Origin of the sequence: Janthinobacterium sp. SUN211, assembly GCF_030587315.1 — a bacterium.
Lineage (GTDB): Bacteria > Pseudomonadota > Gammaproteobacteria > Burkholderiales > Burkholderiaceae_D > Janthinobacterium > Janthinobacterium kumbetense.
This window is the reverse complement of record NZ_JAPWIC010000004.1, coordinates 517743-575413: the sequence shown is the minus strand read 5'-3', so window position 1 is coordinate 575413 and position 57671 is coordinate 517743. Positions and strand designations below refer to the sequence as shown.

Genomic DNA, 57671 nt, shown 5'->3' with positions numbered 1-57671 from the left:
AGGCTGGACACACCCATGAAGTACAGGTCGGCGCGGATGCGGCCGATGGCTTCCACGGTGGCCGCGCCGACACCCACGATCGAGTGCTTGTACAGGCGCCCACCCAGCATCAGCACCTCGACGCCGGGGTGATTCACCAGTTCGACGGCAATCGAAGGGCTGTGCGTGACGATGGTGGCGCGCAACTCCCGCGGCAGCTGGCGCGCCAGTTGCACGGCAGTCGTGCCTCCATCGAGAAACACCACTTGTCCCGTTTGTATCATGGCGCCCGCCGCGCGACCGATGGCGGGCTTGGCTTCCAGCGAAAGCTGTTCGCGCCCCACGAACGGCGCTAATGCGGGCGAACGGGGCAGCAAGGGCAGGGCGCCGCCGTGCACGCGCTCCAATAGACCCTCTTTCGCCAGTTCGCGCAGGTCGCGGCGTATCGTGTCTTCCGACAAGCCCAGGCTATCGCTGACGGCCTTGGCGACGATCTGGCCTTCGCGCTGGAGCAAGTCCAGCAGGTATTGTTTGCGTTGATGTGTCAGCATGATTTTTCTTGTATTTTCTTGATATTGCACGAGTTTGCATGATAAAGTCGGCAAAGGCAAGCATATACAAGCACAAGGAGACACTATGCGTGAAGAAAATAGCAAGCAGGAACGGGTCCGCATCCACGGCGTGCAGACCCTGTCGCACGACTGGTATTTATTGCAGAAAACCACGTTCGACTATCTGCGCCGCGATGGACAGTGGCAGACGCAGACGCGGGAAACCTATGACCGGGGCGATGGGGCCACCATCTTGCTCTACAACAAAGTCAAACGCACGGTGATTTTGATCCGCCAGTTCCGCTTTCCCACCTACCGCGAAGGCCACGACGGTTTCCTCATCGAATCGGCGGCCGGCTTGCTGGAAGAGGCCAGCGCGGAACAGCGCATCCGCGCCGAAGTGGAAGAAGAAACGGGCTATACGGTGGGCGCCGTGCATAAAGTGTTCGAGGCTTTCATGAGCCCCGGTTCCGTGACGGAGCGCCTGCATTTTTTTGTGGCCGAATACGATCCGGCCAGCCGCATCGGCGATGGCGGCGGCCTGGCGCACGAGGGCGAGGATATCGAAGTGCTGGAACTGCCCCTGGCGCAAGCGCTGCAGATGGTGGCCGATGGCCGCATCTGCGACGGCAAGACCATCATGCTGATGCAGCATGCGCAGTTGCACTTGATGCCGCGCAAAAGAGGACTGCAGATTTTAGTAGCTGGCCCGTATCGTTCCGGCACGGGCGACGACCCCGTCTTGATGCAGCGCAATGTGGACGCCATGCAAGCTGTCTGCCTGCCGCTGTATGCCAAGGGACACATGCCCGTGCTCGGTGAATGGCTGGCCTTGCCCATGCTGGCGCTGGCCGGTTCCACCCGGGTGGGCGACGCCGTGTATGAAGAGTTGTTCCACGCGCATGCGACGCGTTTATTGAGCCATTGCGATGCCGTGCTGCGCATCGGTGGCGCTTCCCAGGGAGCCGACCAGATGGTGGCGGTGGCGCTAGAGCTTGGCTTGTCCGTGTATTTCTCGCTGGACGAGATTGCGCAGGCGTAAAAAAAGCGAAGCCCGCGGGCTTCGCTTTTTTTATGATGTGATAGCCTCTTAACGGGACTTCACAAAGGGGATACCGATGGCCTTCGGCGCGATGGATTTCGCCATCAAGCCCGCCAGCACGATCACGGTGACCACGTACGGCACCATCTGGATCAGCGAGCCGGGGATGCGGCCCACGACGGGCAAGTCCACGCCTTCAATCTGGATCTGGATGGCGGCAAAGAAGCCGAACATCAAACAGCCGAGGAAGGTGTAGACGGGACGCCAGTTGCCGAACACCATGGCCGTCAGGGCCAAGTAGCCGGCGCCGGCCGACATGTCGCGCAGGAAGAAGCCGCTTTGCACGATGGCAAGATATGCGCCCGAGAACGAGCACAGGATGCCGGCCACCAGCATGGCCAGGTAGCGCGTCGCTTCCACGCTCACGCCGGCCGAGTCGGCCGCGTGCGGGTTTTCGCCGCAGGCGCGCAGGCGCAGACCGAAGCGCGTGTGGTACAGCAGCCAGTGCACGAGCGGAATCAGCAGGAACGCCACGTAGACGAGGATGGAATGGCCGCCGATCAGGTGGGCGTACACCCAGCCGATGAAGGGGATGTGTTCCACGTATTGCGTACCCGGCAAGACCACGTCGAACAGCCGCGCCGAACCGAGGTCGGGCGTGCGGCCGCCTTGCTGGAAGAAGAATTGCGCCAGAACAAACGTCAGTCCGCTCATGGCGATGTTGATCGCCATGCCGGCCACCAACTGGTTGCCCTTTTGCGTGATGCTGACATAGGCTTGCAGCAGGGCCAGGGCGACGCAGACGAGCATGCCGGCAGCCATGCCGTAATACGGGTTTTGCGTCGTGTAGGCCACGGCGGCGGACGCGAAGGCGCTGGCCAGGATCTTGCCTTCCAGGCCGATGTCGATCATGCCGCTGCGTTCGGCAAACAGGCCGGCCATGGCGGCAAAGATCAGGACGGGCGCATTGCGCACGGTCGATACCAGGATGCTGGCGAATTGAAAGTCGTCGAGTGTCATGGTGTTAGCCTTTGGTGCGCTTGAGCAGGGCGGAAATGGCCGGTGCGTAGAAGTTTTCCATGGCGCCGCAGAACAGGATGATCAAGCCCTGGATGAAAATGAAAGTTTCCGTCGGGATATTCGGTTTTTCCAGCGACAAGTCGAAACCACCCTGTATCAGCGCGCCGAACAGCACGGCCGACAGGAAGATGCCGACCGGATGCTGGCGGCCCATCAGGGCGATGGCGATGCCGATAAAGCCGGCGCCGCCGACGAAATTGAGCGACAGATAGTGCGTCGAACCCATGATGGAATTGACGGAACCCAGGCCCGCCAGCGCGCCGGAGATCAGCATGACGATGATGATCATCTTGCTGATCGACACGCCCGCATAGTGGGCCGCGTGCTTGTTGAGGCCCGTGGCGCGCAGCTTGAAGCCCCACGACGAGCGCCAGACCATCACGCCGTAAATCACCAGCGCGGCAATCGCAAGGATAAAGCTGATGTTCAGCGGGGTGTCGCCCAGCGACGGGAACCAGGTGGACAGGCGCGGCATTTCGCCGCTTTCCGCAAACACGCGGCTGGCCGTGTTCTGTTCGCCTGGCGGGATCAGGTATTTCACGATCACGAAGTTCATCAGGCTGGCGGCGATGAAGTTGAACATGATGGTGGTGACGACGATATGGCTGCCGCGCTTCGCTTGCAGGTAGCCGGGCAGGAAACCCCACAGCGCGCCGAACAGGGCCGCGCCGATCATGGCGGCCGGAATCAGCAGCCAGGCGGGCAGGGTCTGGTCGAAGGCCAGCATGGCGACAGTGAGGCCCAGGCCGCCGATATACATCTGGCCTTCGGAACCGATATTGAACAGGCCAGCCTGCATCGCCACGGAGACCGACAGGCCCGTGAAGATGAAGGTGCTGGCGTAGAACAGGGTATAGCTCAAGCCTTCCGGATTGAGGATGGCGCTGTGGACGAGGATCGACAGCGATTCGGCCGGGTCCTCGCCCAGCATATAAATCACCAGGGCTGCGACCAGCAAGGCCGACAGCAGGTTTAACATGGGCATGACAAAGGCTGTCGCCCAGCGTGGCAAGTCGTTATTCATGATTTATGCATTCCCCCCATCAACAGACCGATGCGGGTGGTATCGAATTCTTCAATTTTCAGTTCGCCGGTGATGCGTCCGCCGCACATGACGAGGATGCGGTCGGCCAGCGCCCGCACTTCTTCCAGTTCGACGGACACCAGCAGGATCGCCACGCCCGCGTCGCGCAGGGCCAGCAATTGCGTATGGATGCTTTCGATGGTGCCGATGTCGACGCCGCGCGTGGGCTGGCCCACCAGCATCAGTTTCGGCTTGGCCAGCACTTCGCGCGCGATCACCACCTTTTGCTGGTTACCGCCGGACAACAAACCGATGCGCAAGTCCGGATTGGCCGGGCGCACGTCGAAAGTCTTCAGCAATTGCGCGCAGCGGGCGCCGATGGCCTTGAAGTTGAACAAGCCCCAGCGGTTTTTCAGGTGGTCCTGGTAACCGAGGATGGTGTTTTGCATGACGGAAAAATTTTTCACCACGCCATCGCGCAAGCGGTCTTCCGGAATGTGGGCGATGCCCAGTTCGCGGAAGGTCAGCGGCAAGCCGTCGGCATCGTGGCGCTTGGCAAACGGCAAGTCCTTGTCCAGGAAGCGCAGCTTGCCCGACGTCGGCAAACGCATGCCGGACAGAATTTCCAGCAGTTCGCTCTGGCCATTGCCCGAAACCCCCGCGATGGCGACGATTTCGCCGGCGCGCAGATTGAAACCTATGTCGGCCAGCAATTTGACTTGCTGGTCGTCAGCCAGTTGCAAACCGTCAACTTCCAGCACCGTGGCGCCCGGATTGTAGGGCGCGCGCGGCAAGTGGCTCTGGATGGGGCGGCCGACCATCATGTTAGCCAGTTCCTCTTTCGAAGTGCCGGCGGTCGCCACGGCGCCCACCACCGTGCCGCCGCGCATGACGGTGACGTTGTCGGTGATTTCCAGGATCTCTTGCAGCTTGTGCGTGATCAAGATGATGGTCTTGCCTTGTTCCTTGAACAGGCGCAAGATTTCAAACAGCGAAGCTGTTTCCTGGGCCGTCAGCACGGCTGTCGGCTCGTCGAGGATCAGGATATTGGCGCTGCGGTAAATCTGCTTGAGGATTTCCACGCGCTGCTGCGCACCGACGGAGAGGTCTTCGATCTTCGCCAGCGGGTCGACATCGAGGCGGTAGCGGGCGCAAATCTCGCGCAACTTCGCTTCCGCTTCCGTGCGGTGGCTGGCCAGGCGAAAACCGCCTTCCGTGCCCAGCATGATATTGTCGAGGACGGTGAAGTTCTCGACCAGCATGAAGTGCTGGTGCACCATGCCGATGCCGAGGTTGATCGCTTCCTGGCTGTTGCGGATCGGTTGTACTTTTCCGTCGAGCAGGATTTCCCCGCCGTCGGCACGGTAATACCCGTACAGGATGCTCATCAAGGTCGATTTGCCGGCGCCATTCTCCCCCACCAGGCCGTGGATACTGCCCTTGGCGATGGAGAAGTTGACGTCGGCGTTCGCCTTCACATGTCCAAACTGCTTGGAAATGCTGCGAAATTCTACTGCTGGCTGCATAGGTTCATAACTGGATAGTTTCATGGAAACGCGCCGCGCGGAGACTGGCCCCGGCGGCGCGCTAAAAGATACGGAGAAAAATTAAACCGGGCAGCTGCTGCCGACGCGGTAATCGATCACTTTGATCTTGCCATCGATGATGTCCTTACGCGCACCCAACACGCGCTTTTCGATTTCCGGCGTAATCAGCTTGCGGTTGTTCGCATCGAGCGCCCAGTCCACGCCGCCTTCTTTCAAGCCTTTATAGCTGACGCCGCCCTTCCAGGTGCCGTTCTTGACTTCCATGAAGCTGTCATAGACGGTGTTGTCGACGCGCTTGACCATCGAGGTCAGGATGCTGCCTGGATACAAATGGTTCTGGTTCGAATCGACGCCGATGGCCAGCTTGCCTTTTTCCTTGGCCATTTGCAGGGTACCCATGCCGCTGCCGCCTGCGACGGCGAAGACGACATCGACGCCGCGCTCGAATTGCGAGCGGGCCAGTTCGCCGCCCTTGGCCGGGTCATTCCAGGCGCCGGACGTGGTGCCGACCATGTTTTGCGTGATTTCCGCTTTCGCATTCACTGCCTTGACGCCTTGCGCGTAGCCGCAGGCGAAGTTGCGGATCAGGGGAATATCGATGCCGCCGATGAAGCCGACCTTCTTGCTCTTGCTGGCCATGGCCGCAGCCACGCCCACCAGGTAGGAGCCTTCTTCTTCCTTGAAGACGACGGAATTGACGTTGCTGCCGGCGGCCTGGCCGTCGATCAGCACGAATTTTACGTTCGGGAATTCCTTGGCGACCTTTTGCACGGCTTGCGTTTGCGCAAAGCCGATGGCGGCGATCATGTCGAGTTTCTTGCGGGCCAGGCCACGCATGACTTGCTCGGCTTGCGTATCGCTGGAGGCTTGCACTTCGATGAAGGAAATGCCCGTGTCTTTTTTGAAGCGCGAGGCGCCTTCGAAAGCGGATTGGTTGAACGACTTGTCGAACTTGCCGCCCGCGTCATACACGACACCCAGTTTTGGGGTAGCCGCGGACGCTTGAGCCGTCAGAAATACGGCTGCGATCGTCAAACTAAATTGTGTAAGTTTCATGAATTGGCTCCTGGAAGATCGATATTGTATATTTTTTATAGGTGAAACATATAATTTGGGGCCGATTTAGCCTGTTTTTGATGCACGAGGTGATAATTCCTTATCAACATTGCACTGTATTGCACAAGATCATTGCTGACCTCGACTGCTTTTATGTCGACAATGTGATGCTCATGCAACAGTCGCGCCCCGTCTATAGGTACAACATCGAAGGGGGCTGCCGGAGCGGGCTGGGATGCGCCGTCAGTTGACGGGCAGGGCAAGCACGGGACCGGCGCCGCGATGGGCGTCCGAATCACTATGCATCATGCCAGATATGTATGACAAATACGTTTTTGTTTAGTTATTTATATGAAAGCCATATAAATTGCGGCTTCAAGCGGCGGGGGGATTCAGGATATTCAAGAAGGCCCGCACGACGGGCGCGTCGTCCAGCGTGGTGTAGCTGATATACAGGTTGGCCGACGGCGGATTGGTCTTGATCGGCAGAAACACCACGCCGGGCCAGCCGATGCGGCTCGTCGTTTCCGGCACCAGGGTCACGCCCAGGCCCGCGCCCACCATGGCCAGCAGGGTTTGCGGCTCGCTCGCTTCCTGGAAGATCACGGGTTCGAAGCCGGCATTGATGCAACATTGCACCAGGTAGCGGGGAAACGCGGATTTGTCGAGGTTCAGGGTCAGCATCGGTTCGTGGGCGATGTCGATCAGTTCGATGGACGTGTTTTTTGCCAGCGGGTGGTGTTCATTGACGGCCACGCAGACGTTTTCGCGGAAACACAGTTCCTGGCGTAAATTGTCGTGACGCAAGTCGTCGTCGTTGAGCTTGGGTTCGCGCCAGAAGCCCACGTCGATTTGCTTGGCGCGCAAGGCTTCGTATTGCACCGTGGGACCAAATTCATGGATGGTCCAGCTGACGCGGGGAAATTTGGTCTGGAATTCTTCCAGCAGGCTGGGGATGGGGCCCCACATGGCCGAGCCGACGATGCCCACGCGCAAGCGGCCCACCTCGCCGCGGTCGATCTGGCGGATGGTGTCGATGGTCATGCGCATCTTGGCCAGCAGGTCGGCCGCCTCGTTCATCAGCGCCTTGCCCGCCACGGTCAGCTCGAACGTGCGCGTGGTGCGCGCAAACAGGCGTACGCCCAGTTCGCTTTCCAGTTTCATGATCTGCTGGCTCAGCGGCGGCTGCGAGATATGCAGGCGCTCGGCGGCGCGGCTGAAGCTTTTCTCCTCGGCAACGGCAAGAAAATACTTTAACTGTTTCAGATCGATGGACATGCTTTCCTTGGCGTTGCGTGGTGCTAGGCGATGGAACGGCGCGCAGGCCTGGATGCCGGCATGCGCGCTTTCTTTACAGCAGTCCTATTATCGTGCCACGACTGCCTGCATGGCAATGGCCAGCGCCGTGCCGACCTGGGCATTGTGCTTGACCAGGGCGATATTCGTCGCCAGGCTGCGTCCATCCGTCAGCTGCTTGATGCGCGACAAGAGGAATGGCGTGACTTGCTTGCCCTTCACGCCACCCGCGTCCGCTTCCTGCAGCGCCTGCGTGGTGATCGCATCGATTTCTTCCTTGGGCATGGCTTGCGCGGCCGGCACGGGGTTGCTGACGATCACGCCGCCTTTCAAGCCCAGTTGCCACTTGGTGCCGATGAAGGCAGCCTGTTCGGCGGCCGTATCGAGGCGGAAATCGGCCTTGAAGCCGCTTTCGCGCGTGAAGAAGGCGGGGAAGCCTTCCTGGCCCACGCTGATGACGGGCACGCCATGGGTTTCCAGGTATTCTAGGGTCAGGCCGATGTCGAGGATGGATTTCACGCCCGCGCAGACGACGGCGACGGACGTTTGCGCCAGTTCCTGCAAGTCGGCGGAAATGTCGAAGCTCGTTTCGGCGCCGCGGTGCACGCCGCCGATGCCGCCCGTGACGAACACGGAAATACCCGCCAGTTCCGCGCAGATCATGGTGGCGGCCACGGTGGTGGCGCCCAATTTACCCTGCGACAGGACGAACGGCAGGTCGCGGCGGCTGACTTTCATGGCGTCGGGCGAGGTGCCCAGCAATTCCAGTTGCTCGGGCGACAAGCCCACGCAGATCTTGCCGCCGATGATGGCGATGGTGGCCGGCACGGCGCCGCCGTCACGGATGATCTGCTCCACTTCGCGCGCCATTTCCACGTTTTGCGGATACGGCATGCCGTGCGAAATGATGGTTGATTCCAGCGCCACGATGGCCTTGCCGGCGGCGCGCGCGTCGAGCACTTCTTGCGAGAACAAGAGGAAATTCTGTAATTGAGTCATATTATTAATCCTGTTGAAAGAGGGTAGGTGGGGGCGGCGCCAGGTCGGCGTCGTCAATGTTGTCGAGCGCGCCGGCGGAAATCTGGGGGGAGACGGTGGCCGCGGATTCCAGGGTCATGGCGGCCAGTTTCAGGCCGCGCCGGCACGCCAGTTTCAAATTGCCGCTGTCGTGGTACAGCGACCAGCAGACGGCGGCGGAGAACGCGTCGCCGGCGCCCGTCACGTCGACGGCGTCCACTTCGCGCGCGGCCAGGTGCACGACAGGCGCGTCCAGGCTGTCGCCATCCGTGAAGTACACGCCTTCGCCGCCGCAGGTGACGATCACCTGGCGCGCGCCCTGGCGCTGCACTTCGCGGCAGGCGGCGCGCACTTCGAACGCCGTGGGCAAGGCCCGCGCCACGCGCGTTTCCAGTTCGCCACGGTTGAGGATCAGCAAATGCAAGCCTGTCAGGTCTTGCGGCAGGTGCGCCATCTTCGGCTGCGAGACGGCGACGATGACCAGCGGCGTCGCATGGGCGGCGTCCTGGCGCGCATCGGCCAGCAGCGCCTGCACGCTGTCGTGGCCCAGGTTCAGGTCGCAGACGGTGAGGGCGGCGGCCGCGCGCTGCGGCTGGCGGCTGTGCAAAAAGGCGGGTGTCAGCTGTTCGTAGAGTTGCATGTTGGCCATCGCCAGCAGCATTTCGCCATGTTCGTCGAGCACGGCCGTATAGGTGCCGCTGCTGGTGTTGCTCAAATGCAAGCTGCCGCGCATGTCGATGCCTGCGTCTTCCGCGTGCGTCTGCAGCGCGTGGCCGGCCGCATCGTCGCCCAGCGCCGTCAGCAGGGCGACGGGAATGGACAGGCGGGCCAGGTTTTCCGCGATGTTGCGGCCGACGCCGCCAAACACTTCTTCCGAGCGCACGGGGTTCGAGGTGCCCATCTGCAAGGTCGCCAGCGTGCGCATCTTGCGGTCGAGGTTGGCGGCGCCTATGCACAGCACGGGGCGGCTGTCGGGCAGCACGTAGGCGCGTCCCAGCAGGCGTCGTTCGCGGATCAAACCGGCGATGTGGCCGGCGACGGCCGAGCGCGACAAGCCCAGTTCGCTCGCCAGGTCTTGCTGCGAGATGAAGGGGTTGTTGCGGATCAGCGTGTACAGCTGGTCTTTTTTATTGGTGTCGGTCACAAGGTTTTCGCTGAAGGTTTAAACATTTGTCTGCGACTGTAAACATTTGTCTTTCATGTGTCAAGCCCATGTCAAGCCCGTGTCAGGCGTGCGCGAAAAGCGGTCGTATGGAGCTTGTATGCATGCATTTTCGGGGCATGGCAGGTCAGGGCTTGCCTGGACTATAATGTCGGCCATTTATATTTGAATTGTATAAATGGGCAAGAAAAATGGTATTTGCCATACATATTCCGTTTGATGCATAGTGGCGGCAAATAGTGGCAATACGCATTTCGATATACCTGTAACACCATACTTAGCCGATACCTGGGCCGCAGTCCTTCACCGGGCACGGCCGCGCAGGCAGCAACCCATCATCATTAGTCAATCAGAGGATAACCATGTCGAACAACAGCCCTTTCCACGCCGCCGAAATCATCCGTGCCCGCGCTCCTGCAAATTTCAAGCCGCGCGTGGCGATGATCCTCGGCTCCGGCCTGGGTGTGTTGGCCGAGCAGATGACGGATGCCGTCAGCATCAGCTTTGACGAATTGCCAGGCTTCCCGATCAGCACCGTGCACGGCCACGCCGGCGAACTGGTGGTCGGCACCCTGTCGGGCGTCGCCGTCGTCTGCATGAAGGGCCGTGGCCACTTCTACGAAGGCTATGGCATGGGCGTCATGACGAGCGCCATCCGCACCCTGAAACTGCTGGGCTGCGAAATGCTGTTCGTCACCAACGCCGCCGGTTCCCTGCGCCCTGAAGTGGACGCGGGCAGCCTGGTGGCCATCAGCGACCACATCAACCTGTTGCCAGGCACGCCGATGGTCGGCCCGAACGACGACCGCTTCGGCCCGCGCTTCTTCAGCATGGCCAACGCCTACGATGCGGACCTGCGCAACCTGGTCAAGGACACGGCCGCCACGAACGGCATCACCCTGCATGAAGGCGTGTTCGTCGCCTACCCAGGCCCGAACTTCGAGACGGCTGCGGAAATCCGCATGATGGCCCGCCTGGGCGCCGACACGGTCGGCATGTCGGTGGTGCCGGAAGTGGTGTCGGCCCGTCATTGCGACCTGAAAGTGGTGGGCGTGTCCGTCATCACCAACCTGGCCGAAGGCATGTCGCCATTCGCCCTGTCGCACGAACAAACCCTGAAATACGCGGCCATCGGCGCCAAAGACCTGGTCAAGCTGATCCTGGCTTTCCTCTCCAAAGTCGCTGAAAAACCGCAAGCCTAAGCACTTTTTTATGCAGTAGCGGCGCGCCGGCCAACGGCGCTGCCGCGCGGCAGGCCGGGAAAATCCGGCCTACACTGTTCGCATCATCTTCGCATCACTCCTAAAGCGAGCCTTATCATGTCACGCGCATTTATCCTCCTGCTTGATTCCTTCGGCCTTGGCGCGACGCCAGACGCCGCCAAGTATGGCGACGCAGGTGCCAATACCTTTGGCCATATTGCCAGCACTGTCGCCAAAAGCGGCAAGACCTTGAAACTCCCGAACATGGAACGCCTGGGCCTGGGCGCCGCGGCGCACCTGGCCAGCGGCGAATGGGCCACGGGCTTCGACCAGCGCGACGGTTTCACCGGCGCCTACGGCGCGGCGCGCGAGCGTTCCACCGGCAAGGACACGCAGAGCGGCCACTGGGAAATCGCCGGTGTGCCTGTCGAATTCGACTGGGGCTACTTCCCCCGCACGACGCCGTCGTTCCCGGCCGACCTGACCGATAAGCTGAAAGCCATGTCCGGCGTGCCGGGCTTCCTCGGCGACTGCCATGCCTCGGGCACGGACATCATCAACAAGCATGGCGATGAACACGTCGCCACCGGCAAGCTGATTATCTATACCTCGGGCGACTCGGTGATGCAGATCGCCGCGCACGAAGAGTCGTTCGGCCTCGAGCGCCTGTATGAAGTGTGCGAAATGGCCTTCAAGCTGGTCGAACCGTACAACATCGGCCGCGTGATCGCCCGCCCGTTCACCGGCAGCAATGGCAACTACACGCGCACTTCCAACCGCCACGATTACGCCGTTGCGCCGCCAAGCAAGACCCTGCTCGACCACGTCAAGGATGCGGGCGGCGAAGTCGTCGGCCTGGGCAAGATCAGCGACATTTTCGCCACCCAGGGCATCTCGCGCGTCGTGAAGGGCGTCGACAACATGGCGCTGTTCGAAGCGCTGTTGAAGACGGCCGATGAAGTGCAGGACAAGTCGCTCACTTTTGTGAACTTCGTCGATTTCGATCAGGCTTTCGGCCACCGCCGCAACACCGAAGGCTATGCCGACGCGCTGCGCGAAATGGATGCGCGCCTGCCGGAATTCATGGCCAAGCTCAAGGAAGGCGACCTGGTCGTGATCACCGCCGACCATGGCTGCGACCCTACCTGGCACGGCTCCGACCACACCCGCGAACACATTCCGATGATCTTCTTCGGCCCCGGCGTCGCTCCGCGCGCACTGGGCATTTCCGAGACGTTCTCCGATATTGGCCAAACCCTCGCCAAGCACCTTGGCGTACCACCACTTGCTAATGGAACCAGCTTGTTATGACACTTATGCACCCCGAATTCAAGCGTAACGAGGCCGTTGGCCTCGACCTGGGCTGGATCAACCAGATCCGCGTCAACCGCGCCGCGACGGACCGCCGCGCGGCCAGCCTGGCGAACCGCCGTACGGTGAAAAAGGAATACCAGGCCGCCTGGCTGGTGAAAGCCATCCAGATGATCGACCTGACCACCCTGGGCGGCGACGATACGCCGGGCCGCGTGGAACGCCTGTGCATGAAGGCCATGCGCCCGCTGCGCGCCGACCTGATGGAGGCACTGGGCTTGACGGAACTGAGCACCGGCGCCGTGTGCGTGTACCACGAGATGATCCAGCCGGCCGTGAAAGTCATCCAGGGCCGCCTGCCCATCGCCGCCGTGTCGACGGGTTTCCCCGCCGGCTTGACGAGCATGGAAACGAAGCTGCGCGAGATCGAACTGTCGGTCGCCGCCGGCGCCTCGGAAATCGATATCGTCATCACGCGCCAGCACGTCCTGAACGGTAACTGGCAAGTGCTGTACGACGAAATGCTGGCCTACCGCAAGGCTTGCGGCGAAGCGCACGTGAAGGCGATTCTCGCCACGGGCGACTTGCTGACCATGGAAAACGTGGCCAAGGCGTCGTGGGTCTGCATGATGGCCGGCGCCGATTTCATCAAGACTTCCACCGGCAAGGAAGGCGTGAACGCCACCATTCCCGTGGCCCTGACGATGGTGCGCACGATCCGCGAATACCACGAGCAGACGGGTTTCCAGGTGGGCTTCAAGCCGGCCGGCGGCGTCAGCTCGGCCAAGAGCGCGCTGCAATACCTGATCCTGATGAAGGAAGAACTGGGCAATGAATGGCTGCAGCCGCACCTGTTCCGCATCGGCGCTTCCAGCCTGCTGACCGACATCGAGCGCCAGCTCGAGCACTACGTCACCGGCAGCTACTCGGCCAATCATCGTCACGCACAACCTTAAAGAACAATCGTCATGCCAACAATTAACGAGATTCTCAATACTATGGACTACGGCCCTGCTCCCGAAAGTCAAAAAGAAGCGCAGGCGTGGCTAGCTGGCCACCAGCGCAAATTCGGTTTGTTCATCGACAACGCCTGGAGCGAGCCGGCCGAGCTGTTCGCCTCGACCAATCCTGCCGACGGCACGCAACTGGCCGAGCTGACGCAAGCCACGGATGCCGACGTGGAACGCGCCGTGGAAGCGGCGCGCCGCGCGCTGCCCGTATGGCAAGGCATGGGCGGCCATGGCCGCGCGAAGGTCATGTACGCGCTGGCCCGCCTGCTGCAAAAGCACTCGCGTCTGTTCGCCGTGCTGGAAACCCTGGACAACGGCAAGACCATCCGCGAAACGCGCGATATCGACTTGCCGCTGGCCGCGCGCCATTTCTACCATCACGCCGGCTGGGCGCAGTTGCAGTCGGAAGAATTCGCCGACTACCGCGCCGTGGGAGTGGTGGGCCAGATCGTGCCGTGGAATTTCCCCCTGCTGATGCTGTCGTGGAAAATCGCCCCGGCCCTGGCCGCGGGTAACACGGTGGTCTTCAAGCCGGCCGAATTCACCTCGCTCACGGCCATGCTGTTCGCCGAACTGTGCCTGCAGGCGGGCGTGCCGGCCGGCGTGGTCAACATCGTCACGGGCGACGGCCGCGTGGGTTCGGCTATCGTCAACCACCCTGGCGTCGACAAGATCGCGTTTACGGGTTCCACGGAAGTGGGCCGCCTGATCCGCGAGGCGACGGCCGGCAGCGGCAAGAAGCTGTCCCTCGAATTGGGCGGCAAGTCGCCGTTCATCGTCTTCGAAGACGCGGACCTGGACGGCGCCGTGGAAGGCCTGGTCGATTCGATCTGGTTCAACCAGGGGCAAGTATGCTGCGCCGGTTCGCGCCTGCTGGTGCAGGAGTCGATCCAGGAGCGCTTCCTGAACAAGGTACGCGCGCGCATGGAAAACCTGCGCCTCGGTTCGCCCCTGGACAAATCGATGGACGTGGGCGCGCTGGTCGACCCTGTGCAGCGCCAGCGCATCGCTGCGCTGGTCGATTCGGCCCGTGCCGAAGGCTGCGACGTATGGCAGCCCGCGTGCGAATTGCCGGCGGACGGTTCGTGGTTCCCGCCGACCCTGATCACGGGCGCGTCCACTTCCGCCGCCGTGGCGCAAGCTGAAATCTTCGGCCCCGTGCTGGTGGCGATGAGCTTCCGCACGCCGCCTGAAGCGGTGCAACTGGCGAACAACACGGTGTATGGCCTGGCCGCCAGCGTGTGGACCGAGTCGATCAGCCTGGCGCTGGACATCGCGCCTGCCATCAAGGCCGGCGTGGTGTGGATCAACAGCGCCAACCAGTTCGACGCTGCGTGCGGCTTCGGCGGCTACCGCGAATCGGGCTTCGGCCGTGAGGGCGGCCGCGAAGGCATGCTGGAATACATGACGGCCCTGGCCGAAGATGCGCGTCCGGCCTTGCCGGTGGTGGAGGCGAAAGCCAAAGGTAATGTGAAACCGGCGGCAGCTGACCCATTCGCCATCGACCGCACGGCCAAGATGTACATCGGCGGCAAGCAGGCGCGCCCTGACAGCGCTTACAGCACCCCGGTATTCGGCGCGAATGGCGCCCTGCTGGCCGAAGTGGGCGTGGGCAGCCGCAAGGATATCCGTAATGCCGTCGAAGCGGCCCATAAAGCGTCCGGCTGGACCAGCGCCACGGCGCACAACCGCGCGCAAGTGCTGTACTACATCGCCGAAAACCTGGCAGCGCGCGCCGACGAATTCGCCGCCCGCATCGCCGCCATGACGGGCAGTAAAAATCCTGAGAAGGAAGTGCAGGCATCGATCGAACGCCTGTTCTACTACGCGGCCTGGGCCGACAAGTACGACGGCCTGGCGCACCAGCCGCCAACCAAGGGCATCACCGTGGCGCTCAATGAAGCGGTCGGCGTGATCGGCATCGTCTGCCCGAACGAAGCGCCTTTGCTGGGCTTCATTTCGCTGGTAGCGCCGGCCATCGCGCTGGGCAACCGCGTGGTGGTGGTGCCGTCGGAAGCGCATCCGCTCTCCGCGCTGGACCTGTACCAGGTGTTCGACACGTCCGACTTGCCGGGCGGCGTCGTCAACATCATCAGCGGCAACGCCGATGAACTTGCGCGCACCCTGGCCACGCACGCTGACATCGACGCCGTCTGGCGCCATGACGGTTCGCTTGACGGCTGCGCCGAAGTCGAGCGCCTGTCGGCCGGCACCCTGAAGCGCACCTGGGTAGGCGGCGCGAAGGGCCGCGACTGGTACAGCGCCGCGCAAAGCGGCGGCCGTGCCGTGCTGGCGCATGCGTCGCAAGTGAAAAACGTGTGGATTCCTTACGGCGTCTGATAAGTAGCTAGCGTTACAAAGCTGGGGTCAGATCCGCAGGGACTGACCCCAGATCTCATGATTGGAGTTATTCCATGTTGTTAACCCAGGAAATCATTCGCAAGAAACGCGACAAGGGCGTGCTGAGCGCCGAGGAAATCCAGTTTTTCGTGCGCGGCATCACTGACGGCAGCGTCAGCGAAGGCCAGATCGCGGCGCTGGGCATGGCCGTCTATTTCAATGACATGAACATGGACGAGCGCGTGGCGTTCACCCTGGCCATGCGCGATTCCGGCCAGGTGCTGGACTGGCGTTCGCTGAACTTGCCGGGCCCCATCGTCGACAAGCATTCGACGGGCGGCGTGGGCGATGTCGTCTCCCTGCTGCTGGGCCCCATGGTCGCCGCGTGCGGCGGCTACGTGCCGATGATCTCGGGCCGCGGCCTGGGACACACGGGCGGCACGCTGGACAAGTTCGACGCCATTCCCGGCTATTGCACGGTGCCGGACAATGAACTGTTCCGCAAGGTGGTGCAGGAGATCGGCGTGGCCATCATCGGCCAGACGGCGCAGCTGGCACCGGCCGACAAGCGTTTCTACAGCATCCGCGACGTCACCGCCACGGTGGAATCGGTGGCCATGATTACCGGCTCCATCCTGTCGAAGAAACTCTCGGCCGGGCTGGACGCGCTGGTGATGGACGTGAAAGTGGGCACGGGCGCCTTCATGCCGACCTACGACAAGTCGGTGGAACTGGCCGAAAGCATCGTCGCCGTCGGCAATGGCGCGGGCATGCAGACGTCGGCGATTTTGACGGACATGAACGAGTCGCTGGCGCCGTACGCCGGCAATGCGCTGGAAGTGCGTGGCGCCATGGATTACCTGACGGGCCGTTCGCGTCCCGCGCGCCTGCATGAAGTCACCCTGGCGCTGTGCGCCGAGATGCTGGTGCTGGGTGGCCTGGCCGCCACCGAAGAAGAGGCGCGTGTGAAATTGATGGCGGCCCTCGATTCGGGCGAAGCGGCCGAGCGCTTTGCGCGCATGGTGTCCGCACTGGGCGGCCCGGCCGACCTGGTCGAACATCCGGACAAGCACCTGGAACAGGCGCCATTCATCGTGCCGGCGCCTGCACTGTCGTCCGGTTACGCCAACGTGCGCGATTGCCGCGCCATCGGCTTGGCCGTGGTGGCCCTGGGCGGCGGCCGACGCCGTCCGACGGACAGCATCGATTTCGCCGTCGGCCTGACGGATCTGGTGGGCCTGGGCGAGCAGGTTGCTGTCGGCCAGCCGCTGGCCATGGTGCACGCGCGCACGGCAGCGGCGGCGCAGCAAGCCGTCAAGGAAATCCAGGATGCGTATGCCATCGGCGCGGTGGCGCTGGCGGCCAATCCGGTGATTTACCGTACCATTCGTCCGTAGTTGAAAACCAGGGGCAGACCCCCGCTTGCGATAGCGCTGTGCTATGTGCCGGCGGTGGTCTGAGCCCAGTCTTATGAATTCAAGGGTATTGCAGAAAAAATGAACAACCAAGAACTGATCGCCGAAGCCAATGCCGGCCGTGAACTGGCCTACGCACCCTACTCGCGTTTCAAGGTGGGCGCGGCGCTGCTGTGCAAGGATGGCCGCGTCTTCCGTGGCTGTAACGTGGAAAACGCCGCGTATGGCCTGTGCAACTGCGCCGAGCGCACGGCGTTTTTCAGCGCCATCGCGCATGGCTGCAAGCCGGGCGATTTCGCCAAGCTGGCTGTCACGGGCGACACGGTGGAACCGATCTCGCCATGCGGCGCCTGCCGCCAGGTGATCTTCGAGATGGGCGGTGCCGACCTGCCAGTGATCCTGACGAATCTGAAAAACGATGTCATGGAAGTGACGGCGGGCTGGCTGCTGCCGCATGGCTTCGGCAATTCCGACCTGGACATGAAGTAACAGGATCCGCTTGAACAAGACGATCGACATCCAGGCCGCCGTGGCGATTGCCGCGGCCGAAGCCATGGCCGCCAAGACGCAGGGCACCTTCGGCGTGGGCGGCGTGCTGCTCGATGGCGCCGGCAATGTGCTGCAATCGATGCACAACAACGTCGTGCGCCAGGGCCTGGTGTTCGATCCCACCGCGCATGGCGAGCGCCAGCTGGTGGACTGGTATTTTGCCGAACGGGCCAAGGGCACGCCCTTGCCGCCGCCGGGCGAACTGACCATCGTCACCTCGCTCGACCCCTGCTGCATGTGCACGGGAGCGATTCTGGCGGCCGGTTTCAACGTGGTGGTGGCCGCGCCCGATGTCAAGGCCGGCATCAATTACGATGGTAGCGCCACGTTTACAGCTTTGCCGGCGCCCCTGCAGGCGCAGGCCGGCCGCAGCTTTTGCTATCCGGCCGTGCGCGGCGCCACCGAGTATGCGCGCCTGCCTTCCGGCGCCACGCCCAAGTCTTTTTTCATCGGCAAGAGCATCCACGAGGCGACGCAGGCTCTGTGCTCGCTCGTGTTCGAGTCGACATCGGCGCAGGTGATGCAGCGGCTGAACGCCGGCGACGACGTGTACTTGCGCGATCCCGCCACCTTGCCATCCGAGCATGCCGTGGTGCGCGCCCTGCGCCGCCGCTATCCCGATGCCCTCACTTACCGTTGCGACCCGCACGCGCCCGATGCGGGCCTGGCGCCATTCCTGCAGGCGGCCATGGAGCAGGATGTACGCGATGGTGGCCAGGGCGACGCGGCCGCTTTGCTCGATTCCTTCGGCAACCTGCTGCTGTGCATGCCGGGAAACGTGGCGCAATCGGCCATCCGCACGCCGTTCATGGAATGCACGCGTCAGTACGCGCAGCTGCGCTTTGAGCTGATGGCGAATGCGGCGCCGGCGCTGCAGGAAGAATTCAAAAGCTATCTGGGCCACCCCAAGCACGGTACCTTCGTGCTGGCCATCGGCCCGGACGACAGCGCCGCCAGTTTCATGACCCTGGGCGCCTACGGCTCCACCATGGAGGGGGCACTGCCGGAGAATAATCCGGCGCAATTCCAGTACGTGCGACCCGCCATGGCGGAAGACGCGCTGCTGGCGCTGTGCGAGTCGATGCCGCCGCTGTACCGCAAGCTGATACGCATCCGGCCGCGCCAGGTGGCCGACCAGGCCCTGGTCCAGGCGCTAGGCTAGCCTAGGCGTCATCGTCCGGCAGGTTTTTCAGTAAAAAGTCGCGCACGTTTTCTCCCGCCACGCGGCGGATCTGCGCTTCCGACAAGCCTGCGTCGAGCAGGGCTTGCGTCAGGCGCGGCAAGCCCGTCGCATCGATGGCCGTGGTGACGGCGCCGTCGAAGTCCGAGCCATAGGCCACGTGCTCCGCACCGATCAGTTTTACCGTGTACTTGATGGCGCGCGCGATGGACCCCACGTCCTTGCCGCAGACGGCCGTATTCCAGAAACCGATGCCCACCAGGCCACCCTGGGCGGCGATGCGTTTCAGTTGTGCGTCGCTCAGGTTGCGCCCGTTGGCGCAAGTGCCGCGCACGCCCGTGTGCGACACCATCACGGGGCGTTTCGCCAAGGTCAACACGTCGTCGATGGCGGCCGGCGAGGCGTGCGCCAGGTCGACGATCATCTTGCGCTGCTCCATGGCGCGCAGCCATTGCCGGCCCAGCGGTGTCAAGCCGCCTTTCTTCAAGCCGTGCTGGGAGCCGGACAGTTCCGTATCGAAGAAGTGCGTGGGCGCGGCCATGCGGTAGCCGGCCCGGTACAGGGTATCGAGGTTGTTCAGCTTGCCTTCGAGCGCATGCGCGCCTTCCAGCGTCAGCCAGCCGGCCAGCAGGGTGGGATCTTGCTCGCGCGCGGCGATGAAGTTGCGCAGCTGGGCGCGGCTGCCGATGACCCTGACCTTGCCCTGGCTCTTGGCCGCTTGCTGGCGCAGCTCGTCGGCCTGGTAGGTAGCGCGCGCCAGCAGGCTGTTCCAGGTGGCAGGCGGCAAGCCTTGCGCTACCACCAGGGCCGTGATGTTGTCCGTGTCGCTGCCATTGCGCTCGATATTCATCTTGCGCGGCGTCTTGGTGACGACGGAAAAGGCTTGCAGCGCCACGTTGGCCCGCTGCAGGCGGGGGAAGTCGACATGGCCGCGCTGGCTGTCGCGGTTCAGGTTGCGTTGCCACAGCAGGCTGTCCGCGTGCAGGTCGGCGATCCACAGGCTTTGGTGCAGGGCCACAGTGGCTGCCGATGGCGCCTTGCCGGACGGAGGATGGACACGGTTGAGGTGCTCGTCGACGAGGACGGGAGCGGACAGGAAACCGCCGATCAGCGCAAGGCTGGCGGCGGCGAGGGTACTGATAATCATTGTTCTCCGTCTTACCATGGATCGTAGGTGCCCAGGCTCCAGATATGGCCTTCCGGGTCGCGGCAGGTAAAGCCCCGTCCGCCGTAATCTTCATCCTTGATGTCGAGCACGATTTCGGCGCCCGCTTCGCGCGCGCTGCGGTAGACGGCATCGGCATCGCTGACGACCAGGTAGCAGTTTTGCGTGTTCGCGCCACCGACGTCGCCGGGCAGTTTCATCAGGCGGCCATAGTCGCTGTCGATGGCCGGCGCCACCATGACCATGCCATTGCCAAAGCTCAATTGCGCATGGGCGACGCCGCCGCTTCCGTCAGGCACAATCAATTGTTTTTCAAAGCCGAGCGCCTTGCACAGCCATTCGATGGCGGCGGGCGCATCGCGGTAGCGCAGGCAGGGAATGGTCGTGCCGGTTGTGGCTTTTGCAGTCGAGGTCATCAGAAAACTCCTATGGCTGTGGGGGAGTAGCTTCGATTGTTAATCTTGCGTAGCGTTCCGTCTCAATACCATCCATCGGGAGGGGTTTGATGCCCGTCAGTGCCGCGCCCATCCATAGTGCCATAGAATAATCATTGCACTCTTGCTACTACGCAAATTTTTATTGCGGCGACTGCGAAGAGTTCGCTGCCTTCGTGTCCGCGTCCATGTCATCGCTGTTGCTTGCCCATCTCAGCAGCATGACGAGGGCAAACAGCATGATTGCCAGCGGCAAGATGGTGATCACGAACGCCAGGCCCAGGCAGCATGCCAGCAGCATGGGCCAGGACATGGCGCGCAGGGCGGCCATGCCTTGGCGCGTGTAAGCGCACAGCTCGTTCCAGAAAGCGGTGAAGGAAGTGCTGCCCGGTGCCGAATTGAGGTCTTTCATGCCATTCTCCTGTCGTGTGGGTGCCGCTGCGTATGCAAGCTGGCGATGGATCCACTATAGGCAAAACCCCGCTGCCAGACATCGCGTATGCGACGAATGGCAGGAATGGCGGACCGAACGGCGACAAATCAGGACAAACGGTTATTCAAACACCTTGAGTTTCAGCTGGAAACTGAGGGCGCCATACAGGCGATCCTTGTAGGATGGCACGATGGCGATATTGACGCCCACGCGCTGGTATTCATAGCTGATGGTGGGGACCAGGGCCGGGAACCAGCCGCCATCGCGCATCTTCGGATAGCCGCTGAAGCCGCCAACGACGGCGCCGACGCGCAGCGGGCCCACCTTGATGGGCTGGTAGTACACGCCCAGGTAGTTCGAATAGGCGCGGTCGCTATTGTAGAAGCGGCCGGCCGTGACCGAGGCGACGGTGGAAAAGCGGTACTCGGCGCCCAGGCCCGGATTGCTGTCGTTCAGGTTCTTGTCGCGCTGGAAATGATACGAATAAAAGCCCGCGTTGAGCCAGGTTTCGCTCAGCGGCTGGTTATCTATCATGCCGACTGTCTGCGCCTGTGCCGCGCCCGCCACTGCCAGCAGCGTCGCGCAGGCAGCTTTGCCCAGCAATGACGCGGTGCGCGCCGATGACCATTGTTTCATGCCTGTTCCTTATCCTGTCGATATTGCGTCGCCATTGCAAACGCTTCAGCGCGCCATGCTATCACTGTCAGATTGTTCATTGGAAATTTCATCACGTGCCGGGCACTGCTCCGGGAAGGGCGATGGCCGCCTGCACCATGTGCGTGAGCAGGATTTCGGCATCCTCGTAATCCTTGCGCGTGAGCTGCTTGCGCTCCAGCACCAGTGCCATCTGCGCTGAAAAATCCGCATACGATTGCGTCATGGCCCAGATGGCGAACATCAGGTGCGTGGCGTTGACGGGCGCGATCCTGCCGGCGGCGATCCAGGCTTCGAAGACGGCGATATCCTTGCGCAGCAGGGGCACGACCCGGTCGCGTATCTGCGCGCCGTACAGGGGCGCGCCGTTGATCACTTCCAGCGCATACACGCGCGAAGCCCACGGCTGCTCGCGCGAAAAACGCAGTTTGGCGCCGATGTACGCGCGCAGCACGTCGCGCGGCTCGTCGTGTTCATTGGCCAGCGATTCCATGCGCGCCAGCCAGTCGTCGAGCACGTCGTCGAGCACGCGCTGGTACAGCAGCTGCTTGGATGGGAAGTAATACATCAGGTTTTGCTTCGACAGGCCGGCCCGCTCGGCGATGGCGGCGATCGACGCGCCCTCATAGCCGCTTTCCGCGAACACGCGCACGGCTTGCTCCAGGATGTCCGCTTCCAGGCGGTCGCGGTTTTGCAGGCGCCGGCCGCCGGCATTTTTCACGGAAAGGGCAGGGGATTTGTCGCTGGCCATGGCGGATTCTTTAGCGTGGGCGGATCGATTGCAGGAAGGCTTGCAGCACGGGGGTATCGGTGTAGGCCACGTTGAAGCGGAACCACACCGTCTCGGGCGCGCGCAGCATGAAAAATTCGTTTGGCGACAGCAGGATGCCGGCCTTCAAGGCCATGTCGGCGATGATCTTGCCGTTCCATTCCGGCGTTTGTACATCGGGCCAGCCGGCGCTGACGAACATGCCGCCGCGCGGACGCGCCACGGGCGCCATCCCCGCCTGCGCCAGGTAATCGATGCTGCGCTCGCGGGCCGCATCGAGCTGCGCCACCAGCCGCTCGACCATGCGCTTGTAGGGCCGCGCGGAGATGGCGTGGTAGACGGCGCGCTCATTGATTTCCGACGTCGTCAGTCCCGCCAGCATTTTTACGCGTACCAGTTCGGCCACCAGCGATGGCGAGGCGCAAATCGATCCCACGCGCAGCACGGGCGACAGCGTCTTGGAAAAGCTGCCCACGCGGATCACGCGGCGCAAGCCATCCATGGCCGCCAGCGACGCCTCGCCGCGCGCGGCCAGTTCGCGGTAGATATCGTCTTCCACCAGCCAGAAATCGAATTGTTCGGCCAGTGCCAGCAAGCGGTGCGCCTGCGCCTGGCTGAGCGAGGTGCCGAGCGGATTTTGCAGCACCGTGTTGACGAACATCAGCTTGGGCTGCGTGCGCGCAGCCTCGCTGGCCAGCGCATCGAGGTCCAGGCCCGCCTCGCCGCGCGCAATGCCCACGGGGATGCAGCCATGGTGGCGGATCAGCGACTGCAGATTGCTGTAGCCTGGGTCTTCCACCAGCACCGTGTCGCCCGGCTTGGTCAGGCTGCGCAGGACCAGGTCAAAGGCGTGCGTGGCGCCATGCGTCAGCAAGACCTGGTCCGGCTCCACCTGGAACAGCTCTTCCGACAGGCTTGTCGCCAGGTGCTGGCGCAGCGAGGGAAAGCCCAGCGGATGGCCATAGCCGCGCAGCCGGCTGGCGGGAATGCGCATGGCCTGGCGCACGGCGTCGAGCACGGTCGCTTCGCCATACATCTCGGGCGGCAGCCAGCCCGCGCCCACGGGCAGGGCGTCGGACACGCCCGAATACAGGTCCGGCGTGAGGGCGTCGATCGCGGTGGGACTCGTGTGTACGGCCGTCTGCGGCGAGGCGGCGATATCGTGGCGTGCGACGAAATAGCCGGAACCGCGGCGCGACGACAGCAAGCCCAGGTTGACCAGGCGGTCATACGATTCGACGACGGTAAACGTCGACACGCCATTGCAGCGGGCGAACTGGCGCACGGACGGCATGCGCGTGCCGATGCGCAGGGTGCGGCTGCCTACCATGACGCTGATGGCGATGACGATCTGTTCGACGAGGCCGCCCTTTTTCTGGCGGTCGATGTCCAGCACGAGCCAGCCGCTGGTCTGTTCGGGGGCATCGTCTGCGCTGTCGCTGTGCTTCACGGTGGCTCCTTATGCTGCCTTGCACAAAACTGTAGTGGTTTTTCGACCTGTACGGTTGGGATACTTTGCCGTTTGTGTATCTGTGCCATTGGGGATGGCCTGTCTATTATTACATCAGCTTTTTGCCAACTGGTAAATTATTTTACGCTTCGTCAAAAACGATCCTGGCCCCGCGCCAGCCCATCCCAAGGAGAAGGTCATGAACGAAACAAGGCCGGAATCGATGTCGGCATTCTGGATGCCGTTTACGAACAACCGTGATTTCAAGGCCAACCCGCGCTTGCTCGTGTCGGCCGAAGGCATGTACTACAAGGACGTCGATGGCAACAGCATCCTCGATGGCACGGCCGGCCTGTGGTGCGTGCCATGCGGTCATGCGCAGCCGAAAATCGTCGGCGCCATCCGCGACATGGTGGGCCAGCTCGACTTCGCGCCCACCTTCCAGATGGGCCATCCGGCCGCCTTCGACCTGGCGGAAAAACTGATGGACTACACGGGGCATAAATTTGGCCATGTCTTTTACACCAACTCCGGTTCCGAAGCCGTCGACACAGCCCTGAAGATCGCGCTGGCCTATCACCGGGCGCGCGGCGAGGGCGCGCGCACGCGGCTGATCGGCCGCGAACGCGGCTACCACGGCGTGGGTTTCGGCGGCATTTCCGTGGGCGGCATCGGCGGCAACCGCAAGACCTTCGGCCCGCTGTTGCCCGGCGTGGACCATTTGCCGCACACGCATAACCTGGACAAGAACGCTTATACGGTGGGCGAGCCCGAATACGGCACCCACCTGGCCGACGAACTGGAACGCATCGTCGCCTTGCACGACGCGTCGACGATTGCCGCCGTCATCGTCGAGCCGGTGGCCGGCTCCACGGGCGTGCTGATTCCGCCGAAAGGCTACCTGAAACGCTTGCGCGAGCTGTGCACCAAGCACGGCATCCTCTTGATTTTCGATGAAGTCATCACGGGTTTCGGGCGCATGACGACGCCGTTCGCGGCTGACTATTTCGACGTCGAGCCCGACCTGATGACGACGGCCAAGGGCCTGACCAACGGCATGGTGCCGATGGGCGCCGTCTTCAGCAAAAAGTATATCCACGACGCCTTCATGGATGCGCCGGCCGGCATCGAACTGTTCCACGGTTACACGTATTCCGGTCACCCGCTCGCCTGCGCCGCCTCGCTGGCGACCCTGCAAGTGTTCGAGGAACAGGACATTCTCGGCCACGCGAAAGCGATGCAGGCGTATTGGAGCGACGCCGTGCATTCCTTGAAAGGCTTGCCGCACGTGATTGACCTGCGCAGCATTGGCCTCATCGCTGGCATCGAGCTCGATCCCATCGCCGGCAAACCCGGTGCGCGCGCCTTCAACGCCTTCAAGCAGGCCTTCGCCGACGGCGTCCTGATACGCACGACAGGCGACATCATCGCCCTGTCGCCGCCGCTGGTATTGGAAAAGCAGCATATCGACGAACTGTTCGGCAAGCTGGCGACGGTGCTGAAAAATCTCGACTAAGGAACACCATGAACGATCTCGACACCATCACCCACTTCATCAACGGCGCCAAAGTCGACACGAATAGTGGCCGCTATGGCGACGTCTACAACCCTGCCCTGGGCGTACCCGTGGCCCGGGTGGCGCTGGGCACCGTGGAAGACGTGGATGCGGCCGTGCAGGCGGCCGCCGCCGCCTTTCCTTCCTGGTCTGCAACGCCGCCCTTGACGCGTGCGCGCGTGCTGTTCCGCTACCTGCAGCTGTGCCAGCAGCACACGGACGACTTTGCCGCCATGCTCACGCGCGAGCACGGCAAGACTTTCGCGGATGCGCAGGGTGAGGTGGCGCGCGGCATCGAGATGGTGGAATTTGCCGTCGGCATCCCGCAATTGTTAAAGGGCGAATTCACGGACCAGATTTCGCGCGGCATCGACGCCTGGTCCATGCGCCAGGCGCTGGGCGTGGTGGCCGGCATCACGCCATTCAATTTCCCCGTGATGGTGCCGATGTGGATGTTCCCCGTCGCCATCGCCTGCGGCAATACCTTCGTCCTGAAACCGTCCGAGCGCGATCCGTCGGCATCCCTGCTGCACGCGAAATTGTTGAAAGAAGCGGGCTTGCCCGACGGCGTCTTCAACGTGGTACAGGGCGACAAGGTGACGGTCGACGCCTTGCTCGATCATCCTGTCGTGCAGGCGATCAGTTTTGTCGGTTCCACGCCGATCGCCGAATACATCTATGCGCGCGGCAGTGCCAGCGGCAAGCGCGTGCAGGCGCTGGGCGGCGCGAAAAACCATATGGTGGTGATGCCCGATGCGGACATGGACATGACGGTCGATGCGCTGATCGGCGCTGCCTATGGTTCGGCGGGCGAGCGCTGCATGGCCATCTCGGTGGTGGTGGCCGTGGGCGACGCGGGCGACAAGTTGATCGATGCACTGGCAACGCGCACGGCCGCACTGAAAGTGCGCGACGGCATGGCCGATGGTGCGGAAATGGGACCCGTCGTGTCGCTGGCCGCCAAGCAGCGTATCGAAAAACTCATCGCCTCGGGCGTGGAGCAGGGCGCGACCCTGGTCGTCGATGGCCGCAACCATGTGGTGCCGGGCCGCGAGAACGGATTTTTTGTGGGTGGCACTTTATTTGACCACGTCACGCGCGACATGAGCATCTACAAGGAAGAGATTTTCGGTCCCGTGCTGTGCGTGCTGCGCTGTCCTGACGTGGTGCATGCGGTGGAGCTGATCAACGCCAACGAATATGGCAACGGCGTGGCCATCTACACGCGCGACGGCGGCGTGGCGCGCGAATTCGTGCGACAGATCCAGGTCGGCATGGTGGGCGTCAACGTGCCGCTGCCGGTGCCGATGGCCTTCAACAGCTTTGGCGGCTGGAAGCGCAGCATGTTCGGCGACCACCACGCCTATGGTCCCGAAGGCGTGCGTTTCTACACGCGCCACAAGGCCGTGATGCAGCGCTGGCCGAACACGGCAAGCGCTGGTGTGGAATTTGCTTTTCCCCAGATGAAGTGAAGGTTTCACACTGAAAATCCACCGCAGGATCAAAGAAGGAAAACGCGATGATCGAGTCCCTCAACTATTTGCCGCATCCCACCCTGCCCAACGAGGAACTGGCGGGCCATTTCACGGACTTGGCGCCTCCTTTGAGCGCGCGCCAGGCCGCCATCGAAAGCGCCCGGTGCCTGTACTGCTACGACGCGCCGTGCAGTCGCATCTGTCCGTCGGAAATCGACGTGGCCAGTTTCATCCGCAATATCCACGACAAGAACATCAACGGTGCCGCCGCCGGTATCCTGAAGCAGAACATCCTGGGCGGCAGCTGCGCCCGCGTCTGCCCGACGGAAATCCTCTGCGAAGACGTCTGCGTGCGCAACCACGACGCGGAAGGCCAGCCCGTCAAGATAGGCCTCTTGCAGCGCTACGCCATCGACCACATGCATTTCGCTGCACACCCGTTCAAACGGGCGGCAAGCACGGGCAAGACGATTGCCGTCGTCGGTGCGGGTCCTGGCGGCCTGTCGTGCGCGCACCGCCTGGCCATGCTGGGACACGACGTAGTGATCTTTGAAAAGGAAGGCAAGGCAGGCGGCTTGAATGAATACGGCATCGCCAAGTACAAGCTGACGGACGATTTCGCGCAAAAGGAAATCGACTTCCTGCTGGACATCGGCGGTATCGAGATCCGATGTCGCCAGGTGCTGGGTGAGAACCTGCAGCTGCGCGACCTGCATACGCAGTACGACGCCGTGTTCCTCGGCCTGGGCCTGGGCGCCAGCCGCAAGCTGGGCTTGACGGGCGAAGACGCTCCTGGCTTGCTGGCCGCCGTCGATTACATCAGCGCGCTGCGCCAGGCCGACGACCTGGCTGCGCTGCCCGTGCCGAAACGGGCGATTGTGATTGGCGCCGGCAATACGGCCATCGACATGGCCGTGCAGATCCAACGCCTGGGCGCCGAGGAAGTCACCCTCGTCTACCGGCGCGGTTTCGACGCCATGACGGCCACCCACCATGAACAGGACATCGCCAAAGCCAACCAGGTGCGCATGTTGACGTGGGCTCAGCCGCAGCAGGTGCTGCTCGATACTGACGGCAAGGTCGCCGGCATGCGTTTCGAGAAGACGGGCATGCAGGGCACGCGTTTGGCGGGGACGGGTGAAACGTTCGACGTGGCGGCCGACGCCATCTTCAAGGCCATCGGCCAGAGCCTCGACACCGACGTGCTGCATGATCCGATGGCGTCGCTGCTGCAGCGCGAAGGCGACAAGATCGCCGTCGATGCGGGTTTTTGCACGGTGCTGCCGGGGATCTACGCGGGTGGCGACTGCGTGGCGCCGGGGCAGGACCTGACGGTGCAAGCCGTCCAGCATGGCAAGCTGGCCGCACTGGCCATCCATTCCGATTTGTTGAATAAAGTGGAGGCTGCATAATGGCTGATCTCAGCATCGAATTTTGCGGCATCAAGGCGCCGAATCCCTTCTGGCTGGCGTCCGCACCGCCGACCGACAAGGCCTACAACGTGGTGCGCGCCTTCGAGGCGGGTTGGGGCGGCGTCGTGTGGAAAACCCTGGGTGAAGACCCGGCCGCCGTCAACGTCTCGTCGCGCTACTCGGCCCTGTATGGCAAGAACCGCGAAGTGATCGGTTTCAATAACATCGAGCTGATCACCGACCGCTCGCTGGAGATCAACCTGCGCGAGATCACGCAGGTGAAAAAGGATTGGCCCGACCGCGCCATGATCGTCTCCCTGATGCTGCCCTGCGAAGAGCACTATTGGGCCGACATCCTGCCCAAGGTGGAGGCGACAGGGGCGGACGGTATCGAGCTTAATTTCGGCTGCCCGCACGGCATGCCGGAGCGGGGCATGGGCGCGGCCGTGGGCCAGGTGCCCGAGTACGTGCAGATGGTGACCGCCTGGTGCAAGAAGCACAGCCGTCTTCCGGTCATCGTCAAGCTCACGCCGAATATCACGGACGTGCGCATGCCGGCGCGCGCGGCCAAGGCGGGCGGCGCGGACGCCGTCTCGCTGATCAACACCATCAATTCCATCACCTCGCTGGACCTAGACCGCATGGTGGCCTTGCCGATTGTCGGCGGCGCCAGCACGCACGGCGGCTATTGCGGGTCTGCCGTCAAACCGATCGCCCTGAACATGGTGGCGGAAATCGCCCGCGATCCGCAGACGCGCGGCTTGCCCATTTCCGGCATCGGCGGCATCGGCAACTGGCGCGACGCGGCCGAATTCATCGCCCTGGGCGCGGGCTGCGTGCAGGTGTGCACGGCCGCCATGCTGCATGGCTTCCGCATCGTCGAAGAGATGAAGGATGGCTTGTCGCGCTGGATGGAGGAGAAGGGCTATGAGCGCATCAGCGACTTTTCCGGCAAGGCCGTGGCCAACACGACGGACTGGAAATACCTGGACATGAATTACCAGGTCATCGCGCAGATCAATCAGGACGACTGCATCAAATGCGGCAAGTGCTACGTGGCTTGCGAAGACACCTCGCACCAGTCGATTGCGCAGCTGATCGACGCTGCCGGCACGCGCACGTATGAGGTGATCAAGGAGGAATGCGTGGGCTGCAACCTGTGCGAAATCACCTGCCCGGTGCAGGGCTGCATCACGATGGTGCCGCAGGTCACGGGCAAGCCATACATGAACTGGACGCAGGATCCCAGGAATCCACGGGCGTTGGCGGAAACGGCGTAGGGCACGTTTTTTGCGTGCGTTTTATTTGTAAACAGCGGCCGGGCTTTGCGGTAAGCTAGGTTGACTTAAAAGTCGAGCCGTTTCTATAAAACCGATCCTCTCCCAACCGATGGAGCATACCTGTGAACCACGACTATTCAGGCAACACGCAACTCTGGAATGAAGACCTGGCGCCCACCACGGCGGCACAGCGCACCTGGCGCTGGTATCACTTCGCCGCGCTGTGGGTCGGCATGGTGATGTGCATTCCCGCCTACACCCTGTCGGCCAGCCTGATCGACAGTGGCATGTCCGGTTACCAGGCCGTGCTCACGGTTTTTCTCGCCAACGCCATCGTGCTCTTGCCCATGCTGCTGATCGGCCATGCGGGCACCAAGTACGGCATCCCGTATGCCGTGCTGGCGCGCGCCTCGTTCGGCACCATGGGCGCGCGTCTGCCGGCCTTGATGCGCGCCATCGTCGCCTGCGGCTGGTATGGCATCCAGACCTGGTTCGGCGGGCAGATGATCTACACCCTGATGGGCGTGCTGGTAGGCCATGAACTGGGCGGCGAGAAGATTGCGGGCCTGGGCATCAACGGCAGCCAGCTATTGTGCTTCCTGGCTTTCTGGGCCATCCAGTTCTATTACATCCTGCATGGCATGGAGTCGATCCGCAAACTGGAAACCTATACGGCGCCCTTGAAAATCCTCATCTGCTTCGTGCTGCTGTACTGGGTGCACAGCAAGGCCGGCGGCGTGGCCAGCCTGCTGGATCAGCCATCGCAATTCATCCCCGGCGGCAAAAAAGCGGGTCAGTTCTGGAGCGTCTTCTGGCCGTCGTTGACGGCCATGGTGGGCTTCTGGGCCACCCTGGCCTTGAACATTCCCGACTTCACGCGCTTCGCCAAGACGCAGCGCGACCAGGTGATCGGCCAGTCGATCGGGTTGCCCGTGCCGATGGGATTGCTGGCCATGCTGGCCGTGATCGTCACGGCAGGCTCCGTCGTCATGTACGGCAAGGCCATCTGGGATCCCGTCGACCTGGCCAGCCGCATGACGGGCGCCGCCGTGCTGATTGCCTTGATCATCCTCTTGATCGACACGGTTAGCGTCAACCTGGCGGCCAATCTGGTGGGCCCCGCGTACGATTTTTCTTCGCTGGCGCCGAAGCAGATTTCGTACAAGATGGGCGGCTACATCACGGCCTTCATCGCCATCGTCATGATGCCGTGGAAGGTGCTCGAGTCGACGCAGGGCTATATCTTCACCTGGCTGATCGGCTACTCGGCCCTGCTGGGTCCCATCGCCGGCATCCTCATCGTCGACTACTACTTCGTGCGCAAGACGCAGCTCGACGTCAGGCAGCTGTACCGCGACGATGGCGTCTATTCGTATGGCAGCGGCTGGAACATGGCGGCGCTGATCGCCTTTGTCATCGCCGTGCTGCCGAATATCCCGGGCTTCCTGAACGCGGCGTTTCCCGCGGCCTTCCCGGACGTGGCCGCAGGATTTAAAACCATCTATACCTACGCCTGGTTCGTGGGCGTGGCCATCGCCGCCGTCGTCTACGGCATCATGATGAAGGGCAAGGTGACGGCGCGCGTGCAGCAGGCGCCGCAATCCTGAGCTGTTCGAGTCTGTTCGAGTAAAGGAGACAAGATGACTACACTGATACGTGGCGGTACCGTCGTCAACGCCGACCGCGCCTTCCGCGCCGACGTGCTGATCGAGGGCGGCACGATAGCCGCCGTCGGCGAGAACCTCGCCGTGCCATCCGGCGCCACCGTGATCGATGCGGGCGGCCTGTACGTGATGCCGGGCGGGATAGACACCCACACGCACATGAATCTGCCCTTCATGGGCACGGTGACGTCCGACGATTTTTTCACGGGCACGGCGGCGGGGCTGGCGGGCGGCACCACCACCATCATGGACTTCGTCATCCCCGCACCGAAGCAGTCGCTGATCGAGGCGTATCACCAGTGGCGCGAGTGGTCGGCCAAGGCGGCCGGCGACTACACCTTCCACGTGGCGATCACCTGGTGGAGCGAGCAGGTGCACGAGGAAATGGGTACCCTCGTGCGCGAACATGGCGTGAACAGCTTCAAGCATTTCATGGCCTATAAAAATGCCATCATGGCCGACGATGAAACGCTGGTGAAAAGTTTTACACGTTCGCTGGAACTGGGAGCGCTGCCCACTGTGCATGCGGAAAACGGCGAGCTGGTTTTTCAGTTGCAGCAAGCTTTGCTCAAGAAGGGCATCACGGGGCCGCAGGCACACCCGCTGTCGCGCCCGCCGGCCGTGGAAGCGGAGGCGGCCAACCGCGCTATCGCGATTGCCAACGTCCTCAATACCCCCGTGTACATCGTGCACGTGTCGTGCGCCGAGTCGCTGGACGCCATCACGCGGGCGCGGGCGAATGGCCAGCGCGTGTATGGCGAAGCGCTGGCCGGGCACCTGGTGATCGACGACAGCGTCTACCAGAGCGACGATTTCGACTACGTGGCCGGCCACGTCATGAGCCCGCCGTTCCGCGGCAAACACCATCAGGCGGCCCTGTGGCACGGCTTGCAAAGCGGCAACCTGCACACGACGGCCACGGACCACTGCACTTTTTGTGCCGAACAGAAGGCGGCGGGCAGGCAGGATTTCACGCGCATCCCGAACGGTTGCGGCGGCGTGGAGGAACGCATGGCCGTGGTGTGGGATGCTGGCGTCAATTCCGGCATGTTGACGCCCTCCGAATTCGTCAAGGTGAGCTCCACCAATGCGGCGCAGATCTTCAATATGTATCCGCGCAAGGGCCTCATCGCCGCAGGCAGCGACGCCGACATCGTGCTGTGGGACCCGCAAGGCACGCGCACCATTTCCGCCGCCACGCAGTTCGCCAAGGGAGGCTTCAATGTCTTCGAAGGACGTACCGTGCGCGGCATCCCCAGCACCACGATTGCCGCCGGCAAGGTGGTCTTCCACAAGGGTGAACTGATGGCGGTGGAAGGGGCCGGGCGCTATGTTGAGCGGCCCGCGTTTTCCGCCACCACCGCATAAGGAGTTGACGATGGATGCATTGCGTATCAATGGCGAACGGCTGTGGGCGGCCCTGATGGAACTGGCGCAAATCGGCGCGACAGCGAAGGGCGGCGTCAAGCGCCTGGCCCTGACGGACCTGGACAAGCAGGGGCGCGACCTGGTGGTAGGCTGGGGTAAGGAAGCCGGTATGAGCATCACCATCGACCAGATAGGCAATGTCTTCATGCGCCGTGACGGCACCGACAATAGCTTGCCGCCCGTGATGACGGGCAGCCACATCGACACGCAGCCCACGGGCGGCAAGTTCGATGGCAATTACGGCGTACTGGCCGGCCTGGAAGTGGTACGCACCCTGAACGATCTTAAGATCAAGACGCAGGCTCCCATCGAAGTGGCCTTCTGGACCAATGAGGAAGGCTCGCGCTTCGTGCCCGTGATGATGGGCTCGGGCGTGTTCTGCGGCGCCTTTTCGCTCGAAACCGCGTATGCGGCGAAAGACACGGAAGGCAAAACGGTGGGCGAGGAGCTGGCGCGCATCGGCTATCGTGGCGTCCAGGTGCCGGGCGACCACCCGATCGGCGCCTACTTTGAAACGCACATCGAACAGGGGCCCGTGCTGGAAGATGCGGACAAGGTGATCGGCGTGGTGCCGGCCGTGATGGGGCTGTCGTGGTACGACTGCGTGGTGACGGGCATGGAGGCGCATGCGGGCCCCACGCCCATGGGCTTGCGCAAGGATGCGCTGCAGGTGTCCACCACCATCATGCAGGAAGTCGTCGCCATCGCCAACCGCTACCCGCCGTATGGCCGCGGCACGGTGGGCATGGTGCAGGTCTTCCCGAACAGCCGTAACGTGATCCCCGGCGAAGTCAAATTCAGCATCGACCTGCGTAACGTGAATGATGAACTTCTCAACACCATGCATGGCGAAATCACGGCCTTTATCGACGCCACGCGCACCGGTACGGGACTGGATATCTCTCTTGAGCGGGTTTCCTATTACCCGCCATGCCCGTTCCATCCCGACTGCGTGGGCGCCGTGCGTAACGCCACGGCAAAGCTGGGCTACTCGGTGATGGACGTGGTGTCCGGCGCCGGCCACGATGCCATCTACGCGGCCAGGCTGGCGCCGGCCGGCATGATCTTCGTGCCGTGCAAGGATGGCATCAGCCACAATGAAATCGAGGACGCCAAGCCCGAGCACCTGGAAGCGGGCTGCAACGTGCTGCTGCACGCGATGCTGGAGCGGGCCGTGGCTGTGTAGTCTTACGGCTTGGGCTGGAAGTTGCGCAAAAACACCAGCAGGGCGCGCGCCGCGATGTCGGCGTCGTCGGCCGTCATGGTTTCCAGCGGGTTGTGGCTGATGCCGCCATTGCCGCAACGGGTAAACAGCATGGCCACGTCGGTGATGGCAGCCATGGCCATGGCGTCGTGGCCGGCGCCAGACAGCAGCGCGTATGGTTCGACGCCGACCGATTCCACGGCTTGCGCCAACTGCGCCATCAGCCACGGCGCGCACGGCGCCGCACGCGCCGACAGCAGCAGTTCCAGCTGGTAGTCGATCTGGCGCCGTGCACAGATGGCGGCGATGCCATCGAGAATATCGTCAACGGCTGCCTGGCGCACGGCATCAACGGCCGCGCGGATGTCGAGCGACAGGGTGCAGGCGCCGGCGATCACGTTGACGGAGCCGTTGGGCACGTGCAGCTGCCCCACGGTGCCCACCAGCGCCTCGCCCTGGTTACAGCGCCGTTCCACCAGCAGGATGATTTCGGCCGCAGCGCTGGCGGCATCCTTGCGCATGGTCATGGGCGTAGTGCCCGCGTGGCTGGCCACGCCGCCAAGATTGACCAGGTAGCGCGAGCTGCCGGCAATCGCCGTGACGATCCCCAGCGGCAGGTCGTGTTCCAGCAGCACGGGACCCTGCTCGATATGCACTTCCACATAGCCGAGCAAGTCGGCGGGATCGCGTGCTATGGCGCCGATGGCGCTCACTTCGTGGCCGGCGGCGGCCAGTGCGTCGCGCATGCTCACGCCATCCGCATCAAGCTGCTCCAGCAGCGATACGTCGAACTTGCCCGTGACGGCCGTACTGCCCAAAAACGTGCTCTTGAAGCGCACGCCTTCTTCCTCGGCGAAGCCGACAATCTCGAAGTGAAACGGCAGCCTTTCTCCCCGCTCATGCAGGTGGCGCACGACGGCGATGGGCAGCACGATGCCCAGGCGGCCATCGTACTTGCCGCCGTTGCGCACCGTGTCGTAATGCGATCCCGTCATCAGGGTTTTTGCGCCGGGCGCATCGGACAGATAGCGCCCGACCACGTTGCCGACGGCGTCGATGTGCACCTGCATGCCCGCGTCCCGCATCCAGTCGGCCAGCTGTGCTGCCGTTTTCTGGTGCGCCGGCGTCAGGTAGGCGCAGGTCAGGTTGTAATCGCTGTCGCTCCAGCCGGCCAGGGTTTCTGCCTGCTGCATGATGGCCGGACCGAAGTCCAGGCGCACGTCGAACAAGTCATTCAGGCGCAGCTCGGCGATGCGCTTGATCTGCCGCAGCGACTCGGCCAGTTCATCGGCGCGCCGGTTTTTCAGGCGCCGCGCAAACGTGGCGATGATGTCCTGGCGCGTCAAGCCTTCGCCTGTCGGGCCCTTGACGGCCAGGATGAAGGGAAAGCCGAACTTGGCGTTGTACTCGTCGTTCAGGCGCTGCAGGGTGGCGAATTCATCGGCGCTGCACAGGTTCAGGCCGGACTTGGCCTGCTCGCGCGTCGATTCCGCCGTCAATTGCCCTGCGATGGCGGCCTTGCCGGCCAGCTCCGGGTGGGCGCGTATCAGCCCCAGCTGCTCTTCGGGCGAAGCTTGCGCCAGCACGTGCTGCAGCTCCGTCTTGAGTGCCGTCAGGCTGGCAAATGGCCGGGCGGGTGCCGCGCGCTGGGCGATCCAGGGCGAATGTTCATAGATGCCGTGCAGCCGTGCGATAAAGTCTGCCGTGCTGCCGGCGTTCAGGTCTGAAAGGGTGGTCATGGTTTTCCGATCATGCAAGCGGTGATGATAGCGCCCTGTTCCTGTCTCCATTATATGCGCTTGCTGATAGCGGCTATCGCTGCACCAGCGCCTTGGCGGCCGCGCTGACCTGGTCGCGCAGCCATTTGTGTTCGGGCGCCTGGTGCACGCGCTGGTGCCACAGCTGGTAAAAACGCATGGGCGGGAATTTCAGAGGTACGGTATAAGTTTTCAGCGGCAGCGTCTTTTCATAGAAGCGCATGAATTGCCGGCCCGTGGTCAGCACCAGGTCCGTCTGCGTCAGCATGTAGGGGATCAGGCCGAAATACGCCGATTCCACTACCACGTTGCGCTGCAGGTTTTGCCGTTCGAGGAAGGAATCGATCACGCCGTGGTAGCCGGGCATCATCTGCGACGGCGCCACGTGGGGCAGGCTCAGATAATCGTCGAGGGTCATGGCGTCGCTGGCCGTGCGCCGCGCATAGGCGTTTTCCGCATGCATGGCGCAGATGATGGGGTCTTCGAACAGCTTCGAGATGTGCAGATGCGCGGGCGGCTCGTCCCAGTTGGCGATCACCAGATCCAGGCCCCCATCGGACAGTTGGCGGATATGGTCGATGCCGGGCCCCAGGCTGTGCAGCACGACGCGGCTTTTCGGCGAACCGCGGCGCAGCAGGGCCACCACGTTGGGCAGGAACTGGCTATCCAGGTAGTCGGGCGCGGCGATGTGGAAAGTGCGCGCTTCTTCCTGCGCCACGAATGGCGTCTTCTTGACGAACAGGCTCTCCGTCTGGTCGAGGATGCGCTTGGCCGGATTGAGCAGACTTTCGCCATGCTGGGTTGGCACCATGCCGCGCGCGCCGCGCACGAGCAGCGGGTCGCCCGTCAGTTCGCGCAGCTTGCGCAGGGAGGCGGAAATCGAAGGTTGCGGCTGATTGAGTTTCAGCGCCACGCGCGAGACATTCTTTTCCACCAGCAGCAGGTAGAGGATGCGGATCAAGTGCAGGTCGAGGTGTTGCGGCAGGCTGGACATGTGGCGGCGGCTCTGTTGTATATCGATTTGAATATGTCAAATATACGATATTTTTCATGTGATGGGCGGTAAATCCGTTTATCTTGTGTAGATTGGCACGAATATTGGTTCGGTCTGACTAGAGGAAATTTATGGAAGTATTTGCCTACCTGATTCCGTACGGCCTGGAGTGGCTGAACCTGATCGTCCGCTGGCTGCACGTCATCACGGGCATCGCCTGGATCGGCGCTTCCTTTTATTTCGTCTGGCTCGACAACTCGATCCGCCCGCCCGCGCCCGGCTCGGAGCTGGCGAAGAAAGGCGTGTCGGGAGAATTGTGGGCCGTGCACGGCGGCGGCTTCTATAACCCGCAAAAATACCTGGTGGCGCCCGCGGAACTGCCGAAGGAACTGCACTGGTTCAAGTGGGAAGCGTATTCCACCTGGCTATCCGGCTTTGCGCTGCTGACGATTGCCTACTACTTCAATGCCCAGGCCATGATGATCGACAAATCCGTGGCCGACATCAGCAGCGGCCAGGCGATCGGCATCGGCATCGCCACCCTCGTCATCGGCTGGACCGTGTACGACCTGCTGTGCCGATCAAAGCTGGCGCAATACGAGCTGTGGTTCGGCGTGACGGTGTTTGCCCTGATCGTCGGCGCCGCATATGTGCTCACGCACTTGCTCAGCGGGCGCGCCGCCTACATCCACGTGGGCGCCATGATCGGCACCATCATGGTGGCCAATGTGCTGATGCTGATCATTCCCGGCCAGCGCAAGATGGTCGAAGCCATGGCCGCCGGCAAGCTGCCCGACCCCAAACACGGCCTGAAAGCCAAGCAGCGCAGCGTGCATAACAATTATTTTACGTTGCCCGTGCTGTTCATCATGATCAGCAACCACTACGCGATGACCTACCGCAACGATCACGCCTGGTTGGTGCTGGCGCTGATCATGGCGGCCGGCGTTTTCATCCGTCACTTCTTCAACCTGCGTCACAAGGGCCGGGTCGAGTGGCGCTATCCGGCCCTCGGCGTGGCCTTGCTGGTGGCCGTCGCCGTGGCCATCGCGCCCAAGGCGCCCGTGGCTGTGGCGGCCGCGCCGGCGGTGGACCCGGCCGCGCAGTTCAAGGCCGTGCATGCCATCATCGCCCAGCGCTGCGCCACCTGCCATTCGGCCCAGCCCACGCAACCGGGCTTCGCTACGGCGCCGGCCGGCATGATGCTGGATAATGAAGTCGAAATCCGCCAGCATGCGGCGCAGATCTACAAGCAGGCCATCGAACTGAAGGCCATGCCGATCGGGAACCTGACCAATATGACGGACGCCGAGCGCAGTGAGCTGGGCGCCTGGCTGCAACAGACCATGCAAGGAGCAAAATGACAACGCACGTAGAACAGATTACGGCCTGGATCGACAGCCATTTTGACGAGGAAGTCGCCTTTTTGCAAAAGGTGGTGCAGCAGCCGACGGATACGCCGCCCGGCAATAACGCGCCCCATGCGGAACTGGTGGCACAGCTGCTGCAGGCGTATGGCTGGCAGGCGGAAAAGCACGCGGTGCCAGCGGCGCAGGTGGAAGCGTACGGCATGCAAAGCATCACCAACCTGATCGTGCGCCGGTCGTATGCCGCGGGTGGACCGACGGTGGCCCTGAATGCGCATGGCGACGTGGTGCCGCCTGGCGACAACTGGACGTATCCGCCGTATGGCGGCCAGATCGACGACGGCTATATCTACGGCCGCGCGACGGCCGTCTCGAAGGGCGATTTCGCCACCTATGTGTTTGCCGCGCGCGCGCTCGAGGCGCTGGGCATTCCCTTGAAGGGCCAGCTCGAGCTGCATTTTACGTACGACGAGGAATTCGGCGGCTTGTTGGGGCCGGGCTGGCTGCTGGAGCAGCAGCTGACGAAGCCCGATTTTGTCATCGCCGCCGGTTTCAGCTATGGCATCGTCACGGCCCACAACGCCTGCCTGCAGCTGGAAATCACCGTGCACGGCAAGTCGGGCCACGGCTCCATGCCGGAGACAGGACACGACGCGCTGCAGGCGGCCAACAAGATCCTCAACGCCATCTACGGCCAGTTGCCGGAGCTGAAAAAGGTCAGATCCAAAGTGGCGGGCATCGATTCGCCCACCATGCTGGTGGGGCGCATCGACGGCGGCACGAATACCAATGTGGTGCCGGGCAAGGTCGTCATGAAGATGGACCGCCGCATGATTCCCGAAGAAGACCCGGTGGCGGTGGAAGCGCAGGTGCGCGCGCTGATCGAGGACGCCGTGCGGGGCGAGCCCGGCATCCGCCTCGAGATTCGCCGCCTGCTGCTCTCGCACGCGCTGCGCCCCTTGCCCGGTTCCGAACAGCTGGTGGGCAGCCTGCAAAAGAATGCGCAAGCCATCCTCGGCGAAACGATTCCCGCCGTCGGCACGCCCCTGTATGCGGATGCGCGTCTGTATGGCGAGCGGGGCATCCCCGCCGTGCTGTATGGCGCCGGTCCGCGCACGGTGCCCGAATCGAATGCGAAGAAGGCCGACGAGCGCCTGGCGCTCGACGATTTACGCAAGGCCAGCAAGATCGTCGCCCTGACTTTGCTCGATTTCCTGGGCAAGAAATAGGGCGGGGCGCTTTGGCTTACAATGGGGCGGACATTCAAACTGTGAAGAAGAGCCCCATTGAATACCCGTTTTCTCGAAGCGTTTGTCTGGGCTGCGCGGCTGGGCAGCTTCCGCACGGCGGCCGACAAGCTGCACATCACGCAGGCGGCCATCTCGAACCGCATCGCCTCGCTGGAGCAGGATTTCGGCACGCGGCTGTTCGACCGCGACGCGCGTGAAATCCGCCTGACCTTTGCCGGACGCAACCTGCTCGTGTACGCCGAACGCATGCTGGAACTGTGTCGCGACATGTATGCGGCCAATTCCTCGCCCGCGCTGATTACGGGCGAAGTGCGCATCGGCGTCATCGAAACCATCGTGCATACCTGGCTGATCCCGTTCCTGCAGCGGGTGCAGGAGCGCTATCCGGGCATCGAGATTCAACTGACGTCGGAATCGACGCGCCGCCTGCACGAGCAGCTGCAGCAGGGCGAGCTCGATATCGCGCTGCAGACGGACATGCTGACGGGCGACCATCTCCGCAGCACGGGCAGCGGCGCCATCGCCATGGGCTGGGCGGGCAGGGCCGCCGACTGGCCCGACACGGGCAAGCCGTTCACGGTGGCGCAACTGGCGCAGCATCCGATCATCACCATGAACCGGGGCTCGCAGCCCCATTCCGCATTAAAAGCGCTGTGCCAGGACGAGGGCGTGCAGCTGGGCAGGGTGCATTGCGTCAGTTCGATTTCCGCCATCGTGCGGCTGGTCAAAGCGGGTTTCGGTATCGCAGTGCTGCCGCTGGCGCCCCTGCGCGAGGAAATCGAGCAGGGCCACATCGCCCTGATTCCCTGTACCAGCAGCCTGGCGCCGCAGCGCATCGTCATCAGTTACAGCGAAGACCTCACCACGGAAGCGATTCAATTGGTGGCCATGCTGGCATGCGAGGAGGCGGCCAGGTTCACTCTGGGGCTGGGCGAAGAGTATGGCGCCGGTGCGCGGACGTGAGAATTAAATTGCAGTTGTCACCGCGACCCATAAGAAAAACTTATCAGTCGCGTTCAGAATAACCCGTTTGCCAAGTGATGGCGTGCCACCTATTCTGGGCTGGCATACCACCCATAACGCAGAACGGAACCATCATGACGACGTCACCTACCTTGCCAGGCATCCTGTTTGTCTGGACCAGCGCAGACCCGGAACACGAACGCGATTTCAACCGCTGGTACGACCGCGAACACGTGGAAGAGCGCGTGCGCATTCCCGGTTTTGTCAGCGGCACGCGCTACCAGAGCGTGCGCGGTTCCCGCAAATATCTGGGCCTGTACCGCACCGTCTCGCTCGACGCCTTCCAGACGCCGGACTACTTCAAGGCTTTCGGCCAGCAGACGCCATGGTCGGTGACGAATCTGCAGCGCATGGTGGACCCGATGCGCCGCGTCTGCGCCATCGAGGCGGAAACGGGCATGGGTACGGGCGCCTGGCTGGCCGTGCTGCGTATGGGTGCGTCGGCCATCGACCAGGATGCGCAAGCCGTGGTCGCCATGGCCGCTCTGGGGGCGACATTGCTGCAGATCGACGGTGTCATTGCCACGCGCTTGCTGACGCCCGACGCCAAGCTGTCCGGCCCCCTGCCGGCGGAGCAGAAGGAGGGCCGCGTGCTCGACCCGATCTTCCTGATCGACGCGTCGTCGGAAAGCGCCGCCATGGCCGCCGCCGATGCCGCCAGCGCGGCGCTGGGCCTCGACGGGGAACAGGCGGCCATCCTGCAGCTGTCTTGGCAGTTGCGCGAGGCCGACCTGCACGCGGCCTGACACGCACGCGCATCTTGCCGGCACTGATAACACGAGACACGGGCGACGGCGCAGGGCAAAGCATCCTGCGCCGGACCTGCAATAAAACTGACGAGAGAGGTAGGCAATGACCACATATACAACGGCAAACGCTGCGCATCCGGCGGCTCAGGCACCGGGCGACAAGCCAAAAACGGGACGCCTGGCTACGGCCAGCATGGTCGGAACGACCCTGGAATGGTATGACTTCACCGTCTACAACACCATGGCGGCGTTGATCTTCAACCACCTGTTTTTCCCTTCTTTCGATCCGCTGACGGGCACCATCCTGGCCTTTTCCACGTACGCCGTCGGCTATATCTCGCGTCCCATCGGCGGCGTGATCTTCGGCCACCTGGGCGACAAGCTGGGACGCCGCTGGGTACTGGTGGTGACCCTGATGCTGATGGGCGTGACGACGGGCTTGATGGGCCTCTTGCCCACGTATGCGACGGCTGGCATCTGGAGCCCGGTCTTGCTGGTGGCGCTGCGCTTCGTGCAGGGCATAGCGCTGGGTGGCGAATGGGCGGGCGCCGTGCTGATCTCCGTCGAACACGGGGCAGCGGACAAGCGGGGACGCAACGCCTCGTGGACGCAGGTGGGACCGTCGTTCGGCACCTTGCTGGCGACGGGCTGCATCGGCCTGATCACCTATCTGCTGCCGCATGAAGCGTTCATGGACTGGGGCTGGCGTATGCCGTTCATCGCCAGCCTGCTGCTGGTGGCCTTCGGCATGTGGATACGCAGCGGCATCGAAGAAACCCCGCTGTTCAAGGAACTTGACCAGAAGGATGCGAAGGCGGAAGCGCCGATAGGCGAGGTGCTGCGCCTCTACTGGCGCCGTTTGCTGATCGCCGGCGGCGTGCGCATCGGCTCGGACGTGCTGTATGCGCTGGTGGTGGTGTTTACCCTGACGTATGTGACGACGGTGTTGCACCTGTCGTCGACACTGGCGCTGACCGCCATCATGATCGGCACGGCCTGCAATGCGCTGTCGGTGCCCGTGTTTGGCGCGCTGTCGGACAAGATCGGCCGCCGACCCGTATATGCGCTGGGCGCCGTGCTGGGCCTCGTGTGGGCGTTTGCCTTCTTCACCCTGCTCGACACGGCCAGTCCGGCCGCCATCGTCACGGCCGTTGTCGTAGGCCTGGTCATCCACGCCATCATGTACGGCCCGCAAGCGGCCTTCGTTATCGAGCAATTCCCCACCAAGGTGCGCTATGCGGGTTCCTCGCTGGCCTATACCCTGGCCGGCGTCATCGGCGGCGGCTTTGCACCGCTCGTCATCGCCAGCCTGTACCGCTCGTACAACAGCACCATGGCCGTCTCGCTGTATGTGGCGGCGGCCCTGCTGATCACCGGTGCCGCCGTCTTCGCAGCCAGAGAAACGGGTCGCGGCCCCCTTGAGGAGTAAAGAGATACCATGACTACCCATACCTTCAACCTGGCGGGCCACGGCCCCGTCACCTTCGACATCGACAACCTGATCATCGCCGGCTGGACGGGCCGCGACCTGGCCATGGTCGAACACCATATCGCCGAACTGGAAGCCATCGGCGTGGCGCGCCCGAAAAGCGTGCCGACCTTTTACCGCGTGGCGGCGGCGCTGCTGTCCAGCGATGCCGCCATCGAAGTGCCGGGCCGCGATTCGTCCGGCGAGGCGGAATTCGTGCTGTTTTCCACGGAGTACGGCCTGCTGGTGGGCATCGGCTCCGACCATACGGACCGCAAGGTGGAAAGCTATGGCGTGACGGTGTCGAAGCAAATGTGCGGCAAGCCCGTGGGCGATACCCTGTGGCCTTATGCCGACGTGGCCGGCCACTGGGACCAGCTGCAGATGCGCTCCTGGCGCGAGCGCGCCGGCGTGCCGGCCCTGTACCAGGATGGCCCCGTGACGCGCATGCTGTCGCCGGAAGACCTGATCCTGCGCTACACGGGGCAGGCCAGCCTGCCCGTGGGCAGCGCCATGTTCTGCGGCACGCAGCCGATCATCGGCGAGATGGGCCATGGCGACGCGTTCGAGCTGGAGCTGTATGATCCAGCCTTGCAGCGCCGCCTGCAGCACCGCTATGCCGTGCAAACCCTGCCCGTGGAAGGATAAGAGAATGACCCAACAGACCAAGACCATCCGCGACCTGGCGGCCGACCTGGCCGCCGGCCGCATCACCAGCGTGGAATTGACGCAGCGCATGCTGGCGCGCGCCGAGGCGCACCGGGCGCAGGGCGGCTATGCGTATGTCAGCCTCGATGGCGAACAGGCGCTGGCCGAGGCCCGTGCCAGCGATGCGGCACGCGCGGCCGGCTGGGTGCCTTCGCCGCTGGCGGGTGTTCCCCTGTCCATCAAGGACCTGTTCGACGTCAGGGGACAGGTCAGCAGCGCCGCCTCGCTGGCGCTGGCTGACGCCCCGCCCGCCGTTGTGGATGCCGGTGCCGTGGCGCGCCTGCGCGCTGCCGGCGCCATCCTGCTGGGCCGCACCAATATGAGCGAATTCGCATTCTCCGGCCTGGGCTTGAATCCCCATTACGGCACGCCGCGCAATCCGCACGACCGCGCGCGCGTGGCGGGCGGCTCCACCTCGGGCGGCGCCGTGACGGTGGCGCTGGGGATGGCTGCGGGAGCGCTGGGCACTGACACGGGCGGCTCGATCCGCATCCCGTCCGCCTTTTGCGGCCTGACCGGTTTCAAGCCGACGGCGGCTTCCGTGTCGCTGGCCGGCACGGTGCTGCTGTCGCGCTCCCTCGATTCGGCCGGCCCCATCGCGCACAGTGTCGATTGCTGCGCCATTTTGTACGCAGCGCTGTCGGGTCATGATATCGGCGCGCAGGCGCCAGCACTGAAAGGCTTGCGCTTCGGCTTTACCCTGGACTACGTCGGTACGCACGTGGCACCGCAGGTGCAGCAGGCTTTCGATGCTGCCCTGGACAAGCTGCGGCAAGCTGGCGCCCTGGTGGAACAGTTCGATTTCCCCGAATTGCTGGAGCTGCCGACGATCAATGGCGGTGGCGGACTGGTGGCGGCGGAAGCCTGGCACTGGCACAGGGTGTTACTTGAAGAGAAGGGCGCGCAATACGACCAGCGCGTGGCGGCGCGCATCCGGCGCGGCCAGCAGCAGGGAGCGGCCGACTACATCGATTTGCTCGATGCGCGCGCGCGCCTGATCGCTGTCGCCCGACGGCGCTTGGCGCCGTTCGACGCCTGGCTGATGCCCAGCGTGGCCATACAGGCGCCGGAAGTCGCGCCGCTGGAAGCGGATGACGCCACTTTTTTTGCCTCGAATGGCCTGGTGCTGCGCAACGCCAGCGTGATCAACTTCCTCGATGGCTGCGCGCTGTCGCTGCCTTGCCACGCCGACGGCGAGCTGCCCGTGGGACTGGGCATTTGCGGCCTGGCGGGTGCCGACGATACAGTGCTGCAAATCGGCCGCGCCGTGGAGGCGCTGCTGCGGGAGCGTGGAAAAGAATAATGCTGTAGTGCAGAAAAATGCCAACTCTGTCATGATGGCTGGCATTGACATGGGATAGTCGCGCTTCGGGCGCCGGCAAACTTCACACTGTGCACCGATACGACCTGATTAGTTGTCATGACTGCGGCGTGCTGTACCGCAAACGTCCGCTGCGTCCCCGCGAAAAGGCGCGCTGTATCCGTTGCCGCTCGGTGCTGTATCGCGGCGCCCACGCGCGGGGTGCATCGGCCGAATTGACCAAGGTGGTGGCGCTCACGCTGGGCGCCGCTTTTGTCTTCCTGATCGCCCAGTTTTTCCCTATCGTCGAACTCGACGTCAATGGCCTCACTTCCAGCGCTACCTTGCTCGGTTCCATCCGCGTGCTGTGGTCCGAGCAGATGCACATCGTGGCGACGATGGTCTTCCTGTTTACCATCCTCTTTCCCGCCATCGAACTCGGTTCCCTGCTGTACGTGGCGCTGGGCTTGCGCGGCGGCGTCAAGGTGCCCGGCTTTAACCGCGTGCTGCGCGCTGTGCAGACGGCGCGCGAATGGGGCATGACGGAGGTGCTGATGATCGGCATCCTGATCACCGTCGTCAAGATGACCAGCCTGGCCACGGTGCTGCCGCAACCGGGGCTGTTCGCGTTTGGCGCGCTGACCCTGATGCTGGCCATCGTCGTCTCGTTCGACCCCAAGGCCCTGTGGAACCTGGGCGACGACCTGACCCGGCAAGCGCTGCCGGGCATCCGCTACAAGGCCTTCGCGCCGGGCGAGAAAGTGCTGCCTTGCCATGCCTGCGGCCTGGTGGCGCCACCGCTGGGCAAGGGCAGGCACATGGCTTGCGTGCGCTGCGGCACGGCCCTGCACGTACGCAAACCGGACAGCATCAACCGCACCTGGGCCTTGCTGATCGCCGCCATGATCCTTTACATTCCCGCCAACCTGCTGCCCGTGATGGTGACGCAATCGTTGTTCGGCGCGCAGGACGACACCATCATGAGCGGCGTGGTGCTGTTCTGGAGCAGCGGCTCGAAAGGCCTGGCCATCATCATTTTCATCGCCAGCGTGGTCGTGCCCATGCTGAAGCTGGGCGTGCTGGCGCTGCTGGCATTCACCGCGCAGCGGCGTTCGCGCTGGCGGCCGCGCCAGCGCACCATCTTGTACCGCATGGTCGAATTCATCGGCCGTTGGTCCATGCTCGACATCTTTGTCGTCACGCTGACGGTGGCGCTGGTGCGCTTCAAGTCGCTGGCCGTGATCACGGCCGGTCCTGGCGCGCTGGCCTTTGGCGCCGTGGTGGTGCTGACCATGTTGGCGGCGATGCAGTTCGACCCGCGCCTGATCTGGGACCCCGTCGACGGGCAGGTGCCCGGCGAGGAAGAACCCGTGGTGGTGACAAATACCGAAAACAATACAGTGATTGGAGAACAGCATGTCTGACAAAGAAGCAGGCGACCTTGCCGAAGCGGGCGGCCGTCCATTGCCGGAGCCTGATGTGGAACAGGGCAGCCGCTGGCTGCCGTCGCTGGTATGGCTCATCCCGTTGCTGGCCGCGCTGATCGGCGCCGGCTTGGCCGCCAAGTCCATCCTCGACCAGGGGCCTACGGTGACGGTCAGCTTCAAGAGCGCCGAAGGACTCGAGCCTGGCAAGACCAAGGTCAAATACAAGGATGTCGATATTGGCCAGGTGCGCGCCATCACCCTGGGCGAGGACTTGAGCAAGGTGCTGGTGACGATCGACATGAGCAAGGAAGCGCGCCGCTTCGCTACCGCCGATTCGCGTTTCTGGGTGGTGCGCCCGCAGATCGGCGCCAGCGGCGTGACGGGGCTGGGCACCTTGCTGTCGGGCGCCTACATCGGCGTTGACACGGGCAAGTCGGAAGCCAAGAAAGACAACTTCATCGGCATGGAAAGTCCGCCCGCCGTGGCCGGCGACCAGAAGGGCAAACTGTACACCCTGCATGCGGAAAGCCTCGGCTCCGTCGACGTGGGTTCGCCCCTGTTCTTCCACCGCCTGCGCGTGGGCAAGGTGGTCAGCTTTGCGCTGGACAAGGATGGCAACGGCATCACCATGTCCGTCTTCGTGAACGCGCCGTACGACCAGTTCGTCGGCAAGAACGCGCGCTGGTGGCATGCCAGCGGCGTCGATGTGCGCCTCGATTCCAACGGTTTCAAGCTGAACACCCAGTCCCTGGCGGCCATGCTGGTGGGCGGTATCGCCTTCGAGGCGGAAAATGGCCGCAAGCCCGAAGAGCCGGCACCGGCCAATACCAATTTCCGCCTGGCGGCCGATGAGGCCAGCGCCATGCGCGAACCCGATGGCCAGGCCATCACCACCGTGTTCTATTTCGACCAGTCCCTGCGCGGCTTGCAGCCCGGCGCCACGGTGGACTTCCGCGGCATCGTGCTGGGCGAAGTGCGTTCGGTCGGCATCGAGTTCGATCCCGTGAAGAAGAACTTCCGCATGCCCGTCACCGTCAATCTGTACCCGGCCCGCCTGGGCATGCGCTTCAAGGCCGCTGTCGACGATGAGGAAGGCTCAGCCGGCCACCAACTGCTCGAACGCATGGTCAGCCGTGGCTTGCGCGCCCAGCTACGCACGGGCAACCTGCTGACCAGCCAGCTGTACATCGCGCTGGACTTCTTCCCGAAAGCGCCGAAGGTGGTGCTCGACGCGAACAAGTATCCGCTGGAAGTGCCGACCGTACCGAATACCCTGGATGAACTGCAGACGCAGATCGCCAGCATCGCCCGCAAGCTCGATCAGGTACCGTATGCGGAGATCGGCAATAACCTGAACGTCACCATCAAGCAGGCCAATACCCTGTTCAAGCAGCTCGATGGCCAGGTGGTGCCGGAAATGCGCGATACCTTGACGGCGGCGAAACAGACCTTCGGCACGGCCGAACAGGTGCTGCAAAAGGATTCGCCGCTGCAGTCGGACGTGCGCCAGGCCTTGCAGCAGCTGACGCAAACCCTGCAATCGCTCAATGCCCTGTCGGATTACCTGGAACGCCACCCCGAGTCCCTGATCCGCGGTAAAAAAGGAGATGAGAAAAAATGAAGCAGCCAATTTTTGCGCTTTTGATGACAGCCATCCTGCTGGGCGCCTGCTCCACGCCCCAGCCCGAGCATTTCTATACGCTCAGCGGCGGCGCCGACGCGCAGCCGGCCAAACCCGTCAAATACTATGTCGAGGTGCTGGCCGTCAGCGTGCCGCAGCAGGTGAGCCGCAACCAGTTTGTTGTGACGGCGCCATCGGGGCGCATCGAATTGCTGGAGCAGCAGCGCTGGGCGGGGCCGCTGGCCGGCGAGATCGGCCAGGCCCTGTCGACGGCCGTGACGAACGACCTGGGCGCCATCGACGTGTTCCGCACGCCGCATCCGGACAACTTGCCCGTGTACCGCATCAGCACCAATGTGCAGCGTTTCGAGTCCGTGATGGGCCAATATGCGCTGATCGATGCCGTGTGGAGCGTGCGCCAGCTGGCCAGCAGCAAGGTGGTGACTTGCCGCACGATAGCCAATGAAAAGGTGGGCGCCGGCTACGATGAACTGGTGCTCGGTCACCGCCGCGCCGTGAACCGCATCGCCGCCGATACGGCGAGCGTCGTGCGCGCTTTTGACAACGGCAACGCCGCCTGCCCGGCCGCCTGAGCCGCTTTCCGCTATCCAGTCCCGGCGGCCGCTGGTAAAATACGGCCATGGGAATGACCTTGTTCACGCGCCGCTTTGCCGCCTGGATCGCCTGTTTCGCGATCCTGCTGGCGGCGCTCGCGCCATCGATTTCCCAGGCCGTCGCCACCGCCAAGCAGGAATCCGGCTCCGGCTGGGCGGAAATCTGCTCGGTGGCCGGTATCCGTTTCGTCCAGGTCGACAATGACGGCGCCGCCGACGAGAAATCCGGCGGCAAGGCCATGCAGATGGAGCATTGCGCCTTCTGTTCCACGCATGCAGGTTCCGTCGGCCTGCCGCCCGCCAGCCCCGTGCTGCCGCTGCTTGTGGCCAGCGGCACGGCCATTTTCCCGGCCCTCTACTACCAGTCTCCCGCACCGCTGTTCATCTGGTCCACCGCGCAGTCGCGCGCGCCGCCCATCTTCGTCTGAGTTTTTGCTTTTTCAATGTTGGCGCTGTCCACCTTGCGGTGTGATGCGCCGCATCCGCACACTTAAACGAGAATCACATGAACGAGAATTTATTGGTGCTGGCCGTCGCCATCACCGTGGCTTACCCTTGCGCGCGGGCGCAGCAACTTGACCACGCCATCGACACCGTCGTCGTTTCCGGTTCGCGCGCGCAAGCGTGGCTGTCTGAGACGCCACAAGCCATCGGCGTCGTCAATGCCACAACCCTGGAACGCGACAAGCCCAAGACCATGGGCGATATCCTCAACCGCATCGCCGGCGTGTACTGGAATGACCTGGGCAACGAACAGCACAGCATGAGCATCCGCCAGCCCATCGGCACGAATGCCGTCTACCAGTACCTGGAAGACGGCATTCCCATCCGCCCGCTGGGCGTCTTCAACCATAACTCGCTTAACGAGATGAACATGGCGGGCGCCAGCGGCGTGGAAGTGGTGAAGGGCGCCGCGTCCTCGCTGTACGGCAGCAATGCCGTCGGCGGCGCCGTCAATTTCCTCACAGCCGGCGCCAGCGCGACACCCACGGCAAGCGTGGGCGTGCGGCGCGATAACGTGGGCGGCTACACCCGCTACGACACTTCCGCCAGCGATACCTGGGGGCCGCTGGGACTGCGCTTTTCCCACTACAGTTCGCGCCGTTCGCGCGACAACTGGCAAGAGTACAGCTACGGCGACAAGGATTCGTTCTCGCTGCGCGCCGACTATGCGCTCAGTTCCACCTCGCAGCTGCGCGCCACCATCGTCCACACGGATCTCGATGCGGCGATGACGGGCAGCCTGTTCGAGAACGACTACCGCACTGACCCCGGCAAGAGCCTGAACACGTTTACCTACCGCAAGGACAAGACCACGCGCATGAATCTGGCGTGGGAGGGCGCGACGACGGCCAATGGCACGAGCACCGTCACCGTGTTTACGCGCAAGAATGACCATGGACAGATTCCCGCGTATTCCATCGGCAGCTGCGCGGGTGTGCTGTGCAAGGGCGTCATCAACAATAACCACGTCGATTCGCTGGGCCTGGACGTGAAGCACCAGCAGGAATTCGCCTGGCTGCGTTCGCGCCTGATCGCCGGCGTGTATGTGGACAAGAGCGACAATCCCTTTGTCAGCGATAACCTGTCCATCGTGCGCGATGCCGCCACGGGCCGCTACCTGCGCTACACGCTGGCCAATGCCAGCAATCCGCAGGGCGTGCGCGACTACCAGACGGATATCCTCAATACTGCCGTTTTCGCGCAATGGGAATTTTCTCCGCTGGCGGGCACGCGCGTGGTGCTGGGCGGCCGTTCGGACGCCATCCGCTACGATTACCATAACAGGCTGGCGCCCGGCGGCAGCGTCAATTATGGCGCGCCCGACGAGTCGCGCAGCTTTTCGCACGTGAGCCCGAAGCTGGGCGCCACCTATGCCATCGGCCATGCGGGCAGCGCGTATGCGAACGTCAGCCAGGGTTTTACGCCGCCCGAGGTGAGCCAGCTGTATGGCAAGACGGGCATCGCCGACTTGCAGCCGTCCGTCTACAACAACTATGAATTGGGCTTACGCTGGGCGTTCCTGCAGGGCCGTTTGAAACTCGATACGGCCCTGTACCGGCTCGATGGGCGCGACACCATCGTCAGCTACACGCTCTCGCCCGGCAACAGCGAAAACCGCAATGCGGGGCGCACGCGCAGCGAAGGCCTGGAGCTGGGCCTGAACTACGACAGCGGCCCCTTCGACGCGCGCTTCGCCACGGCCATCGCGCGGCACCGCTACTTGCGCTACCAGCTCTCCAGTACCCTCGATTACAGCGACCGCGCCATGCCGCAGGCGCCGCGCGACATCACCTCGATCGAGATCGGCTACAAGCCCGTGGCCGGGGCGCGTATCGCGCTTGAAGCCGTGCACCAGGGGCGCTACTGGATGAACAATGCCAACACGGTGGAGTACAAGGGCCACGCCTTGCTGAACCTGCGCGCCAGTTACCAGCTCGCGCGCGGGCTGGAAGCGTGGGCGCAGGTGCGCAACATGGCCGACAAACGCTATGCCGATTCGGCCAGCAGCAGTTATGCGGGCACGGGCAGCTATGCGCCGAACAGCCAGAACCAGTACACGCCCGGCGCGCCGCGCAGCGTGATGCTGGGCCTAGGCTATACCTTCAACGCACTGTGAGGATGGCCATGGACGACGCAACTTTTCTCATCGCACGGCGCAAAAGCCTGTATTGGCGCATCCACTTCTGGGCCGCGCTGATCGCTTCACCGTTTGCCCTGGTGGCCACCCTGACGGGCATTTTGTACGTATTCACGCCGCAGATCGAGGCAAGGCTGTACCAGCACCTCGACCATGTGGCGCCGCAGGGCGCCATGCTGCCGCTGGATGCCGCGGTGGCGGCTGCCGAACGGGCGGCGCCGCGTGGCTGGGCGGTGCAGCACGTGGTGCCGCCGTTCCAGCAGGACGACGCGGTGCAGGTGGCGTTCGCGCCGCCCGGCGGCGCGCAGGATGAGCATGCGGGCCATGGCGGACATGCCGCGCCGGCCACGCCCGCCAGGCCGAAGTTCGGCCTGCCCGCGCAAGCCGTCGTCGTATATGTGAACCCCTATGACGCGCGCGTGCTGGGTAGCCTGGCCAGTAGTGAGCGCTTCGGCAACTGGGCGAAAAAGCTGCATTCGCGCCTGCTGCAAAACGATGGCTGGCGCTGGATGATCGAGCTGGCGGCAAGCTGGCTGATGGTGATGCTGGTAACGGGCGTGGTCCTGTGGTGGCCGCGCAGCGCGCAAGCGGGCTTGCCGAAGCGGGGCGCGCGCGGGCGCAATGGCTGGCGCCAGTGGCATGCTTTTCTCGGCGTGGCGCTCGGCATCGTCAGCGTCGTCATCCTGACGACGGGGCTGACGTGGAGCCAGCAGGCGGGCGGGCGCATCCGCGCGCTGCGCGACATCAGCGGCCAGGCGCCGCCGCCCGTGCCGCGCGGCCTGCACTCAAACGAGGAGGGCGCTCCGCTCGACTGGCAGGATGCGTGGCAGGTGGCGCGCAGCCATGCGCCCGCCATCGCCGTGCAGCTGACGGCGCCGGCCAGCCAGGACGATGTGTGGCGCGCCACCATGGCCGACCGCAGCCAGCCCACCTTGCGCTTCGACCTGCAATTCGATGCCTACAGCGGTAAGCCTTTGTATTATGCGGGGTGGGAGGCGCAGACGGCGTTCGGCAAGGCGACGGCCATCGGCATTCCGTTTCATCGCGGCGAATTCGGTTGGTGGAACCAGGCCGTGCTGCTGCTGTTCGGCGCCAGCGTGCTGTTCTCGCTGGTGTCGGGCTGGGTGATGTTTTTCAAACGGCGCTTGCCTGGCTCGCTGGGTTTACCCAAGCTGCTGCCGGGCGCCTGGACGTCGCCCTCGGCCCTGGCCTGGCTGACGGCGGCGGGCATGTGTGCGCTGATGCCGCTGCTGCTCGTTTCCGGCGGCATGCTGTTGCTGCTGGAGCTGTTCCTGGCACGGGCTAGCCGCCGACGATGGGCTGCGCGATGATACAGAGACTGAGCAAAGTGTAGGCGATCATCAGGGCCAGCATCGGATACTGGCTGCGCAGGGCCGCGCGGCGACTGGCGTACAGGCGCAGCGCGCAGACATGAGCCAGCCAGACGGCCGCCACGTGGCCTGCGACGATGGCGAATAGCGATACGTACCACACCACCTTGGCGTCAACGATGCCAAGGCGGATGAAGTACAGCTTCGTGTCGAACAGGTCCCAGTCCAGGCCCAGCGGGTCCGACGCCAGCGGAATCAGGTACTGGCCCGCCATCGCCAGGAAAGACAGGTAGTGGGCGAAATGGTAGGCGATGGCGATCGGCACCAGGGTCAGCACGAAGTGGCCGGCCACGCGCAGCAAGGGTATGGCCGGCTGGCCATCGCTGGCACCGCAGCGGGCGATCAGCGCGCAAAACAGCAGGAACACCAGCAGGAACAGGGCCGGCATCAGCAGCAGGGCGGCCGTGGTGATCCATGCTAGCGCACCAGGCGCCACGGCGAGGACGGCGTCGACGATGTCGTACCACGTTTGCGTTTCCATCATGCCGTCGAAGCTGACGGAGGCCAGCATGAGGATCACCAGCACCAGGCAGGCGGGACGCACGGGTTCCACCGTCAGCAAGCCCGCCGCATACGGGCGCACGTAGCAGGCGCCGTCGCGGAATGTCACGGGCGCGAAGCGGGCCAGCAGACCGAAGACGACGTTGAAAACTTCCGCATGGCGCAGCCAGGCGGCGCGGCCGAACAGCGCCATGCCTGCCCACGTGCAGGCAGAATACAGCAGCATGGTCCAGGCCAAGCTGGCCGGCTGCTCGCTGCCTTCCCAGTTCAGCTCCATCCAGATAAAGCCGAAGAACAGGGCCGCCGCCGGCCAGCTATCGAGCCAGCGCGGCCACGCCAGCGGTGCGCGCCAGCGGGGGAACAGTTGCTGCGCCGCGCGCGCCACGCTGTCGAGCGGATTGACCAGCGCCCACAAGTCGCCCAGCAGCGCCGACACGTAGGCCATGCCGACCCACCAGATGGCCCACACCATGGCGGGCGCGATATTTTTCACGGGGTTTTGCACGCCCACCAGTCCCGCCACGATCACCAGAATATACAACGCCAGCACCAGCAGGCGCAGTGCGAAAGCGATGGCGCGTGCGCCAGGAACCTGCCGCAGGACGAGGCGCGCATAGTCGCCCTGGCAGGTCGCTGTGCCATCCCGGCGCCACAGTGCCAGGAAGGCAAACGACAGCGCCACCGTCAGTCCCGCGCCCAGCAAATATAGCCAGAGCGGCAAGGGCAGGTCGTAGCGCTGGCCAAAGCCGTGCGCATGGGCGATGCCTGGCGCGGCCAGCAGGACGAAAGCGATGGCGCGCCGCATCATCGCGGCAGCACTTCCAGGTACATCAGGGGCGCCTCGCGGTGATGCTTGTGCTGCTTGCCCTTCTTGCCATCCGTTTGCGCGCCATAGCCGTGCGCGGAAACAGGGAAGCGTCCCGGCACCGTGGCGTCGATGCGCATGGCTTTTGTCTCGCCCGGCTTGACTTCCAGCAGCTGATCGTAGCCATGCAAGTGGATACTGACTATTTCGTCGGTACTCCAATCCACGGTGATCCGGGCGTCCTGCCGGACCCGTATCGTCGGTGGCTTCGCGGCGATTTTGCGCTGCGCGATGGCCAGAGCCACATGCTGTTCCTGTTGTTGCGGTTTTGCCGCAGAGTCGCTCTGCGACTGGCTTTGCGCCGATATGCATAGCAGGAAAATGGCCAGGCCCAGGCTGGCAAGCGGAGGGAGGAATGAGTATTTTTTCATGCTTAAATTTTAGGAAAGATTTCCAGCATTGGCCATCTGAAAAAAAACACCAGTTTGAAAAAGTGCGGCCGTAGAATGATCGGCGCGGATCCGACGACACTTGGAAAAGGCGGGGGAGATGATGAAAAAAGTGATGTTTGCACTGGCCGTGACATGCCTGGCGGTGTTGCCTGCGTCGGCCGAAATCCTGGCCATGGTCAATTACGAGAGCAAGGCGCCCGAGTCATTGAAGTCGCTGAAAAGCCCTGTCGCGCCGCCGTCGCGCAAGGAGGGTATCGCCATCATCGATGTCGATCCCGAGTCGAAAAACTTCGGCAAGATCGTGCGCGACATCGCCCTGCCGCCGGACCTGGTGGCGCACCATATCTTCTACAACCACGACATGAGCAAGGCTTACATCACGGCGCTGGGCAAGACGCAGCTGCGCGTGATGGACATGCGCCACAAGGACTTTCCCATCAAGGTGATCGAGGTGCCGACTTGCCAGGTGGGCGAGGACATCGTCTTTTCGGATGACCACAAGCGCTGGTATCTGAGCTGCATGGGATCGCAGGCCATGCTGGAAGGCGACGCCGTGCACGACAAGCCGGGACGCACCGTCAGGCTGCCGGCGCCATATCCGCATGGCCTGGCCGTCCACGATGGCATCGACCGCACCCTGCTGACGAGCACCATCCGCCCCACGGACCTGGGCGACGCGGGTGAAGTGATCAGCGTGCTGGAAACGAGCACGGGCAAGGTGCTGGGCACGCACAAGCTGTCGAAAAAGCCGTCGCCGTCTGGCGAAGCGCCGGTGGAAGTGCTGTTCGTCCCGGGCAGCAAACTGCCTGTCGCCTACGTCGCCAATATGTACGGCGGCACCGTGTGGACCGCCACGTGGAATCCGACAACCAAAGATTTCGACACGGCCCAGGTGCATGACTTTGCCGAACAAAAGGCGGGCGTGCCGCTGGAGCTGTATTTCAACAAGGGCGCGACGCGGCTGTACCTGACGACGGCCAAGCCGGGCCACCTGCATATCTTCGACCTGACGGGCGGCATCGGCAAGCCCCGGCTATTGAAATCGATCCCTGCCGCCGAAGGCGCGCACCACGTGGCGTTCACCAGGGATGGCCGCTATGCCTTCGTGCAGAACGCGCTGCTCAACCTGCCGGGCATGAGCGATGGCAGCATCACCGTCATCGACATGAAAAAGGAGGTGGTGGCGGGTAGTGTCGATACCTTGAAAAACAAGGGGCTCAATCCGAACAGCATCGTGCTGCTGCCGAAGTGGAATGACTTCATGGGGCATTGAAAGATGCATTCCGCTAGAATGAAAGGGCGCGGCCAGGCTCGTTGCCACAGGCCGCACCATTTGCAATGGCTGAACATGATATTCCTCGACTTTCCCGCCTTGTCCGCGCTGGCCACCGCTTCGGCCACGATTACCAAAAAATGCAGCTGCTGCGTCGTTCCGCTGGACGCCTGGCAGCGCCTTCCCACCTCGCTGGAGCTGGACCGCTTTGAAGAAGTCGGCACCCTGCGCGAAGATCCGTACGAGGAACCGACGTTTGACGAGTATCACCCGCACGGCACGCGCTACGACAGCGTCGATGCGCCCATCGCGCCGCGCTTTTATCCCGCCAATCTGAGCCAGGTAGCCCGTTGCCTCAATTGCGGCCGCCACTACTTGCGCTACAACGAGGCGGGCGGTTATTTCACGGAACTGCGCATCCGCGCGCTGCGCCCGGCATTGCTGGCCGACGCGCCGCTGTCTGCCTGAGGGCTACAGGCTTTCCTTGACGTGCGCGATGCCGTGTTCATCGTAGATCGAATACACGGCAGCGAGGAGATTGTCCAGTTCCGGCGAGCGATCCATGTGCCGCATGCTGAATAAAATGGGCGAGAACGCATGCTTGTCGTCCAGCTTGCGGTACACGACGTTCCGGTGATGCATGGCTTGCACGCTTTCCGGTACGATGGAAATGCCTTGGCCGGCCGCCACCAGTCCCATGGAAATCTGCAGCTCGCGCACTTCCGTGACGGGGCCGGGCGTGACATTGCCCTCGCTGAACATGGCCAGCACCTGGTCGGCGAAGCTGGGGCGGGGCGCTTTCGGATACACGAGCAGGGTTTCGTGGATCAGGTCCGTCAGGCGCAACCCGCCTTCCCCCTTGGCCAGCCGGTGGCCGGGCGGCAGGGCCACCACCAGCCGCTCTTCGCGCAGCAGGATGCGGCGGATGCTGGGGTCTTCGCTTTTCAGGCGCCCGAAACCCACGTCGATGCGGCCTTCCTTCAGGGCCTTGATTTGCTCCACTGTCGTCATTTCATGCAGGGTCACGTCGACTTCGGGATGGCGCTCGCAATAGCGGTGCACGACATCGGGCAATTCCCCGTACAGGGTCGAGGCGACGAAGCCGATCGACAGCGTGCGTTCCAGCTTGCCGATGCGCTGGGTCATCGCCTTCAGGTCGCGCACCTGGTCGAGCAGCGGGCGCGCGTGGGCGAGAAAAAACTCACCCGCTTCCGTCAGCCGCAAGGGCCGCGAGCCTTTCTCGATCAGCGCCACGCCCAGGGTTTCTTCCAGCTGCTGCATCTGCCGGCTCAGTGGCGGCTGCGCGATATGCAGGCGCGCGGCGGCCCGCGTGAAGTTCCTTTCCTCTGCTACTGCCACGAAGTAGCGCAAGTGTCGTAATTCCATCTTCATACCTTTCAGGTATAGGTTTGATACCAACTCGGTGTTGGACGTGGGGACATTCGGGGAATATCGTGTCTCCACTCTACAGAATTATACGGAATAAATATGATTCAAAATATCGAGACCTACCTGGTCGATGTGCCAACCATCCGTCCGCACAAGCTGTCCGTCGCCACCATGAATACGCAAACCCTGGTGCTGGTACGGCTGCGCTGCGCCGACGGCATCACGGGCTGGGGCGAGGCGACCACCATCGGCGGCTTGAGCTACGGCGGCGAAAGCCCGGAAAGCATCAAGACGAATATCGATACCTACATCGCACCGCTGCTGGTCGGCATGGAAGCGAGCGAAGTGGCCAAGGCGATGGCCAGGGTGCGCAAGGTCATCCAGGGCAACCGCTTCGCCAAGTGCGCGATCGAGACGGCCCTGCTGGACGCGCAGGCGCGCCGCCTGAATGTGCCGCTGTCGGAATTGCTGGGCGGCCGCGTGCGCGATGCGCTGCCCGTTGCCTGGGTGCTGGCCAGCGGCGATACCGCGCGCGATATCGCCGAAGGGGAAAAAATGCTGGAATTGCGCCGCCACCGCATCTTCAAGCTGAAGATCGGCTTGCGCGACGTGATGGATGACGTGGCCCACGTGCTGGAGATCAAGCGGGCGCTGGGCGAACGGGCCAGCGTGCGCGTCGACGTCAACCAGGCCTGGAGCGAGACGGACGCCGTGCGCGGCATCGCCGCGCTGGAAGCGGGCGGCATCGACTTGATCGAGCAGCCCGTCAAGGCGGGCAACCGCGCCGCGCTGGCGCGCCTGACGCAGCGCTTCGACGTGGCCATCATGGCCGACGAAGCCTTGCACGGTCCCGCCGATGCGCTGGCGCTGGCGCAGGCCGATGCGGCCGACGTGTATGCGGTCAAGATCACCCAGTCTGGCGGCTTGCTGCCCGCGCTGGAAGTGGCCACCGTGGCGCGCCTGGCCGGCGTCGGCCTGTACGGCGGCACCATGCTTGAAGGCGGCGTCGGCACGGCGGCCACGGCCCACGTCTGCTCGACCTTTGCCGAACTGGCCTGGGGCACGGAACTGTTCGGGCCATTGCTGCTGACGCAGGAAGTCCTGCGCGAGCCGCTCGTGTACCGCGACTTCATGCTGCAGGTACCGACTGGCCCGGGCCTGGGCGTCGAGATCGATATGGACAAACTGCGCGCCATGCAGCGCGCCTGAAGACGCCTATCAAAACCTACTGCGCGTCGTGATTTACGGTCTGCGATG

General features: G+C 63.3%; 48 protein-coding genes and 2 pseudogenes (1 of these 50 only partly in view). 31 read left to right on the top strand and 19 right to left on the bottom strand.

Annotated elements, in window-relative coordinates; translation table 11 throughout:
• A protein-coding gene (locus O3301_RS17350) for a DeoR/GlpR family DNA-binding transcription regulator (protein ID WP_305056988.1) crosses the window boundary here: on the bottom strand, positions 1–530 show its 5' portion. It extends 235 nt beyond the left edge of the window; only the first 530 of its 765 coding nucleotides appear in the window; its start codon is at positions 528–530; its stop codon lies beyond the left edge, outside the window.
• 85 nt (positions 531–615) lie between these two features.
• Here O3301_RS17350 and O3301_RS17345 point away from each other — a divergent pair.
• Positions 616–1200: pseudogene (locus O3301_RS17345) on the top strand (NUDIX domain-containing protein); the annotation flags it as partial.
• 420 nt (positions 1201–1620) lie between these two features.
• Here O3301_RS17345 and O3301_RS17340 read toward each other — a convergent pair.
• From O3301_RS17340 to O3301_RS17310, 7 genes are all read right to left on the bottom strand, one after another.
• Positions 1621–2592, bottom strand: coding sequence for an ABC transporter permease (locus tag O3301_RS17340; RefSeq protein ID WP_034754516.1), 972 nt, complete (start codon positions 2590–2592; stop codon positions 1621–1623).
• 4 nt (positions 2593–2596) lie between these two features.
• Entirely contained in the window at positions 2597–3676 is a 1080-nt protein-coding gene (locus O3301_RS17335) for an ABC transporter permease (protein ID WP_035824975.1), read from the bottom strand.
• On the bottom strand, positions 3673–5202 hold the full coding sequence (locus O3301_RS17330) for an ABC transporter ATP-binding protein (protein WP_305056987.1): 1530 nt from the start codon (positions 5200–5202) through the stop codon (positions 3673–3675). Before O3301_RS17330 ends, O3301_RS17335 begins: the two co-directional genes overlap by 4 nt.
• 81 nt (positions 5203–5283) lie before the next feature.
• Positions 5284–6279, bottom strand: a complete 996-nt coding sequence (locus tag O3301_RS17325; RefSeq protein ID WP_086145103.1) for a BMP family protein — start codon at positions 6277–6279, stop codon at positions 5284–5286.
• 375 nt (positions 6280–6654) lie between these two features.
• Entirely contained in the window at positions 6655–7557 is a 903-nt protein-coding gene (locus O3301_RS17320; protein WP_077400023.1) for a LysR family transcriptional regulator, read from the bottom strand.
• Positions 7558–7644: 87 nt separating this feature from the next.
• Positions 7645–8574, bottom strand: coding sequence for a pseudouridine-5'-phosphate glycosidase (locus tag O3301_RS17315; RefSeq protein ID WP_099665374.1), 930 nt, complete (start codon positions 8572–8574; stop codon positions 7645–7647).
• 4 nt (positions 8575–8578) lie between these two features.
• Positions 8579–9736 (bottom strand): carbohydrate kinase, encoded by a 1158-nt coding sequence (locus tag O3301_RS17310; RefSeq protein WP_305056986.1) that lies wholly within the window; start codon positions 9734–9736, stop codon positions 8579–8581.
• Positions 9737–10116: 380 nt separating this feature from the next.
• Here O3301_RS17310 and xapA point away from each other — a divergent pair, with 380 nt between their 5' ends.
• The 7 genes and pseudogenes from xapA (at position 10117) to O3301_RS17275 (ending at position 18743) form a co-directional block, all read left to right on the top strand.
• Positions 10117–10956: a xanthosine phosphorylase gene (gene xapA, locus O3301_RS17305; RefSeq protein ID WP_099665372.1), complete on the top strand. Its 840-nt coding sequence runs from the start codon at positions 10117–10119 to the stop codon at positions 10954–10956.
• Between the two features lie 117 nt (positions 10957–11073).
• A complete protein-coding gene (locus tag O3301_RS17300) occupies positions 11074–12267 on the top strand; it encodes a phosphopentomutase (RefSeq protein ID WP_305056985.1) in 1194 nt (397 codons plus the stop codon).
• Positions 12264–13223, top strand: a complete 960-nt coding sequence (gene deoC / locus O3301_RS17295) for a deoxyribose-phosphate aldolase (protein WP_305056984.1) — start codon at positions 12264–12266, stop codon at positions 13221–13223. The genes O3301_RS17300 and deoC overlap by 4 nt, the downstream gene beginning before the upstream one ends.
• Before the next feature lie 12 nt (positions 13224–13235).
• Positions 13236–15617, top strand: coding sequence for an aldehyde dehydrogenase family protein (locus tag O3301_RS17290; protein ID WP_369812206.1), 2382 nt, complete (start codon positions 13236–13238; stop codon positions 15615–15617).
• Between the two features lie 74 nt (positions 15618–15691).
• Entirely contained in the window at positions 15692–17014 is a 1323-nt protein-coding gene (gene deoA, locus O3301_RS17285) for a thymidine phosphorylase (RefSeq protein WP_305056983.1), read from the top strand.
• Between the two features lie 84 nt (positions 17015–17098).
• Positions 17099–17521: pseudogene (locus O3301_RS17280) on the top strand (cytidine deaminase); the annotation flags it as partial.
• 10 nt (positions 17522–17531) lie between these two features.
• Positions 17532–18743: a nucleoside deaminase gene (locus O3301_RS17275; RefSeq protein ID WP_305056982.1), complete on the top strand. Its 1212-nt coding sequence runs from the start codon at positions 17532–17534 to the stop codon at positions 18741–18743.
• Between the two features lies 1 nt (position 18744).
• Here the strand turns inward: O3301_RS17275 and O3301_RS17270 are convergent, their stop codons facing one another.
• From O3301_RS17270 to O3301_RS17245, 6 genes are all read right to left on the bottom strand, one after another.
• Positions 18745–19908, bottom strand: coding sequence for a dipeptidase (locus O3301_RS17270; RefSeq protein WP_305056981.1), 1164 nt, complete (start codon positions 19906–19908; stop codon positions 18745–18747).
• A gap of 11 nt (positions 19909–19919) precedes the next feature.
• Complete coding sequence (locus tag O3301_RS17265; RefSeq protein WP_305056980.1) at positions 19920–20342, bottom strand: VOC family protein; 423 nt, start codon at positions 20340–20342, stop codon at positions 19920–19922.
• A 160-nt stretch (positions 20343–20502) separates the two neighbouring features.
• Positions 20503–20772 carry a hypothetical protein gene (locus O3301_RS17260; protein WP_305056979.1) on the bottom strand — a complete coding sequence of 90 codons (270 nt, stop codon included), beginning with the start codon at positions 20770–20772 and terminating at the stop codon, positions 20503–20505.
• Between the two features lie 141 nt (positions 20773–20913).
• Positions 20914–21429 (bottom strand): hypothetical protein, encoded by a 516-nt coding sequence (locus tag O3301_RS17255; RefSeq protein ID WP_099665363.1) that lies wholly within the window; start codon positions 21427–21429, stop codon positions 20914–20916.
• 91 nt (positions 21430–21520) lie between these two features.
• The gene (locus O3301_RS17250; protein WP_289906404.1) at positions 21521–22198 is read right to left on the bottom strand and encodes a TetR/AcrR family transcriptional regulator; all 678 of its coding nucleotides are present in this window, start codon (positions 22196–22198) and stop codon (positions 21521–21523) included.
• Between the two features lie 10 nt (positions 22199–22208).
• Complete coding sequence (locus tag O3301_RS17245; RefSeq protein WP_305056978.1) at positions 22209–23666, bottom strand: PLP-dependent aminotransferase family protein; 1458 nt, start codon at positions 23664–23666, stop codon at positions 22209–22211.
• A 199-nt stretch (positions 23667–23865) separates the two neighbouring features.
• Here O3301_RS17245 and O3301_RS17240 point away from each other — a divergent pair, with 199 nt between their 5' ends.
• From O3301_RS17240 to O3301_RS17210, 7 genes are all read left to right on the top strand, one after another.
• Positions 23866–25182, top strand: coding sequence for an aspartate aminotransferase family protein (locus tag O3301_RS17240; RefSeq protein WP_305056977.1), 1317 nt, complete (start codon positions 23866–23868; stop codon positions 25180–25182).
• A gap of 8 nt (positions 25183–25190) precedes the next feature.
• Positions 25191–26693 carry a CoA-acylating methylmalonate-semialdehyde dehydrogenase gene (locus O3301_RS17235; RefSeq protein WP_305056976.1) on the top strand — a complete coding sequence of 501 codons (1503 nt, stop codon included), beginning with the start codon at positions 25191–25193 and terminating at the stop codon, positions 26691–26693.
• Positions 26694–26740: 47 nt separating this feature from the next.
• A complete protein-coding gene (locus O3301_RS17230) occupies positions 26741–28108 on the top strand; it encodes an NAD(P)-dependent oxidoreductase (RefSeq protein ID WP_305056975.1) in 1368 nt (455 codons plus the stop codon).
• A complete protein-coding gene (preA, locus tag O3301_RS17225) occupies positions 28108–29388 on the top strand; it encodes an NAD-dependent dihydropyrimidine dehydrogenase subunit PreA (RefSeq protein ID WP_305056974.1) in 1281 nt (426 codons plus the stop codon). The genes O3301_RS17230 and preA overlap by 1 nt, the downstream gene beginning before the upstream one ends.
• A 122-nt stretch (positions 29389–29510) precedes the next feature.
• A complete protein-coding gene (locus O3301_RS17220) occupies positions 29511–30995 on the top strand; it encodes an NCS1 family nucleobase:cation symporter-1 (RefSeq protein ID WP_305056973.1) in 1485 nt (494 codons plus the stop codon).
• A gap of 33 nt (positions 30996–31028) precedes the next feature.
• A complete protein-coding gene (gene hydA, locus O3301_RS17215) occupies positions 31029–32420 on the top strand; it encodes a dihydropyrimidinase (RefSeq protein WP_305056972.1) in 1392 nt (463 codons plus the stop codon).
• 10 nt (positions 32421–32430) lie between these two features.
• The gene (locus O3301_RS17210) at positions 32431–33666 is read left to right on the top strand and encodes a Zn-dependent hydrolase (RefSeq protein WP_305056971.1); all 1236 of its coding nucleotides are present in this window, start codon (positions 32431–32433) and stop codon (positions 33664–33666) included.
• A 2-nt stretch (positions 33667–33668) separates the two neighbouring features.
• Here the strand turns inward: O3301_RS17210 and O3301_RS17205 are convergent, their stop codons facing one another.
• Entirely contained in the window at positions 33669–35423 is a 1755-nt protein-coding gene (locus tag O3301_RS17205; protein WP_305056970.1) for an allantoate amidohydrolase, read from the bottom strand.
• Between the two features lie 73 nt (positions 35424–35496).
• Entirely contained in the window at positions 35497–36435 is a 939-nt protein-coding gene (locus tag O3301_RS17200) for a LysR family transcriptional regulator (protein WP_034754583.1), read from the bottom strand.
• A 131-nt stretch (positions 36436–36566) separates the two neighbouring features.
• Here O3301_RS17200 and O3301_RS17195 point away from each other — a divergent pair, with 131 nt between their 5' ends.
• The 13 genes from O3301_RS17195 to O3301_RS17135 all read left to right on the top strand — a co-directional run bounded on the left by O3301_RS17195 (position 36567) and on the right by O3301_RS17135 (position 51934).
• Entirely contained in the window at positions 36567–37799 is a 1233-nt protein-coding gene (locus tag O3301_RS17195; protein ID WP_251349754.1) for a urate hydroxylase PuuD, read from the top strand.
• Entirely contained in the window at positions 37796–39031 is a 1236-nt protein-coding gene (locus tag O3301_RS17190; RefSeq protein ID WP_305056969.1) for a M20/M25/M40 family metallo-hydrolase, read from the top strand. Before O3301_RS17195 ends, O3301_RS17190 begins: the two co-directional genes overlap by 4 nt.
• 57 nt (positions 39032–39088) lie before the next feature.
• A complete protein-coding gene (locus O3301_RS17185) occupies positions 39089–40015 on the top strand; it encodes a LysR family transcriptional regulator (protein ID WP_289899810.1) in 927 nt (308 codons plus the stop codon).
• Between the two features lie 134 nt (positions 40016–40149).
• Positions 40150–40821 carry a DUF4286 family protein gene (locus O3301_RS17180; protein ID WP_305056968.1) on the top strand — a complete coding sequence of 224 codons (672 nt, stop codon included), beginning with the start codon at positions 40150–40152 and terminating at the stop codon, positions 40819–40821.
• A gap of 106 nt (positions 40822–40927) precedes the next feature.
• Positions 40928–42253 (top strand): MFS transporter, encoded by a 1326-nt coding sequence (locus O3301_RS17175; RefSeq protein WP_289917978.1) that lies wholly within the window; start codon positions 40928–40930, stop codon positions 42251–42253.
• A gap of 9 nt (positions 42254–42262) precedes the next feature.
• The gene (locus tag O3301_RS17170; RefSeq protein ID WP_305056967.1) at positions 42263–42940 is read left to right on the top strand and encodes a DUF2848 domain-containing protein; all 678 of its coding nucleotides are present in this window, start codon (positions 42263–42265) and stop codon (positions 42938–42940) included.
• 4 nt (positions 42941–42944) lie between these two features.
• The gene (locus tag O3301_RS17165) at positions 42945–44303 is read left to right on the top strand and encodes an amidase (RefSeq protein ID WP_305056966.1); all 1359 of its coding nucleotides are present in this window, start codon (positions 42945–42947) and stop codon (positions 44301–44303) included.
• 128 nt (positions 44304–44431) lie between these two features.
• A complete protein-coding gene (locus tag O3301_RS17160) occupies positions 44432–45724 on the top strand; it encodes a paraquat-inducible protein A (protein WP_369812205.1) in 1293 nt (430 codons plus the stop codon).
• A complete protein-coding gene (locus O3301_RS17155) occupies positions 45717–47348 on the top strand; it encodes an intermembrane transport protein PqiB (protein ID WP_305056964.1) in 1632 nt (543 codons plus the stop codon). Before O3301_RS17160 ends, O3301_RS17155 begins: the two co-directional genes overlap by 8 nt.
• Positions 47345–47941 carry a membrane integrity-associated transporter subunit PqiC gene (locus O3301_RS17150; protein WP_289899817.1) on the top strand — a complete coding sequence of 199 codons (597 nt, stop codon included), beginning with the start codon at positions 47345–47347 and terminating at the stop codon, positions 47939–47941. The genes O3301_RS17155 and O3301_RS17150 overlap by 4 nt, the downstream gene beginning before the upstream one ends.
• 47 nt (positions 47942–47988) lie before the next feature.
• Positions 47989–48390, top strand: a complete 402-nt coding sequence (locus O3301_RS17145; RefSeq protein WP_305056963.1) for a DUF2946 domain-containing protein — start codon at positions 47989–47991, stop codon at positions 48388–48390.
• 77 nt (positions 48391–48467) lie between these two features.
• Positions 48468–50582, top strand: coding sequence for a TonB-dependent receptor domain-containing protein (locus tag O3301_RS17140; RefSeq protein ID WP_305056962.1), 2115 nt, complete (start codon positions 48468–48470; stop codon positions 50580–50582).
• An 8-nt stretch (positions 50583–50590) separates the two neighbouring features.
• Positions 50591–51934: a PepSY domain-containing protein gene (locus tag O3301_RS17135; RefSeq protein ID WP_305056961.1), complete on the top strand. Its 1344-nt coding sequence runs from the start codon at positions 50591–50593 to the stop codon at positions 51932–51934.
• Here the strand turns inward: O3301_RS17135 and O3301_RS17130 are convergent.
• Together O3301_RS17130 and O3301_RS17125 are read right to left on the bottom strand one after the other, a co-directional pair.
• A complete protein-coding gene (locus tag O3301_RS17130) occupies positions 51906–53303 on the bottom strand; it encodes a hypothetical protein (protein ID WP_305056960.1) in 1398 nt (465 codons plus the stop codon). The genes O3301_RS17135 and O3301_RS17130 overlap by 29 nt on opposite strands.
• Positions 53300–53731, bottom strand: coding sequence for a hypothetical protein (locus O3301_RS17125; protein ID WP_289906378.1), 432 nt, complete (start codon positions 53729–53731; stop codon positions 53300–53302). Before O3301_RS17125 ends, O3301_RS17130 begins: the two co-directional genes overlap by 4 nt.
• Positions 53732–53849: 118 nt before the next feature.
• On the opposite strand from O3301_RS17125, the gene O3301_RS17120 reads away from it, so the two are divergent.
• Together O3301_RS17120 and O3301_RS17115 are read left to right on the top strand one after the other, a co-directional pair.
• A complete protein-coding gene (locus O3301_RS17120) occupies positions 53850–55025 on the top strand; it encodes a YncE family protein (RefSeq protein WP_305056959.1) in 1176 nt (391 codons plus the stop codon).
• A 75-nt stretch (positions 55026–55100) separates the two neighbouring features.
• Positions 55101–55493: a hypothetical protein gene (locus O3301_RS17115; protein ID WP_305056958.1), complete on the top strand. Its 393-nt coding sequence runs from the start codon at positions 55101–55103 to the stop codon at positions 55491–55493.
• A 3-nt stretch (positions 55494–55496) separates the two neighbouring features.
• Here the strand turns inward: O3301_RS17115 and O3301_RS17110 are convergent, their stop codons facing one another.
• Complete coding sequence (locus O3301_RS17110; protein WP_289913288.1) at positions 55497–56411, bottom strand: LysR family transcriptional regulator; 915 nt, start codon at positions 56409–56411, stop codon at positions 55497–55499.
• A 102-nt stretch (positions 56412–56513) separates the two neighbouring features.
• On the opposite strand from O3301_RS17110, the gene O3301_RS17105 reads away from it, so the two are divergent.
• Positions 56514–57623, top strand: a complete 1110-nt coding sequence (locus tag O3301_RS17105) for a muconate/chloromuconate family cycloisomerase (protein WP_305054301.1) — start codon at positions 56514–56516, stop codon at positions 57621–57623.
• Positions 57624–57671 lie beyond the last annotated feature (48 nt).

Bases quoted from the DNA above. Each gene is read 5' to 3' on its own strand.
- O3301_RS17340 (WP_034754516.1), bottom strand. From the start codon at position 2,592: ATGACACTCGACGACTTTCAATTCGCCAGCATCCTGGTATCGACCGTG.
- O3301_RS17335 (WP_035824975.1), bottom strand. From the start codon at position 3,676: ATGAATAACGACTTGCCACGCTGGGCGACAGCCTTTGTCATGCCCATG.
- O3301_RS17330 (WP_305056987.1), bottom strand. From the start codon at position 5,202: ATGCAGCCAGCAGTAGAATTTCGCAGCATTTCCAAGCAGTTTGGACAT.
- O3301_RS17325 (WP_086145103.1), bottom strand. From the start codon at position 6,279: ATGAAACTTACACAATTTAGTTTGACGATCGCAGCCGTATTTCTGACG.
- O3301_RS17320 (WP_077400023.1), bottom strand. From the start codon at position 7,557: ATGTCCATCGATCTGAAACAGTTAAAGTATTTTCTTGCCGTTGCCGAG.
- O3301_RS17315 (WP_099665374.1), bottom strand. From the start codon at position 8,574: ATGACTCAATTACAGAATTTCCTCTTGTTCTCGCAAGAAGTGCTCGAC.
- xapA (WP_099665372.1), top strand. From the start codon at position 10,117: ATGTCGAACAACAGCCCTTTCCACGCCGCCGAAATCATCCGTGCCCGC.
- O3301_RS17300 (WP_305056985.1), top strand. From the start codon at position 11,074: ATGTCACGCGCATTTATCCTCCTGCTTGATTCCTTCGGCCTTGGCGCG.
- deoC (WP_305056984.1), top strand. From the start codon at position 12,264: ATGACACTTATGCACCCCGAATTCAAGCGTAACGAGGCCGTTGGCCTC.
- O3301_RS17290 (WP_369812206.1), top strand. From the start codon at position 13,236: ATGCCAACAATTAACGAGATTCTCAATACTATGGACTACGGCCCTGCT.
- deoA (WP_305056983.1), top strand. From the start codon at position 15,692: ATGTTGTTAACCCAGGAAATCATTCGCAAGAAACGCGACAAGGGCGTG.
- O3301_RS17270 (WP_305056981.1), bottom strand. From the start codon at position 19,908: ATGATTATCAGTACCCTCGCCGCCGCCAGCCTTGCGCTGATCGGCGGT.
- O3301_RS17265 (WP_305056980.1), bottom strand. From the start codon at position 20,342: ATGACCTCGACTGCAAAAGCCACAACCGGCACGACCATTCCCTGCCTG.
- O3301_RS17260 (WP_305056979.1), bottom strand. From the start codon at position 20,772: ATGAAAGACCTCAATTCGGCACCGGGCAGCACTTCCTTCACCGCTTTC.
- O3301_RS17255 (WP_099665363.1), bottom strand. From the start codon at position 21,429: ATGAAACAATGGTCATCGGCGCGCACCGCGTCATTGCTGGGCAAAGCT.
- O3301_RS17250 (WP_289906404.1), bottom strand. From the start codon at position 22,198: ATGGCCAGCGACAAATCCCCTGCCCTTTCCGTGAAAAATGCCGGCGGC.
- O3301_RS17240 (WP_305056977.1), top strand. From the start codon at position 23,866: ATGAACGAAACAAGGCCGGAATCGATGTCGGCATTCTGGATGCCGTTT.
- O3301_RS17235 (WP_305056976.1), top strand. From the start codon at position 25,191: ATGAACGATCTCGACACCATCACCCACTTCATCAACGGCGCCAAAGTC.
- O3301_RS17230 (WP_305056975.1), top strand. From the start codon at position 26,741: ATGATCGAGTCCCTCAACTATTTGCCGCATCCCACCCTGCCCAACGAG.
- preA (WP_305056974.1), top strand. From the start codon at position 28,108: ATGGCTGATCTCAGCATCGAATTTTGCGGCATCAAGGCGCCGAATCCC.
- hydA (WP_305056972.1), top strand. From the start codon at position 31,029: ATGACTACACTGATACGTGGCGGTACCGTCGTCAACGCCGACCGCGCC.
- O3301_RS17210 (WP_305056971.1), top strand. From the start codon at position 32,431: ATGGATGCATTGCGTATCAATGGCGAACGGCTGTGGGCGGCCCTGATG.
- O3301_RS17205 (WP_305056970.1), bottom strand. From the start codon at position 35,423: ATGACCACCCTTTCAGACCTGAACGCCGGCAGCACGGCAGACTTTATC.
- O3301_RS17200 (WP_034754583.1), bottom strand. From the start codon at position 36,435: ATGTCCAGCCTGCCGCAACACCTCGACCTGCACTTGATCCGCATCCTC.
- O3301_RS17195 (WP_251349754.1), top strand. From the start codon at position 36,567: ATGGAAGTATTTGCCTACCTGATTCCGTACGGCCTGGAGTGGCTGAAC.
- O3301_RS17190 (WP_305056969.1), top strand. From the start codon at position 37,796: ATGACAACGCACGTAGAACAGATTACGGCCTGGATCGACAGCCATTTT.
- O3301_RS17180 (WP_305056968.1), top strand. From the start codon at position 40,150: ATGACGACGTCACCTACCTTGCCAGGCATCCTGTTTGTCTGGACCAGC.
- O3301_RS17175 (WP_289917978.1), top strand. From the start codon at position 40,928: ATGACCACATATACAACGGCAAACGCTGCGCATCCGGCGGCTCAGGCA.
- O3301_RS17170 (WP_305056967.1), top strand. From the start codon at position 42,263: ATGACTACCCATACCTTCAACCTGGCGGGCCACGGCCCCGTCACCTTC.
- O3301_RS17165 (WP_305056966.1), top strand. From the start codon at position 42,945: ATGACCCAACAGACCAAGACCATCCGCGACCTGGCGGCCGACCTGGCC.
- O3301_RS17155 (WP_305056964.1), top strand. From the start codon at position 45,717: ATGTCTGACAAAGAAGCAGGCGACCTTGCCGAAGCGGGCGGCCGTCCA.
- O3301_RS17150 (WP_289899817.1), top strand. From the start codon at position 47,345: ATGAAGCAGCCAATTTTTGCGCTTTTGATGACAGCCATCCTGCTGGGC.
- O3301_RS17145 (WP_305056963.1), top strand. From the start codon at position 47,989: ATGGGAATGACCTTGTTCACGCGCCGCTTTGCCGCCTGGATCGCCTGT.
- O3301_RS17140 (WP_305056962.1), top strand. From the start codon at position 48,468: ATGAACGAGAATTTATTGGTGCTGGCCGTCGCCATCACCGTGGCTTAC.
- O3301_RS17135 (WP_305056961.1), top strand. From the start codon at position 50,591: ATGGACGACGCAACTTTTCTCATCGCACGGCGCAAAAGCCTGTATTGG.
- O3301_RS17130 (WP_305056960.1), bottom strand. From the start codon at position 53,303: ATGATGCGGCGCGCCATCGCTTTCGTCCTGCTGGCCGCGCCAGGCATC.
- O3301_RS17125 (WP_289906378.1), bottom strand. From the start codon at position 53,731: ATGAAAAAATACTCATTCCTCCCTCCGCTTGCCAGCCTGGGCCTGGCC.
- O3301_RS17120 (WP_305056959.1), top strand. From the start codon at position 53,850: ATGATGAAAAAAGTGATGTTTGCACTGGCCGTGACATGCCTGGCGGTG.
- O3301_RS17115 (WP_305056958.1), top strand. From the start codon at position 55,101: ATGATATTCCTCGACTTTCCCGCCTTGTCCGCGCTGGCCACCGCTTCG.
- O3301_RS17110 (WP_289913288.1), bottom strand. From the start codon at position 56,411: ATGGAATTACGACACTTGCGCTACTTCGTGGCAGTAGCAGAGGAAAGG.
- O3301_RS17105 (WP_305054301.1), top strand. From the start codon at position 56,514: ATGATTCAAAATATCGAGACCTACCTGGTCGATGTGCCAACCATCCGT.